The organism is Sphingopyxis sp. MC1, assembly GCF_000371385.1.
Lineage (GTDB): Bacteria > Pseudomonadota > Alphaproteobacteria > Sphingomonadales > Sphingomonadaceae > Sphingopyxis > Sphingopyxis terrae.
The window spans coordinates 338929-395557 of the sequence record NZ_AOUN01000002.1; the positions used below are offsets into that span (position 1 = coordinate 338929).

At 65.3% G+C, this 56629-nt stretch carries 53 protein-coding genes, 2 tRNA genes and 1 pseudogene (2 of these 56 running past the window's edge); 21 read left to right on the forward strand and 35 right to left on the reverse strand.

The features are described from left to right. From EBMC1_RS02155 to EBMC1_RS02190, 8 genes are all read right to left on the reverse strand, one after another. Window positions 1–342, reverse strand: the 5' portion of a protein-coding gene (locus EBMC1_RS02155; protein WP_003039860.1) for an MmcQ/YjbR family DNA-binding protein. The gene continues 15 nt to the left of window position 1, outside the view; the window shows 342 of its 357 coding nt (coding positions 1–342); its start codon is at window positions 340–342; its stop codon lies beyond the left edge, outside the window. Beyond that, entirely contained in the window at window positions 339–1664 is a 1326-nt protein-coding gene (locus EBMC1_RS02160) for a replication-associated recombination protein A (protein ID WP_003039864.1), read from the reverse strand. The genes EBMC1_RS02155 and EBMC1_RS02160 overlap by 4 nt, the downstream gene beginning before the upstream one ends. A 6-nt stretch (window positions 1665–1670) precedes the next feature. Further along, on the reverse strand, window positions 1671–2828 hold the full coding sequence (locus tag EBMC1_RS02165; RefSeq protein WP_003039865.1) for a glycosyltransferase family 4 protein: 1158 nt from the start codon (window positions 2826–2828) through the stop codon (window positions 1671–1673). A gap of 40 nt (window positions 2829–2868) precedes the next feature. After that, the gene (locus EBMC1_RS02170) at window positions 2869–3810 is read right to left on the reverse strand and encodes a hemolysin family protein (protein ID WP_040589145.1); all 942 of its coding nucleotides are present in this window, start codon (window positions 3808–3810) and stop codon (window positions 2869–2871) included. Between the two features lie 17 nt (window positions 3811–3827). Next, a complete protein-coding gene (gene ybeY / locus EBMC1_RS02175) occupies window positions 3828–4334 on the reverse strand; it encodes an rRNA maturation RNase YbeY (RefSeq protein WP_003039868.1) in 507 nt (168 codons plus the stop codon). Between the two features lie 118 nt (window positions 4335–4452). Beyond that, window positions 4453–6537 carry a transglycosylase domain-containing protein gene (locus tag EBMC1_RS02180; protein ID WP_003039870.1) on the reverse strand — a complete coding sequence of 695 codons (2085 nt, stop codon included), beginning with the start codon at window positions 6535–6537 and terminating at the stop codon, window positions 4453–4455. A gap of 73 nt (window positions 6538–6610) precedes the next feature. Then, window positions 6611–7483 (reverse strand): sigma-70 family RNA polymerase sigma factor, encoded by an 873-nt coding sequence (locus tag EBMC1_RS02185; RefSeq protein WP_003039871.1) that lies wholly within the window; start codon window positions 7481–7483, stop codon window positions 6611–6613. After that, window positions 7480–7932 (reverse strand): carboxymuconolactone decarboxylase family protein, encoded by a 453-nt coding sequence (locus tag EBMC1_RS02190; protein ID WP_003039873.1) that lies wholly within the window; start codon window positions 7930–7932, stop codon window positions 7480–7482. The genes EBMC1_RS02185 and EBMC1_RS02190 overlap by 4 nt, the downstream gene beginning before the upstream one ends. A gap of 138 nt (window positions 7933–8070) precedes the next feature. Between EBMC1_RS02190 and EBMC1_RS02195 the strand changes: the two genes are divergently transcribed. After that, a complete protein-coding gene (locus EBMC1_RS02195) occupies window positions 8071–8454 on the forward strand; it encodes a DoxX family protein (protein ID WP_003039876.1) in 384 nt (127 codons plus the stop codon). A 29-nt stretch (window positions 8455–8483) separates the two neighbouring features. On the opposite strand, the gene EBMC1_RS02200 is transcribed toward EBMC1_RS02195, so the two are convergent. The 9 genes from EBMC1_RS02200 to EBMC1_RS02240 form a co-directional block, all read right to left on the reverse strand. Beyond that, complete coding sequence (locus tag EBMC1_RS02200; RefSeq protein ID WP_003039878.1) at window positions 8484–9491, reverse strand: PhoH family protein; 1008 nt, start codon at window positions 9489–9491, stop codon at window positions 8484–8486. Between the two features lie 135 nt (window positions 9492–9626). Then, window positions 9627–10979, reverse strand: a complete 1353-nt coding sequence (gene miaB, locus EBMC1_RS02205; RefSeq protein ID WP_003039879.1) for a tRNA (N6-isopentenyl adenosine(37)-C2)-methylthiotransferase MiaB — start codon at window positions 10977–10979, stop codon at window positions 9627–9629. Window positions 10980–10986: 7 nt separating this feature from the next. Next, the gene (locus tag EBMC1_RS02210; protein ID WP_003039881.1) at window positions 10987–11781 is read right to left on the reverse strand and encodes a lysophospholipid acyltransferase family protein; all 795 of its coding nucleotides are present in this window, start codon (window positions 11779–11781) and stop codon (window positions 10987–10989) included. After that, a complete protein-coding gene (locus EBMC1_RS02215) occupies window positions 11753–12178 on the reverse strand; it encodes a Fur family transcriptional regulator (RefSeq protein WP_003039883.1) in 426 nt (141 codons plus the stop codon). Before EBMC1_RS02215 ends, EBMC1_RS02210 begins: the two co-directional genes overlap by 29 nt. A 125-nt stretch (window positions 12179–12303) precedes the next feature. Next, on the reverse strand, window positions 12304–12735 hold the full coding sequence (locus tag EBMC1_RS02220) for a MucR family transcriptional regulator (protein WP_003039884.1): 432 nt from the start codon (window positions 12733–12735) through the stop codon (window positions 12304–12306). Window positions 12736–12847: 112 nt separating this feature from the next. Further along, complete coding sequence (locus tag EBMC1_RS02225) at window positions 12848–13327, reverse strand: GNAT family N-acetyltransferase (protein ID WP_003039886.1); 480 nt, start codon at window positions 13325–13327, stop codon at window positions 12848–12850. Next, window positions 13324–13968 (reverse strand): tRNA (adenosine(37)-N6)-threonylcarbamoyltransferase complex dimerization subunit type 1 TsaB, encoded by a 645-nt coding sequence (gene tsaB / locus EBMC1_RS02230; RefSeq protein WP_003039887.1) that lies wholly within the window; start codon window positions 13966–13968, stop codon window positions 13324–13326. The genes EBMC1_RS02225 and tsaB overlap by 4 nt, the downstream gene beginning before the upstream one ends. After that, on the reverse strand, window positions 13943–14536 hold the full coding sequence (locus tag EBMC1_RS02235) for a malonic semialdehyde reductase (protein ID WP_003039889.1): 594 nt from the start codon (window positions 14534–14536) through the stop codon (window positions 13943–13945). The genes tsaB and EBMC1_RS02235 overlap by 26 nt, the downstream gene beginning before the upstream one ends. Before the next feature lie 29 nt (window positions 14537–14565). Further along, window positions 14566–15144, reverse strand: coding sequence for a NifU family protein (locus EBMC1_RS02240; protein ID WP_003039891.1), 579 nt, complete (start codon window positions 15142–15144; stop codon window positions 14566–14568). A 62-nt stretch (window positions 15145–15206) separates the two neighbouring features. Between EBMC1_RS02240 and EBMC1_RS02245 the strand changes: the two genes are divergently transcribed. Both EBMC1_RS02245 and EBMC1_RS02250 read left to right on the forward strand, forming a co-directional pair. Further along, window positions 15207–16079 (forward strand): hypothetical protein, encoded by an 873-nt coding sequence (locus EBMC1_RS02245; protein WP_040589315.1) that lies wholly within the window; start codon window positions 15207–15209, stop codon window positions 16077–16079. Between the two features lie 18 nt (window positions 16080–16097). After that, window positions 16098–16173, forward strand: a tRNA-Thr gene (locus EBMC1_RS02250). Window positions 16174–16235: 62 nt separating this feature from the next. Here the strand turns inward: EBMC1_RS02250 and EBMC1_RS02255 are convergent. The 3 genes from EBMC1_RS02255 to EBMC1_RS02265 all read right to left on the reverse strand — a co-directional run bounded on the left by EBMC1_RS02255 (window position 16236) and on the right by EBMC1_RS02265 (window position 20487). Further along, window positions 16236–17366: a sensor histidine kinase gene (locus tag EBMC1_RS02255; protein ID WP_003039902.1), complete on the reverse strand. Its 1131-nt coding sequence runs from the start codon at window positions 17364–17366 to the stop codon at window positions 16236–16238. 119 nt (window positions 17367–17485) lie between these two features. Further along, on the reverse strand, window positions 17486–18808 hold the full coding sequence (locus tag EBMC1_RS02260; RefSeq protein WP_003039905.1) for a sigma-54-dependent transcriptional regulator: 1323 nt from the start codon (window positions 18806–18808) through the stop codon (window positions 17486–17488). Beyond that, the gene (locus EBMC1_RS02265; protein ID WP_040589148.1) at window positions 18805–20487 is read right to left on the reverse strand and encodes a sensor histidine kinase; all 1683 of its coding nucleotides are present in this window, start codon (window positions 20485–20487) and stop codon (window positions 18805–18807) included. The genes EBMC1_RS02260 and EBMC1_RS02265 overlap by 4 nt, the downstream gene beginning before the upstream one ends. A gap of 198 nt (window positions 20488–20685) precedes the next feature. Between EBMC1_RS02265 and EBMC1_RS02270 the strand changes: the two genes are divergently transcribed. The 4 genes from EBMC1_RS02270 to EBMC1_RS02285 are packed head-to-tail and all read left to right on the forward strand — an operon-like array spanning window position 20686 to window position 27314. Then, window positions 20686–22071, forward strand: coding sequence for a dicarboxylate/amino acid:cation symporter (locus EBMC1_RS02270; RefSeq protein ID WP_003039910.1), 1386 nt, complete (start codon window positions 20686–20688; stop codon window positions 22069–22071). Further along, complete coding sequence (locus EBMC1_RS02275) at window positions 22068–23012, forward strand: alpha/beta hydrolase (protein ID WP_003039912.1); 945 nt, start codon at window positions 22068–22070, stop codon at window positions 23010–23012. The genes EBMC1_RS02270 and EBMC1_RS02275 overlap by 4 nt, the downstream gene beginning before the upstream one ends. A gap of 29 nt (window positions 23013–23041) precedes the next feature. After that, window positions 23042–26107, forward strand: coding sequence for a TonB-dependent receptor domain-containing protein (locus EBMC1_RS02280; protein ID WP_003039915.1), 3066 nt, complete (start codon window positions 23042–23044; stop codon window positions 26105–26107). Window positions 26108–26111: 4 nt separating this feature from the next. Continuing rightward, a complete protein-coding gene (locus EBMC1_RS02285; protein ID WP_003039918.1) occupies window positions 26112–27314 on the forward strand; it encodes a M14 family metallopeptidase in 1203 nt (400 codons plus the stop codon). Window positions 27315–27391: 77 nt separating this feature from the next. Here the strand turns inward: EBMC1_RS02285 and EBMC1_RS02290 are convergent, their stop codons facing one another. The 3 genes from EBMC1_RS02290 to EBMC1_RS02300 all read right to left on the reverse strand — a co-directional run bounded on the left by EBMC1_RS02290 (window position 27392) and on the right by EBMC1_RS02300 (window position 31133). Then, window positions 27392–27571: a hypothetical protein gene (locus EBMC1_RS02290; RefSeq protein WP_040589150.1), complete on the reverse strand. Its 180-nt coding sequence runs from the start codon at window positions 27569–27571 to the stop codon at window positions 27392–27394. 176 nt (window positions 27572–27747) lie between these two features. Next, window positions 27748–28647 (reverse strand): oxygenase MpaB family protein, encoded by a 900-nt coding sequence (locus EBMC1_RS02295; RefSeq protein WP_003039921.1) that lies wholly within the window; start codon window positions 28645–28647, stop codon window positions 27748–27750. A 26-nt stretch (window positions 28648–28673) separates the two neighbouring features. Next, window positions 28674–31133 carry a TonB-dependent receptor gene (locus tag EBMC1_RS02300; protein ID WP_003039925.1) on the reverse strand — a complete coding sequence of 820 codons (2460 nt, stop codon included), beginning with the start codon at window positions 31131–31133 and terminating at the stop codon, window positions 28674–28676. A gap of 140 nt (window positions 31134–31273) precedes the next feature. Between EBMC1_RS02300 and EBMC1_RS18910 the strand changes: the two genes are divergently transcribed. Then, complete coding sequence (locus EBMC1_RS18910) at window positions 31274–32023, forward strand: helix-turn-helix transcriptional regulator (RefSeq protein WP_003039927.1); 750 nt, start codon at window positions 31274–31276, stop codon at window positions 32021–32023. An 84-nt stretch (window positions 32024–32107) separates the two neighbouring features. Continuing rightward, window positions 32108–32923 carry a hypothetical protein gene (locus EBMC1_RS02310; protein ID WP_231292850.1) on the forward strand — a complete coding sequence of 272 codons (816 nt, stop codon included), beginning with the start codon at window positions 32108–32110 and terminating at the stop codon, window positions 32921–32923. A 16-nt stretch (window positions 32924–32939) separates the two neighbouring features. On the opposite strand, the pseudogene EBMC1_RS02315 reads toward EBMC1_RS02310, so the two are convergent. Next, window positions 32940–33788: pseudogene (locus tag EBMC1_RS02315) on the reverse strand (TauD/TfdA dioxygenase family protein). Between the two features lie 60 nt (window positions 33789–33848). Between EBMC1_RS02315 and EBMC1_RS02320 the strand changes: the two are divergent. Then, window positions 33849–34589: a Crp/Fnr family transcriptional regulator gene (locus EBMC1_RS02320; RefSeq protein WP_003039931.1), complete on the forward strand. Its 741-nt coding sequence runs from the start codon at window positions 33849–33851 to the stop codon at window positions 34587–34589. Between the two features lie 16 nt (window positions 34590–34605). On the opposite strand, the gene EBMC1_RS02325 is transcribed toward EBMC1_RS02320, so the two are convergent. Next, entirely contained in the window at window positions 34606–35241 is a 636-nt protein-coding gene (locus tag EBMC1_RS02325) for a TetR/AcrR family transcriptional regulator (protein ID WP_231292851.1), read from the reverse strand. A gap of 177 nt (window positions 35242–35418) precedes the next feature. On the opposite strand from EBMC1_RS02325, the gene EBMC1_RS02330 reads away from it, so the two are divergent. After that, window positions 35419–36276, forward strand: a complete 858-nt coding sequence (locus tag EBMC1_RS02330; protein ID WP_003039937.1) for a metal-dependent hydrolase — start codon at window positions 35419–35421, stop codon at window positions 36274–36276. Then, window positions 36273–36698: a DUF2147 domain-containing protein gene (locus EBMC1_RS02335; protein ID WP_003039941.1), complete on the forward strand. Its 426-nt coding sequence runs from the start codon at window positions 36273–36275 to the stop codon at window positions 36696–36698. Before EBMC1_RS02330 ends, EBMC1_RS02335 begins: the two co-directional genes overlap by 4 nt. A gap of 32 nt (window positions 36699–36730) precedes the next feature. On the opposite strand, the gene EBMC1_RS02340 is transcribed toward EBMC1_RS02335, so the two are convergent. Both EBMC1_RS02340 and EBMC1_RS02345 read right to left on the reverse strand, forming a co-directional pair. After that, window positions 36731–37669, reverse strand: a complete 939-nt coding sequence (locus tag EBMC1_RS02340; RefSeq protein ID WP_003039943.1) for a winged helix-turn-helix transcriptional regulator — start codon at window positions 37667–37669, stop codon at window positions 36731–36733. Window positions 37670–37769: 100 nt separating this feature from the next. After that, window positions 37770–40055: a TonB-dependent receptor gene (locus EBMC1_RS02345; protein WP_040589152.1), complete on the reverse strand. Its 2286-nt coding sequence runs from the start codon at window positions 40053–40055 to the stop codon at window positions 37770–37772. Between the two features lie 124 nt (window positions 40056–40179). On the opposite strand from EBMC1_RS02345, the gene EBMC1_RS02350 reads away from it, so the two are divergent. The 7 genes from EBMC1_RS02350 to EBMC1_RS02380 all read left to right on the forward strand — a co-directional run bounded on the left by EBMC1_RS02350 (window position 40180) and on the right by EBMC1_RS02380 (window position 48519). Continuing rightward, on the forward strand, window positions 40180–41151 hold the full coding sequence (locus EBMC1_RS02350) for an NAD(P)H-dependent flavin oxidoreductase (RefSeq protein WP_003039949.1): 972 nt from the start codon (window positions 40180–40182) through the stop codon (window positions 41149–41151). Continuing rightward, on the forward strand, window positions 41148–42644 hold the full coding sequence (locus EBMC1_RS02355) for a carotenoid oxygenase family protein (RefSeq protein ID WP_003039952.1): 1497 nt from the start codon (window positions 41148–41150) through the stop codon (window positions 42642–42644). Before EBMC1_RS02350 ends, EBMC1_RS02355 begins: the two co-directional genes overlap by 4 nt. A gap of 2 nt (window positions 42645–42646) precedes the next feature. Next, a complete protein-coding gene (locus tag EBMC1_RS02360; RefSeq protein WP_003039955.1) occupies window positions 42647–44338 on the forward strand; it encodes a class I adenylate-forming enzyme family protein in 1692 nt (563 codons plus the stop codon). Window position 44339: 1 nt separating this feature from the next. Next, window positions 44340–45569 carry an acetyl-CoA acetyltransferase gene (locus EBMC1_RS02365; RefSeq protein ID WP_003039956.1) on the forward strand — a complete coding sequence of 410 codons (1230 nt, stop codon included), beginning with the start codon at window positions 44340–44342 and terminating at the stop codon, window positions 45567–45569. Between the two features lies 1 nt (window position 45570). Further along, window positions 45571–46737 carry an acetyl-CoA C-acyltransferase gene (locus tag EBMC1_RS02370; RefSeq protein ID WP_003039959.1) on the forward strand — a complete coding sequence of 389 codons (1167 nt, stop codon included), beginning with the start codon at window positions 45571–45573 and terminating at the stop codon, window positions 46735–46737. An 85-nt stretch (window positions 46738–46822) separates the two neighbouring features. Further along, entirely contained in the window at window positions 46823–48031 is a 1209-nt protein-coding gene (locus EBMC1_RS02375; protein WP_003039961.1) for a serine hydrolase domain-containing protein, read from the forward strand. Then, window positions 48028–48519, forward strand: a complete 492-nt coding sequence (locus EBMC1_RS02380) for a MarR family winged helix-turn-helix transcriptional regulator (RefSeq protein WP_003039964.1) — start codon at window positions 48028–48030, stop codon at window positions 48517–48519. The genes EBMC1_RS02375 and EBMC1_RS02380 overlap by 4 nt, the downstream gene beginning before the upstream one ends. Window positions 48520–48598: 79 nt before the next feature. Here the strand turns inward: EBMC1_RS02380 and EBMC1_RS02385 are convergent. After that, window positions 48599–48674: transfer RNA gene (locus EBMC1_RS02385), tRNA-Trp, on the reverse strand. Window positions 48675–48815: 141 nt separating this feature from the next. Here EBMC1_RS02385 and EBMC1_RS02390 point away from each other — a divergent pair. After that, the gene (locus EBMC1_RS02390) at window positions 48816–49748 is read left to right on the forward strand and encodes a DMT family transporter (RefSeq protein WP_003039967.1); all 933 of its coding nucleotides are present in this window, start codon (window positions 48816–48818) and stop codon (window positions 49746–49748) included. Then, on the forward strand, window positions 49745–50377 hold the full coding sequence (locus EBMC1_RS02395; protein WP_003039970.1) for a glutathione S-transferase family protein: 633 nt from the start codon (window positions 49745–49747) through the stop codon (window positions 50375–50377). The genes EBMC1_RS02390 and EBMC1_RS02395 overlap by 4 nt, the downstream gene beginning before the upstream one ends. On the opposite strand, the gene EBMC1_RS02400 is transcribed toward EBMC1_RS02395, so the two are convergent. The 7 genes from EBMC1_RS02400 to gcvPA form a co-directional block, all read right to left on the reverse strand. Then, the gene (locus EBMC1_RS02400) at window positions 50372–51565 is read right to left on the reverse strand and encodes an acyl-CoA dehydrogenase family protein (RefSeq protein WP_040589322.1); all 1194 of its coding nucleotides are present in this window, start codon (window positions 51563–51565) and stop codon (window positions 50372–50374) included. The two genes, EBMC1_RS02395 and EBMC1_RS02400, sit on opposite strands and share 6 nt — an antisense overlap. A gap of 11 nt (window positions 51566–51576) precedes the next feature. Then, a complete protein-coding gene (locus tag EBMC1_RS02405) occupies window positions 51577–53136 on the reverse strand; it encodes a fatty acid--CoA ligase (protein WP_003039976.1) in 1560 nt (519 codons plus the stop codon). A 124-nt stretch (window positions 53137–53260) separates the two neighbouring features. Beyond that, the gene (locus EBMC1_RS02410; RefSeq protein WP_003039978.1) at window positions 53261–53899 is read right to left on the reverse strand and encodes a DUF938 domain-containing protein; all 639 of its coding nucleotides are present in this window, start codon (window positions 53897–53899) and stop codon (window positions 53261–53263) included. Beyond that, on the reverse strand, window positions 53896–54345 hold the full coding sequence (locus EBMC1_RS02415) for an ABA4-like family protein (protein ID WP_003039982.1): 450 nt from the start codon (window positions 54343–54345) through the stop codon (window positions 53896–53898). Before EBMC1_RS02415 ends, EBMC1_RS02410 begins: the two co-directional genes overlap by 4 nt. A 17-nt stretch (window positions 54346–54362) precedes the next feature. Then, entirely contained in the window at window positions 54363–54701 is a 339-nt protein-coding gene (locus EBMC1_RS02420) for a hypothetical protein (protein WP_003039984.1), read from the reverse strand. Then, on the reverse strand, window positions 54701–56248 hold the full coding sequence (gene gcvPB, locus EBMC1_RS02425) for an aminomethyl-transferring glycine dehydrogenase subunit GcvPB (RefSeq protein WP_003039987.1): 1548 nt from the start codon (window positions 56246–56248) through the stop codon (window positions 54701–54703). Before gcvPB ends, EBMC1_RS02420 begins: the two co-directional genes overlap by 1 nt. Further along, window positions 56245–56629: the 3' end of an aminomethyl-transferring glycine dehydrogenase subunit GcvPA gene (gene gcvPA, locus EBMC1_RS02430; protein ID WP_003039991.1), read on the reverse strand. The gene runs 974 nt beyond the window's last position; only the last 385 of its 1359 coding nucleotides appear in the window; the start codon falls outside the window, past its right edge — the gene reads right to left on this strand; the stop codon is at window positions 56245–56247. Before gcvPA ends, gcvPB begins: the two co-directional genes overlap by 4 nt.

Sequence of the window (56629 nt, forward strand, 5' to 3'; positions counted from 1 at the left end):
GAACGCCGCGCGCTGCGCCTTTTTGGCGCGATCCCACCAGGCGCGGCGGATGACGTCGGCGACGCGGCCGGGATCGGCGGGCGCGAAGCGGACGAGCAGGCCGGGCCAGCCTTCATAATGCGGGGTTTGCCAGAAGATGCCGGGGTCGGTTTCAAGCAAAAGCTCCTTTTCCTCGATCGGGCACATGACGTGAAAACTGCCGGCCTCGCGGCCCGGCGACACGAAGGCCTTGCCGTTCACTTTCGGGCAGGGGGTGCCATAGAAGGGCGCCATTTCGACATCGGGCAATGCGCAGGCAAAGGCGACGACATCGTCCCAGCCATCGAAACGGGAAGCGTTCACCCCTCCTCCCGCGCCGCACGGCGGCGCTCGTCCCACCAGGCGATACGCTCGGCAATGCGCTTTTCGAAACCGCGGTCGACGGGGCGATAGAAGGTCGCGGGCGCCATGGCATCGGGCCAGTAATTGTCGCCCGAAAAGCCGTCGGGGGCGTCATGGTCATAGGCATAGCCTGCGCCATAGCCCAGATCCTTCATCAGCTTGGTCGGCGCATTGAGAATGTTCGCCGGGGGCGCAAGCGAGCCGGTTTCGCACGCTGCGGTCCAGGCCGCCTTTTGCGCGGCATAGGCAGCATTCGATTTGGGCGCGGTCGCGAGATAGAGGCACGCCTGCACGATCGCGAGTTCGCCCTCGGGCGAGCCGAGAAACTGATAGGCGTCCTTGGCGGCGAGGCATTGGGTCAGCGCCTGCGGGTCGGCGAGCCCGATATCCTCGCTCGCAAACCGGACGAGACGGCGCAGGACATAGAGCGGCTCCTCCCCCGCGACGAGCATGCGCGCGAGCCAATAGAGCGCCGCCTGCGGGTCCGATCCGCGCAGCGATTTGTGCAGCGCCGAGATCAGATTGTAATGACCGTCGCGGTCCTTGTCGTAGACCGGCATGCGGCGGTGGAGAAATTGCGCAAGCTGGGCCGCGTCGAGGGGATCGGCGATCGCCGCCGCGAACAGGGTTTCGACCTGATTGAGCAGGAAGCGCCCGTCGCCATCGGCGCTGGCGATCAGCGCCGCCCGCGCGTCCGCCGTCACCGGCAGGCTCCGCCCGACATCCGCTTCGGCCCGGTCGACAAGCTGCGCGAGCGCCGCTTCATCAAGCCGTTGCAGCACCAGCACCTGCGCGCGGCTGAGCAACGCGGCGTTCAGCGCAAAACTTGGGTTCTCGGTCGTCGCTCCGACGAGCACGACCGTCCCGCGCTCGACAAAGGGCAGGAAGCCGTCCTGCTGCGCGCGGTTGAAGCGGTGAATCTCGTCGACGAAAAGCAGCGTGCGCTTGCCAGCCGCCGCCATCTTTTCGGCATCGGCGAACGCCTTTTTAAGGTCGGCGACGCCCGAAAATGCCGCCGACAGCGGCGCGAAGCGCATCCCCACCGCTTCGGCGAGCAAGCGCGCGATCGTCGTCTTGCCCGTGCCCGGCGGCCCCCACAGGATGATCGACGACAATTGCCCCGCCGCAACCATGCGCCCGATCGCGCCCTCGGCGCCGGTCAGATGCTCCTGTCCGACGACATCGGCGAGGCTGCGCGGGCGCAACCGTTCGGCGAGCGGAACCGGCCCGGTGGCATCGCCCGCACCGGCCGGCGCATCGTCGCCGAACAGATCCCCGGCCATGCCGCGCTACCTCCGCTGCCGCTGCTTCTGGCGGATCAGCCGCAAATAGGTGTCGGCGACCGACTGATTGATCGCGTCCCATTCATAGGCCATGCTTTCGGCCAGCGCCGCCGCACCATGCGCCGCGCGCAGCCCGGCATCCGTGCAATAGCGCTCAAGGTCGTCTGCAAAGCCGGTGATCGACCCCGGATCGACGAGATAGCCCGTCTGGCCATGCTTGACGATGCTGGCGCTGCCCGTCGCGCGTGCCGCAACCACCGGCAGGCCGCATGCCATCGCCTCCAGCGTGACATTGCCGAAGGTTTCGGTGACCGACGGGTTGAACAGCATATCGCACGACGCGATCGCCCGGGCGAGATTGGGACCGCCCTGAAAGCCGACGAATTTTGCCTGCGGCAGCCGCGATTCGAACCAATCGCCCGCGGGGCCTTCGCCGATCACGACGACCTGATGGCGAACCTTGCGGCGGTCCAACACGTCGATCGTGTCGGCGAAAACGTCGAGCCCCTTTTCCATGACCAGCCGTCCGAGGAAGGCGATGACGGGCATGTCGTCGGCAATGCCCCACGATTGCCGCCAGCTCGCCTCGCGCCGGTCGGGCCGGAAAATGTCGCGCTCCACGCCGCGCGTCCAGATGCCGATGTCATAGTTCATCCGCTGTTCGCGCAGCACCTGCGCGAAGCTTTCCGACGGCGCGATCAGCGCGTCGCAGCGCCGGTAGAGCCGGCGGAGCCATGCGACCATAATCGGTTCGAGGAAGGACAGGTTGTAATAGCGGAAATAGGTTTCGAAGCGCGTGTGCACCGAACAGGCGACGGGGATATTGCGCCGCCGTGCCCACGCCGCCACCTGCCGCGAAACACGGTCGGGGCTGGAGATATGCAGGATATTGGGCGCGAATTTCGCGATATCCTCGCGCACGCGGGCCGAGAAGTGAAGCGGAATGCGATATTCGGGGCGGTTCGGGATCGCCATCGACGGCACGCTGACAAGGTCGCCGGTCGGCTCGAAATCGGGTTCGGCAACCGTCGGCGAATAGACGCGCACCGATGCTCCCTGGCGCAGCAGATAGCCGACAAGGCGGTTGAGGGCCTTGTTCGCGCCATCGACCGTCATATTGTAATTGCCGCTGAACAGCGCGATGCGAAGGTCCGAAACGTCCATCCGGTTTCCGCTAGTCTTTTGCCCCGTCAAAGGCAATTCGTCAGAAGTCGGCGCCGCGATCGGCCGAGGCTTCCAGATCGACGACCACCGGCGGATGCAGGCGCAGACGATGAACACGCTTTTCGTCGGCTTCGGTGATTTCGATGCGCCACCCGCTCGGGTGGTGCAGCACCTCGCCGACCGCCGGGACATGCCCCGCGAGCACCGCAGCGAGGCCGCCGAGCGTGTCGACATCCTCATCGACTTCGGCAAGGCGCGGGTCGATCACTTCGCCGATATCGTCTAATTCGGCGCGCGCATCGGCGTCCCAGCAGCCGTCGGCGTCGGGCACGAACAGCGCGGTCGGCTCGTCGTCATGCTCATCCTCGATCTCGCCGACGATTTCCTCGACCAGATCCTCGATCGTAACCAGCCCGTCGGTGCCCGAATATTCGTCGATGACGATCGCAAGGTGCGTGCGCTTCGCGCGCATTTCGGCGAGCAGGTCGAGCACGCCCATCGATTGCGGCACATAGAGCGGCTGGCGCAACAGGTCGAGCAGCGGCGGCGGCGTGCGCCCTTCGGCGAGCACGGCAAACACGTCCTTGACGTGGATCATCCCGACGACCTCGTCGAGCGTTTCGCGGTAGACCGGCAAGCGGCTGTGCCCCGCGTCGGCAAAGATGGCGACGATTTCCTCGAAACTGGCGCTTTCCGAAATCGCGATGATCTCGCCGCGCGGCACCGCCACATCGTCGACCGTCTGTTCGCCGAAGTGCAGCAGGTTGCGCAGCATCTTGCGTTCGATGGGCGACAGATCGCCGACGATGCTGCTGCCGCGGCGCTCCGCGCCCTCTTCCTCGGCCTCGTCGATGACCTCTTCGATCTGCTCGCGCAGCGACGGTTCGCTGTTACCGCCGAACAGCAACGTCCGTATTCCGGCCCACAGGCCGGATCTACTGTCCTCTTCCGATCGGGTCGAAGACCCCTGCTCGTCGGGCATGTCTCTCGCTTTTGCCGTTAATCCTGCACCGCATATGGATTGGCGATGCCCAGCGATGCAAGGGCTTTCACTTCCAAAGCCTCCATCGCCTCGGCGCCATGGTCGTCGACATGGTCGTATCCGACCAAATGCAGCGTCCCGTGGACGATCAGATGGGTCGCATGATCGGCGACTGAAACCCCCTTCTCCGCCGCTTCGCGCACGCAGGTTTCGCGCGCCAGCACGATGTCGCCGAGCAATATCTCGCCGTCGTCGCTGTTGCTCATCGTTTCGAGAAGGTCGGGCTGAACCTGCGGAAAGGACAGGACGTTGGTCGGCTTGTCCTTGCCCCGGAAATCGCGGTTGAGCGCCTGCACCTCATCATCGTCGGTCAGGCGGATCGCCACTTCGACAAGCGGCGCGGCATCGGCAAGCGCGGCGTAAGGGGTCAGCGCGAGCGCGGCCGCAGCCGCCTCGCCAGCGCGCGCCTGCCAATCGAGATCGTCGGGCCATGGGGTGGCCTCGTGCGTTTCGACGCTCAGCATGGCTGGATCGCGGCCGCTGGCCGGCTGCGCCTATCGACGGAGAGAATCGGCGTGGTCATTGCCCCTCGCTACTGCCGCGCCGCGCCGCGCGCCATGCGAAATCGCTTGCCCACCCCCGTTACGGCGGCGGGGCCGGTGCCGGCTGGGGCTGCGACGGCGGGGTTGCCGGTGGCGGGGGCGGCCCCTGCCCCGACGGTGGCTGACGGTCGCCGATGGGGAGGCGCAGATCGACGCGCGTGCCGCCGATTTCGGTGCTGATGACAGCGTTGCCGTCCTCGACGCCGATACTCGTCTTGTCACCGACCGGGATCGTGCCGACGTCGGGCACGTCGAGCGGCTGAACCGGCCCCGCGGGATCGGCGGCCGGCGCCGCCTTCTTCGGTTCGGCGCCGCGGCCGCTGGCCCGTACCATGAAATCGCGCCAGATCCGCGCCGGCACGCCGCCGCCGGTCACGCCGCGCAGCGGCGAATTATCGTCGTTGCCGACCCACACGCCGACAACCAGCCCATCGGTATAACCGATGAAATAGGCATCGCGATTGTCCTGGCTCGTCCCCGTCTTGCCAAAGCCGGCGATCGGCAGCCGCGCCGCGCGTCCGGTGCCGCGATTGACCACCGCGCCCAGCATATCCTCTATCCCGTCATGCTCGCGCGCCGAAAAATGGCTGGGCCCCCAGACCATATTTTCGAACCAGCCCTTGTCCTCGCTCTTGAAGGCATGCGGAACGACCGGATAGGCGTTCGCCGCCACCGCGGCATAGGCGGCGGTCAGTTCCATCAATGTCATCGTCGAGGTGCCGAGCGCCAGGCTCGGGTCGCCCTTGGCGAGCGGTGCGGTCACGCCCAGATCGCGCGCCATCGCGATGACGCGGTCATCGCCCACTTCCTGCAGCAGTCGCACCGCCGCGACGTTGCTCGACGTCGCGAAGGCGTCTTCCAGCGTGATGCTCGGCGAATAGGTGCCGCTGGCATTTTTCGGCCGATAGGTACCGGTTTCGATCGGCCCGTTGGCGATGCTATCGTCCGGGCGCCAGCCTTTGCGTAGCGCCGCGAGATAGACGAACAGCTTGAAGGTCGATCCCGGCTGGCGCCGTGCCTGCGTAGCACGGTTGAACGGCGATGCGGCATAGTCGCGCCCGCCGATCATCGCCACGACCTCGCCATCGGGGCGCATCGCGACCAGCGCCACCTGCGATTTGCCGAGCGCGGCGCGATTGACCGCACGCCGCGCCGCCGCCTGCAAACGGGCGTCGAGCGTCGTCGTAATCGTCTGGCGCGAATAGCCGATGTCGCTGAGCTTGCGGGCCTGCGGCAGCGCCCAGTCGGCGAAATAGGTACCGGTGGGCAGGTCGTCGCGCTCGCGCACGTCGATACGCGGCGGCCGCATCGCTTTCGCCTCAGCCGCGGTCAGATAGCCCTCGCGCGCCATCGCCTGCACGACCAGCCGCATCCGCTTTTCGGCCAGATCGGGGTTCTTGGTCGGGGCGAGCCGCGACGGCGCCTGCACTAGCCCTGCCAGCATCGCCGCCTGCGCCGGGGTCAGCTTTTCGGGCTGGCGATAGAAATAATGGAGCGACGCGGCGCGCAAACCATAGGTGTTATCGCCGAAATAGGCGTTCGACAGATAGCGCTCGAGGATCTCGTCCTTGGTCAGCCATGCCTCGAGCCAGAAGGCGATCAGCGCCTCGCGCGCCTTGCGGCCCAGCGTGCGCTTGGGCGTCAGGAAGGTGAATTTGGCGAGCTGCTGCGTGATCGTGCTGCCGCCCTGCGTGCGGCCGCCGGTGACATTGCTCCATACGGCCCGCGCGACGCTGCGCGGATCGACGCCCCAATGATTGTAGAAACGGCGGTCCTCGATCGCGATGAAGGCCTGCGTGACATGATCGGGCAGGTCGGCGACCTTCACCGGCTTGTCGACTACCGCGCCGATGCGCGCGATCGGGGTGCCGTTCGATGCGAGCAGGGTAATCTGCGGCGGCGCGATCGGTTCGAGCGATTTCGACAGCGGCGCCGTAATCGCCAGCCAGCCGACGAGCAGGATGAAGAGGATCGCAAAGGCCGCAAAGCCGCGCGACAGCCAGCGCAGCCATCGTGGCCGCGGCTTCTTCGCGCCCCCCGGCGTTGCAGGCGCTTCGGCAGGCGGAAACAGCGGCTCTTCAATCGCCGGGGGCGGCGGATCGTCGGAAAAGGGAAAAGCGGTCATTCTTCGCGCCGTATTACACCCCCAATACAGAGCGCGCAATCGCTCGTGCGGCGACGTGCTGTCACGCGCGTCTTTAGTGCATATGGCGCAGCTTGTCGGGGTTACGCACGACATAGATGCCGACGACCAGCCCATCCTCGATTTCCAGCGCCGTCGTCTGATATTCGCCGTCGGCCTCGCGCGTTACGAAGCCGGGCAGTCCGTTGATCGTCCCGACCTCGACCAGCGTCGAGGCATATTTTCCGAACAGGACCGCCAGGCTGCGATGCACCCGCATGACGAGGTTGAAGCCGAGTACCGGCTGCATCGCCGCGGGCCGCTTGCCGCCGCCATCGGACCACATGCCGACATCGGCCGCGAGCAAATTGCCGAGCGCGCTCATGTCGCCGCTCCGCGACGCCGCGAAGAAGGCGCTGGCGATTTCGAGTCCGCGCTCGCGCTCGAGCCGATAGCGCGGGCGCGCGTCGCGGACGTGGGCGCGGGCACGGGTCGCGAGCTGGCGCGTCGCCGCCGCATCGCGGCCAATCGTCGCCGCGACTTCGTCGAACCCGACGCCGAAGACGTCATGGAGCAGAAAGGCCGCGCGTTCGAGCGGTGATAGCCGTTCGAGCGCAAGCATCAGCGGCAGCGTAACATCGTCGTCGGGCTCCTCGCCGACAATCGGATCGGGAAGCCACGGTCCGACATAGGTTTCGCGCCGCACCCGCGCCGATTTGAGCTGGTCGAGACAAAGCCGCGTCACGGTGCGCCGCAGAAAGGCAGCAGGTTCATGCACCGACGCACGATCGGCGCCGAGCCAGCGGATGAAGGCATCCTGGACCACATCCTCGGCATCGGCGACCGAGCCGAGCATGCGATAGGCGACGCGCGTCAGCAGCGGACGCAGCGGATCGAAACTCGCCGCCGCATCCGCCGCTTCCGCATGCGAAGGTGCCGTCGCTGTCACGCGGCGCGCGCCGGCTGTTCGAGCCAAAGGTCGAAACCGACCGCGATGCGGTTCCATCCGTTGATGATGTTGATCATCAGCGTCAGCTTCACCTGTTCCTCCGGCGTGAATTCGGCCTCGAGCGCTGCCTTGGCTTCGCCCTGTGTGTGACCCTGCGACAGGCGCGTCAAGGCGTCCGTCCAGGCGAGCGCCGCGCGTTCGCGGGGCGTATAGCAGGGCGCCTCGCGCCAGGCCGAAAGCAGATAGATGCGCTGCTCGCTCTCGCCGCCGGCGCGGGCTTCGGCGGTGTGCATGTTGATGCAATTGGCGCAGCCGTTGACGATCGAGGCGCGGATCTTGACGAGTTCGGTCAGGCTTTTCTCGAGGCTGTCCTGCACCGCGAGCGAAACCGCCATCCACTGCTTCATCAACTGCGGCGCTGCGGCGAAGGGTTCGGTTACCTTGGTCATCTCATCACTCCTTTGTTCGGGTTGTGCCGACATGACGAGGCAGCGCCGGTCGATTGTGACATGGCGCACGAAAAAATTTCGCGACGACGCTCTTTTGCGATAGCGTCGCGCATCGACAACGACCGAAGGGGGCGTGTGATGAAGTTTCTCGATGGATATCGTGAACAGGCCTATGCGCTGCTGCGCATCGTCGCCGGCCTGCTGTTCCTCGCGCACGGGGTGCAGAAATTCTTCAATTTCCCGACCGATTTTCCGATGCCGCTCAACCCGCTGCTCTATGCCGCCGGAACGATCGAACTCGTCGCGGGCGCGCTGATCATCATCGGCCTGTTCACGCGGCCCGCGGCCTTCATCGCCAGCGGCATGTCGGCGGTCGGCTATTGGGTCGTTCACGCGCCGAACGGGCTCTATCCGATCGTCAACGGCGGCGAGACGATCATCCTCTATACCTTCATCTTCCTGTTCATCGCGACGCGCGGCGCCGGGATATGGAGCATCGACGCCAGCCGCTCCAAAGACTGAACGGCTTTCGCGTCAGGGCGCCGTCGCTCTCAGCTTCCCGGCCCCTCATAGGCTTCGACGATCCGCCCGACGATCGGGTGACGCACGACGTCGGCGCTCGTGAAGCGGCTGACGTTGATGCCTTCGAGCCCTTCGAGCCGCGCGACCGCATCGGCGAGGCCCGATGTCGCGGGCAGCGGCAGGTCGACCTGCTTCGGGTCGCCGCAGATCACCATGCGGCTGTTCATGCCGAAGCGGGTGAGGAACATCTTCATCTGCGGGATCGTCGTATTCTGCGCTTCGTCGAGGATGATGAAGGCATCGGCAAGCGTGCGCCCGCGCATGAAGGCGAGCGGGGCAATCTCGATCTCTCCGCTCGCGATGCGACGTTCGACCTGCTCGGCGGGCAGGCAATCGTGCAGCGCGTCGTAGAGCGGACGCAGATAGGGATCGACCTTTTCCTTCATGTCGCCAGGCAGGAAGCCGAGCTTCTCGCCCGCTTCGACCGCGGGGCGCGACAGGATCAGGCGCTGGACGCTGCCGGTGATGAGCTGCGCGACGGCCTGCGCAACCGCAAGATAGGTCTTGCCCGTGCCCGCGGGACCGAGCGCGAAAATCACGTCGTCGCGTGCCAGCGCCTGCATATAGGGAATTTGCGAGGGCGCACGCGGGACGATCGTCTTTTTGCGCGTGCGGATCATCACCGGCGGCGCGTCGCTGGTTTCGTGGCGGATGATGCCGTCGAGCGTCGGCTGCGCCGTCATCGCGATCACCGCATCGACCAGCCCGCTGTCGATCTCTTCACCGCGTTCGATCCGCGTATAAATTTCGGTCAGCACATCGCGCGCCCGCGCCGCGGCTTCGGCCTCCCCTTCGATCTGCACGCGGTTGCCGCGCGCCGAAATATAAACGCCGAGCCTGTTCTCGATCGCCACCAGATTACGGTCAAACTCGCCGAACAATATGCCCAGAAGCTGGGTTCGCTCGAACTCCACCGACAATCGGACGCGGTCGCCGGGTTCGGCGGGCGATGCGGCGGTCAGCGGGCGTTTCGACACGTGGGCAGGGCTCCTTCTTTCAGTAACAACCTGTGTACTCCCGCGAAGGCGGGAGTCCATCTCCCGTGGCACCGGAATGCGGCGAAAAGAGATGGGTCCCCGCCTTCGCGGGGACACCCAAACTCAAAGCCGGCACTAGGCAACCGCTTCCATCAACGGCTCGGCGCCAAGGCTGTTCGGGCCGGCCGATGTAATCCGCACATCGACCATGTCGCCGATCGCCAGCCCCGGCGCCGTCACATGCACCGATTGCAGCCAGGGTGACTTGCCGATCAACTGGCCGTCATGCTTGCCCTTGCGTTCGAGCAGCAGGCGCGTCGCGCGCCCGACCGTCGCTTCATTGAACGCCTGTTGCTGCTGATTGAGCAGCGCCTGCAGCCGCTGGAGGCGGTCGTTCATCACCGCTTCGTCGATCTGTTCGTCCATCGTCGCTGCGGGCGTGCCAGGGCGGCGCGAATATTTGAAGCTGTACGCCATCGCGTAATTGGTCGCGCGCACGATATCGAGCGTCGCCTCGAAATCGGCGTCGCTCTCACCGGGAAAGCCGACGATGAAGTCACCCGAGATCGCAATATCGGGACGCGCCGCGCGAACGCGCTCGATGACGCGCAAATAGCTGTCGACGCTATGGCTGCGGTTCATCGCCGCCAGAATGCGATCGCTGCCCGCCTGCACCGGCAGGTGAAGGAAGGGCATCAGCTTTTCGATCTCGCCATGCGCCGCGATCAGCCCGTCGGTCATGTCGTTGGGGTGGCTGGTGGTATAGCGGATGCGCTCCAGCCCGTCCTCCCGCGCAAGCTCGCGGATCAGGCCGTCGAGGCCGATCGCCCGGCCCTTGTCATCCTCGCCGTCCCACGCGTTTACATTCTGCCCGAGCAGGGTGATTTCGCGCACCCCGCCCGCGATGAGCGCGCGCGCCTCGGCGATCAGGTCGGCGAAGGGCCGGCTGATCTCGGCGCCGCGCGTATAGGGCACGACGCAATAGGTACAGAATTTGTCGCACCCTTCCTGCACGGTCAGAAAGGCCGTCGGGCGCTGACCACCCGCGCGCTTCGGCAGCGCGCCGAACTTGCTTTCGAGCGGCATGTCGAGGTCGATCGCCTTTTCGCCGCGTTCGGCGCGCGCGATCAGGTCGGGCAACCGGTGATAGGCCTGCGGGCCGACGACGACATCGACGCTCGGCGCGCGACGCGCGATCTCGGCGCCCTCGGCCTGCGCGACGCAGCCTGCGACCGCGATCGTCGGCGTGCTCCCGTCCTCGCGCTTCAGTCGGCCGATGTCCGAATAGACCTTCTCGGCCGCCTTTTCGCGGATGTGACAGGTGTTGAGCACGACCAGATCGGCGTCGGCGCCATCGGCGGCGGGAACATAACCCTGCGTCCCCAGCATCTCCGCCATGCGTTCGCCGTCATAGACGTTCATCTGGCAGCCGAAGGATTTGACGTGGAAGGTCTTGGCGGGATTTTTGGCGGGGGAGTCGGATGTCATCGGCGCCCTATAGGCGATGGCGGCTGATCGCGGAAGGGTTTGGCGTCTCCGCCATGGCGCCGGCGATCGCGGCGCGCGCAGCCTCGGCCAACAGCTTGCGGTCCGCCTCGGCATCGTTGGGCAGCGGATCGAGATAATGGATGGTCAATGTGATCGGCCGCTTGCGCGCCAGCAGACGCTTGAAATTGTCGAGGCCGGATTCGGGATCGAGCCACGCGATATCGGGCGCATCGACCCCATAGTCGAGGAACACCGGCTGCACCTGAAGCCGCGGCGGCGTCGGGATCACCGCCTGCAACAGCGACGGCCGGAATGGCAGCAAGCCGTCGCCCGGCCCCGTCGTCCCCTCGGGAAACAGCGTCACCGGGCGCCCGCGCGCGAGCGCATTGCGCAGATCGTTCGTCTGATTGTGAATCTCGCGCTTCGCCTCGCGCTGGACATAGATGGTGTGATTCTGGTCGGCGAGCCAGCCGACGAGCGGCGTCGTGCCGACCTCGGCCTTGGACACGAAGGCCGATCGCGCCGCACCGCCGAGCGCCAGAATGTCGAGCCAGCTGACATGGTTCGACACGAACAGGACATCGCGGCGCAGCCGCGTGCCGGTCGTCGTGATCCGCAATCCCGCGATCCAGCCGACCGCATTCAGAAAGGCCATGACCATCGGCGATGGCCGCCCGATGGCGCGGTAGAAAAGGTGCGGGACGATCAGGAAAAGGAGCGTCAGCACCATCAGCGCAAGGCGAAAGACCGAGCGCCAGGTGATCCGGGCGCGATCAGTCGCGCTTGCGATCGATGGCGACACCGTAAAGCTCCATGCGGTGATCGACGAGGCGGAAGCCCAGCCGTTCGGCGATCACCTTCTGCAACGCTTCGAGTTCGGGATCGACGAATTCGATCACCTTGCCCGTTTCGACGTCGATCAGATGATCGTGATGCGCCTCAGGCGCGGCTTCGTAGCGCGAACGGCCGTCGCCGAAATCATGGCGGTCGAGGATGCCCGCTTCTTCGAACAGGCGCACGGTGCGATAAACGGTCGCGATCGAAATGCCGCTGTCGATCTTCGACGCGCGCTCGTACAGCGTTTCGACGTCGGGATGATCTTCGGAATCCGAAATCACGCGCGCGATGATGCGACGCTGTTCGGTAATCCGCAGGCCCTTTTCGTGGCAAAGGGCTTCAAGATCGATGGAACCGGGCATGATGGCCTTTCGTGCAAAGCGCGCAGGTCGCGTCCTGTTTCTTCAATCTGTATAGGGTCGCCCCGCGCATAGAACAAGGGCGGCGCCCCCCCGGCACCGCCCCTGCATTCTGCGCCGTGAAAAGCTCAGACTTTCTTGCGCTTGCGGCCACCGCCGCGTCCCTTGGTGCCCAGGCCGATCTCCTTGGCGAGCGCGCGCCGGCGTTCGGCATAATTGGGCGCAACCATCGGATAATCGGCCGGAAGGCCCCACTTTGCGCGATAATCGTCGGGGGTCATGCCATAGTGGGTCATCAGGTGGCGGCGAAGCATTTTCAGCTTTTTGCCGTCTTCCAGACACACGATGTGATCGGGCTTCACCGACGCGCGGATCGACACCGCGGGCACCGGCTTTTCTTCCTCGACCGGCTTTTCGCCAAGGTTCGACAAGGCTGTGTGGACGTTATTGATCAGGATCGCGAGATCGGAAATCGCGACGCTGTTATTGCTGACGTGCGCCGCGACGATGTCGGCAGTCAGTGTGACGAGCATTTCATTTGTATCGGCAGACTCCGACATGAAACTCATTCCCCATATAAAGACCCGGATAATCAGCGATTTGATTATTGGGGGGTTTATACCCCGAGGAAATTCATGCCATTTTGGTGGGAATTTCGCAATGCCTCAATTGCTAATGATCGGCGTCCTTGACTGGGCGCCGCATCGTAATCGCATCGCGCATTACGCCATCGCGCCCGCGATAATAAGCAGGGCGCCGTCCGCACTCCGTAAAACCCGCTGCGCGATAAAGATGAATCGCATCATTGTCGGCCCGCATTTCAAGGAAATAGTCTTCGGCGCCTTCGCCCGATGCCCAATTCTGCCAGTCGGTCATGAGTTTTTTTGCGACGCCGCGGCCGCGAAAGGCCGGGTCGACGGCGAGCAGGAGCAACTCGCTTTCGGGACCGGCGATCCGCGCCGCATAAAAGCCGCACGCCCGCTCCCCGGCCCATGCCAGACAAATCCGTGCCGAAGGGAGCGCGAACAGCGTCAGCAACTGACCTGCGCTCCACGCTTCGCCATAGGCGGGATCGAACGCCGCATCCATGATCCGCATCGCCGCGTTCAGGTCCGCGACGCGCGCGGTGGCGATCCGCACCGCCTCGCTCATGGCGTCGCCATCGGTTTTGCGTCGGGTGCCCGCCCGTAAATGGGACGGGGGTCGTCGAACAGGGCTTCCGCCGGCAGCGCAGGCAGCGCACGCGCGTCGGGCAGCATCGCCAGCGCCTCGCCGAAGCCGCGGCGCGCCACAAAGGCTTCAGCGCGATTGCCGACGATCAACGCATCCCCGTTCGCGATGGCGGCGTCGGGCAACAGCGATTGCACCGGCCCGCGCGGCGTCAGGTCGGCGTCGAAGGGCTGGACGAACCATTGGCCGTGCCCGCCCTCCATGACGACGAGCGCGCCGCCTGCCGCCGCAATCGGCTCGGCCGCCGCCGCGGCGACGAGGGCCGGGGTCGAAAAGCCGCGCACGGGGACGCCCCAGGCCAGTCCCAGCGCGCGCGCCGCCGCGACGCCGATGCGCACGCCGGCAAAGCTGCCCGGCCCGCAGCCAACCAATATCCCGGCCGCTCGTCCCCCGCCTTGCAGTTCGGCGATCAGGGGAACCAGCCGCTCGGCATGGCCGCGTCCGATCACCTCGTGCCGCGCATCGACCACGCGCGCGCGATCGATCAGCGCGACCGTGCAGGCCTCGCTGGCACAATCGATGACGAGCCGGAGCGCGTCAGGCGATGCGGTTGAAGCGGTCAAAGTCCGGCCGCGGGCTGCGGTCGAAGATGCTCGCCGGATCGCCATAGCCCAGCGTCGAGATGAAATTGCTCTTCACATTGGGCGTATCGGCGAAAAAGGCGGCGTCGACAGCGTCGTTGTTGAACCCCGACATCGGCCCGGTATCGAGCCCGAGCGCCCGCGCGGCTAGGATGAAATAGCCGCCCTGCAGGCTGGAGTTGCGGAACGCGGTGGTCGCGGCGTGCGGCGCATTGCCCGCAAACCAGCTCCGCGCGTCGGTGTGCGGAAACAGCTCGGGCAGATGTTCGTAGAATTCATTGTCCATCGCGATGATCGCGGTGACCGGCGCCTTCAATATCTTTTCGGCGTTCGCGGGCATCGACAGCGCAGCGAGCTTTTCCTTGGCATCGTCCGAAACGCACCAGACGATGCGCGCCGGTAGACTGTTCGCGCTCGTCGGGCCGAATTTCATCAGATCCCAGATCGCGCGAAGCTGCGCGTCCGACACCGGCTTGTCGAGATAGCCGTTATAGGTACGCGCGGTGCGGAAAAGCTGGTCGAGGGCGCTGTCGGAAAGCGGCTCGCTCATCGGGACATACTCCTGTGGCTGGGATCAGATCAGACCGCGTGGACGGCGGTGACTTCGGGAACATAATGTTTGAGCAGCGACTCGATCCCGTTCTTGAGCGTCGCGGTCGACGAGGGACAGCCGGCGCAGGCGCCCTGCATCTTCAGATAGACATTGCCCTTGTCGAACCCGCGATAGACGATATCGCCGCCGTCGTTGGCGACCGCCGGGCGGACGCGCGTTTCGATCAGTTCCTTGATCTGGTCGATGATGTCGGCATCGGCCGGGTCGTCGGCAAAGCCCCCCTCCGCCTCGCCCGGAACACTGATCCCCGCGGCGCTCGCCGGGTTGAACAGCGGCATATCGCCCAGGAAATGATCCATGATGATGCCCAGCACATCGGGCTTCGCCATCGACCATTCGGCGCCGGGCGCGATCGTCACCGACACGAAGTCGCGCCCGAAGAAGACGCCGCTCACATCGCCGAGGGTGAACAACGCCTGCGCCAAGGGCGAGGCTTCGGCCTCTTCGGGGCTGGCAAAGTCGCGGGTTCCCGTTTCCATGACCGGACGGCCGGGCAGGAATTTGAGCGTCGCGGGGTTCGGCGTCGATTCGGTTTCGATCAGCATTGGTCGCATTTGGGACCGGGCGGCCCTTTGTGCAAGGCGCCGCGCCGCGCTACACGCCAAATATGCGCCCATTCACCCATTTTGCCGCCATCGACTGGTCGGGCGCCCGCGGCGCGCGCCAGCGTGGTATAGCACTCGCCGTGGCGAGCGGCGCGGCGGCGCCCGCGCTCGTCCGGCCGGGGCATGTCTGGTCGCGCGCGGAAATATTCGACTGGCTCTGCGACGTCGCAGTACAAGGCACCGACATGCTGATCGGCTTCGATTTTTCGGCTGCTTTCGCCTTTGCCGACCGCGACGCCTATTTCCCCCAATGGCCCGACAGTCCGCCCGATATGCGCGCGCTATGGGCGCTCGTCGCGCGCCATGCGGCGGACGATCCGCATTTCGAGGCGCATGGCTTTCTCAATCATGCGGAGGCCCGCCGCCATTTCCGTCACGCAAAGGGCGATGTCGGCGACTTGTTCGAGGGTGGCGCAGGACGGCTGCGTATCGTCGAACAGCATCAGCGCGCGACCCGCCAGGCGGCTAGCGTGAGCAATTTCAACCTCGTCGGCGCGGCACAGGTCGGCAAGGCCAGCCTGTCGGGGATGCGGCTGCTCCACCATCTCGGCGGCGCCCTCCCGCTCTGGCCGCTCGATCCAGCGCCCCCGCGCGGCCCGCTGCTCGTCGAAATCTACACCGCGCTTGCCGCCCGCGCCGCGGGCGTGCCCGCCGGGCGCAGCAAGATCCGCGACGGCGCCGCACTCGATACCGCGCTTGCAGCGCTCGGTTCGCCGCCGGCTGGGCTCGCAGGGCCGGTCAGCGACCATGCGAGCGACGCGCTGCTCAGCGCCGCATGGCTCCGCGCGATCGCCGCCGATGCCGCACCCTGGTCCCCCGCACCGCTCACCCCGGCGATCGCATGCACCGAGGGCTGGACCTTTAGCATAATTTGACGCAAGGGGCGCGAACGCGCCGGCTTAGCTCAGTTGGTAGAGCAACCGCCTTGTAAGCGGTAGGTCGTCAGTTCGAGTCTGACAGCCGGCACCATCGCGCCCGATAACAGGCTCATCGCGCCATCCGCAATTTGCATTGAAAGCCGATGCATTCGGTCACGCCAGTCGCCAAGGCAGTTCCAGAGAGACACCGAAGCGGCCCTCGCCAACAGGCCCGGACTTCATCGCGTAATTGCCCTGGAAGCGAGCGCGTAATCGTTCGGCCACATTCTTGAGGCCCACTCCCAAACCCGACGTCTTCGGCATATCCCCGTCATCATTCCGGGGCATGTCGTTTTCGATCGCGATGCACAGCCGATCCCCTGCCCGGCAGGCCCTGACCAATATTTCAACCCTGCCGCGGGTCGCACCCACGCCATGCTTGAGAGCATTTTCGATGAGCGGTTGCAGGATAAGGCTCGGGACCAACGCATCGGCCACATCGGCGTCGGTGGCTATCGAAAAGCTCATGCGGTCGGAAAACCGCTCGCGTTCGATCTCCAGATATTCTCGCTGCAGGGCGATTTCATCAGCAAGCGGAACGTCATGGAATGGATCGAGCGCCAATGTGGTCCGCAGAAAGATGGAGAGGGAAAGCACCATGCGTTCGGCTTGCGTGGCGGCACCTTCTTCGATCAGCCCGGCAATCGAATTGAGCGTGTTGAACAGGAAATGCGGATTTATCTGATAGCGCAGCGCGCGCATCTGGGCGCTCAGCGCCTCTTCCCGAATGGCGGCGAGACGCACCTTGCGGTCGTTCAACTCGAACGCATAGATCAACGCGACGAACAGACAGCCCCAGGCGAAAAAAATCGCCCATGCCGCTCCAAAATAGACCGTGAGGTCCGTCGTGCGTATTGGTGCGAGATGCAGAATCGCCGCGATTGCGGGGTACAATGCATGGAAACCTGCCCATAGTGCAGCCAGCACAACCGACAGCAAAAAGGCCGCGATCATCAGGAGAGGTAACGAATCTTCCGAAGTACGACGTCGCACCGATCGCTCGTGCAGCATGAAGATGAGGTAGGACAGGCCAAGCGCCAATGCCGAGAGCGATACAAAATCTACAAATCTGTATAGCAGGAAGGATCGTGAGACGTCGCTCGTCGCGCCGATGATGAATGCCGCAACAATCATGACAAAAACCCAGAACGCGATGCCGAATCTGATCGTGGCAATACGAATGCCCCGCGCATTTGCCGGTCGGTTTCTGAAATTCACGTCCAGCGCTATGTCATCGGGATTCATGACAGCTCCCTCCGGCCCCTGTTGCACGCCGCAAGCTCTGCACCGGCGTTTCGGCCGACACCGGCCGAAACACCATATGTCGCGACTTGCCGTCCGTTGTGAACGATCATCGCGCCGCCTTACCGCCGATAATCCTTGGCCCTGAGGCCATATTTCGTCAGGCGGTCGTAAAGCGTCTTGCGCGGCAGCGACAATCTTTGCTGCACCTCGTCCACCTGTCCCTTTGCGTCGCGCAGCGCGTCCTCGATCACCGCGCGTTCGAAGCGGGCAACCATTTCGCGCAGGCTTTGCGGCTCTGCACGGTCCGCCGAGCCTTGTGCGATGCGCGTCAGACCCGTGGCGAAGTTGCGCGCGAAGGTGCGCAGTTCGCGTATATTGCCCGGCCAGTCGTGGCTCAACAGATGGCGCCATTCGGCTTCGCCGAGATCGCTCGTCTCCAGTTCCAGTTCGGCCTCGAACGCGGCCACAAATTCGCGGAAGAGATCGGGAATATCTTCGCGCCGGCTCGCCAGATCGGGCAGCGCGATGGCAATGCCGCCGAGCCGGTGGAGCAGTGCGGGATCGAGCGGCCGGGCGCCTTCTCCTTCGCCCGCGCTGCGCGAGATGGCGATGATACGGACGTCGACCGAACGTGGTCGCTCGGCGCCGATCGCGAGGAAACGGCGCGTGTCGATCAGGCTCAGCAACTGGGCTTTGGCGCGCTCGGGAATGCTCTCGATCTCGTCGAGAACCAGCGTGCCGCCTTGCGCGCGTTCGACGAGGCCCGACCGTGACAGCGCCACCGAAGGATCGCGCCCGAACAGGATCAGATTCGCGTCGTCGTGCATCAGAACGCCGGCATCGACGGTCACGAAGGGCCTGTCGCGCCGCGGGCTGAGGTCGTGGACCAGCCGCGCGACGAAATTCTTGCCCACGCCCGTCGGCCCGGAGATCATCAGGTCGACATCGGCACGCGCGACTTCGGCGATCAGGCGCTGCAGCCGCTCGGCGGTCTGCGACGAGCCGCCGATCCGCCGATGCTCCCGTTCGCGCAACGCGTCGCGCAGGCGCCGGTTTTCGAGCACCAGCGCGCGCCGGTCGTGCGCCCGGCCGATCGCATGCACCAGCCGCGAGACCGAATAGGGCTTGGTAAAAAAGTCCGCCGCACCATTTTTCATCGCCTCGACGGCCATCGCGACATCGCCATGCGCGGTCGTGAAAATCACCTGCATTTCGGGATCGAGCGCGCGCAGATGGTCGAAAAAGGCGATCCCGTCCATTCCGGGCATACGAATATCGCTGACGATCACGCCGGCAAAGGCGGGGTTGACGGCGCGCAGCGCAGATAAGGCGTCGGCGTGGGCCGAGACCTCGAAACCTTCGAGCGTCAGCGCCTGCACCGTCGCCTCGCGCAGCGTCTCGTCATCCTCGACGAAAAGGACCGTTGGCCGCACGCCGGTCATGCGCGCGGGATCGTCATGACGAAGGTCGTCGCGGATGCATCCGCATCATAGGCAAGCTCGCCGCCAAGATCGCGCATGATGTCGCGCGCGATGACAAGGCCGAGGCCGAGGCCGTCGGGCTTGGTCGTCGCGAAGGGCCGGAACAGATCGTCGGCCTGCGCCAGCGAAAGCGGCGTCCCGCTGTCGATCACGCGCAGGCAGACGGCATCGCCGCCCGCATCGACGGCGACTGTCACCCTGCCCCCTTCTCCGGCGGCATCGAGCGCATTTTGCAGCAGGTTGACCAGCACCTGTTCGAGCCGGACATGTTCGGCGGCGACGACGACCTGCGTTGCCTCCTCGGGCGGCAGGTCGATGGCGACGTGCATCGACCGGATGCGATCGCGCAGCAGCAGCAGCGCCCCGTCGATCGCCTCGCCGAGCGGCATTTCGCGGCGGTCGGCCGGCTGCCGCCGACTGAAGCGCCGCAGTTCGCCGGTGATCCGTCCGATCCGATCCGCCAGATCGACGATGCGGGCAAAATTGCCCGACGCCTGCTCGACCTCGCCGGCCGCGAGCATCTTTTGCCCATTTTCCGCAAAAACCCGCGCCGCGGCGACCGGCTGCCCGATCTCGTGCCCGACGCCAGCCGATATCTGGCCGAGCGTCGCCAGTCGGTTGGCCTGCGATAGCTGTTCGCGCAGCGTGCGGGTTCGCTCGTCGAGCAGCGCTTGCGCGCGCGCATCGCGGCGTCGGCGCATCACGACGCCCGTCGCGGCAAGGACCGCCAGCACCAGAAAGCCGAGCGCCAGCGCCAGCCGCCCAGTCGCCACCGCCGCATCGACGCGCTGCGCCGGATCGGCGAGCAGGTGCAGCACCCATCCGTCGGGAAGGATCGGCTGCCGCGTGTCGAGCAGCGGGATACGCACCGCCTCGCCCTCATTGGGCGAAACGATCGCGAGCGGGCGCAGCGTCCGGATGCCGAACTGTCGCAGATCGGCCTCGGCATCGCGCGCGTCGGTGCTCGCGCCTTGGGCCAGATGAAACCGCCAACGCTCGTCGCTTGCCAGCAGCACTACCCCGTCGCGATCGGTCACATAGACGCGCTGGGCCGTGTCGCGCCAACTCCTCTCGAGCCCGTCGAACTCCACCTTCACCGCGACGACGCCGAGCGGCGCGGCGCGCGTCCCGATGCGCCGCGCGATGTATAGCCCCGGCTCGCGGCTGACGGTGCCGAGCGCGAACTGGGTGGCCGATCCGTTGGCGAGCGCATCGTGAAAATAGCGGCGAAAGGCATATTTCGACCCGACGAAACTGGTCGGCAGCCGCCAGTTGCTCGCCGCGAGCGTCGTGCCGTCGGCGCGCATCACATAGATCGCCGCCGCCGCCGATTGGCGCGCAAGCGCCTCGAGCCGCCCGTTGAGCGCCGCCACCGAAGCGCCGTCGCCCGCAGCCAGCGCGCGCACCTGCGGATCGTCGGCGAGCGCGATCGGAAGCAGGCTGAACTTGTCGAGCTCGCTGCGCAGGCTCGACGCCAATATCGCCGCGTCGTTACGCGCAAGTCCGGCCTGCTCGGACAGCGCGCGATCGTGCATCACCCGATCGGTGATCGCGACCGCGAGCGCGACGACGAGCAAGGTGCATAGCCCCGCAGCCAAAGCCCAGCGCCGCGCGCGCAGATCGATTCCCAGCACCGTCATCGCTCGATTGATGTGCGAATATCCGCACTTTGTATATCCGAAATATGCGGAAATCTGCACAAATTTGATCGGAGATCATCATAAGCCGTTGTTTTATATAGAGCTGAAGGGAGGCAGCGCGATCGTTGCGCCCGCCGCGAACCATCCTAGAATTCCCGCAACGGCCGGTTCGAGCCGGCGGACAGGGGACAGGATGGCATGGGGTCGATCAGCATCGCGGCAGATGACGGCATGGGCGGACGCAAGCGCGTACCGCTCTATCGCCAGCTCTATTTCCAGGTTGTCGTGGCGATTTTGCTCGGCGCGCTGTTGGGGCATTTCTATCCCGATGCCGGCGAGGCGCTGAAGCCGCTGGGCGACGGCTTCATCAAGCTGGTGAAGATGATCATCGCGCCGGTGATCTTCCTGACGGTCGCAACCGGCATCGCCAGCATGAAGGACATGTCCTCAATCGGCAGCGTCGCCGCCAAGGCCTTCATCTATTTCCTGACCTTTTCGACGCTGGCGCTCATCGTCGGCCTGGCGGTCGCCAACATCGTGCAGCCCGGCGCCGGCCTCAACATCGATCCCGCCGCGCTGGATACCACCGCAGTCGCGACCTACGCGCACACCGCCGAGGAACAATCGCTCGCCGGCTTCCTGCTCAACATCATTCCGACGACGCTGTTCAGCGCGATGACCGACGGCGAAATCCTGCAGGTCCTGCTCGTCGCGATCCTTTCGGGCGTCGCAATCTTCACGACGCGCCCCAAAAGCGACTTGGTGCTCGATCTGCTGACGTCGTTCAGCGAAGTGATCTTCAAGCTTGTTCACATGCTGATGAAGTTCGCGCCGATCGGCGCGTTCGGCGCGATCGCCTTCACCATCGGCAAGTTCGGGATCGGGTCACTCGCCAGCCTCGCGACGCTCGTCGCGACCTTCTACCTCACCTCGCTGCTGTTCGTGGTCGTCGTGCTCGGGTTGGTCGCACGCTTCACCGGCTTTTCGATCTTCGCGCTGATCCGCTATCTCCGCGAAGAGCTGCTGCTGGTGCTGGGGACCTCGTCATCCGAAGCGGCGCTGCCGAGCCTGATGGAAAAGCTCGAAGTCGCCGGCTGCCGCAAGACGGTGGTCGGACTCGTCGTGCCGACCGGCTATTCGTTCAACCTCGACGGTACCAACATTTACATGACGCTCGCCGCGCTGTTCATTGCGCAGGCGACGGGCATCCACCTGTCGCTCGGCGAGCAGCTCGCGCTCGTCCTTGTCGCGATGATCAGTTCGAAGGGCGCGGCCGGGGTGACCGGCGCGGGCTTCGTGATCCTAGCCGCGACGCTCTCGGTCGTCCCGTCGGTTCCCGTTGCGGGTATGGCGCTGATCCTCGGGATCGACCGCTTCATGAGCGAATGCCGGGCGCTGACCAACTTCATCGGCAATGCGGTGGCGACGATCGTCGTCGCCAAATGGGAAAAGGCGCTCGATACCGATCGGTTGGCCGCGGCGATGGCCGGCACGCCAATGGCGCTGCCGAGCGAGGATAGCGAGCGCCACGAACGCTCCGGCCCACACAGCCTTGCGATGAGCAAAGCAGGAGAAAGCGCATGATCTCGCGGCGGTCCATCCTTGCCGTCGGCGCGGCGCTCGCAGGTGTCGTCGGCGCCGCCAAATCAGCGCCGGCGCTTGCCTTTGCGGTCGAAGAAATTCCGCTCTGGCCCGGCAAACCGCCGGGGGGCAACGGCCCCAGCGGCCCCGAAAAGATCGGCGGCGCGGGGACCGGCTATGGCGCGGTATCGAATATCGCGACCCCGCGGCTGCGCGTCTACCGGCCCAATATCGCCAACGGCCGCGCGGTCATCGTCTGCGGTGGCGGCGGCTATTTCCGTATCCAGCTGTGGAAGGAAAGCACGCCCGCGGCGAAATGGCTCCAGCTGCACGGCTATACCGTGTTCGAGTTGATCTATCGCCTTCCGCGCGACGGCTGGGACGCGAGCGCGCCCTTCGCCGACGCGCAGCGAGCGATGAAGATCGTGCGCACGCGCGCCGCCGATTTCGGCATCGCGCCCGACCGCATCGGAATCATGGGCATGTCGGCGGGCGGGCACCTGGCAGGCTTCACGGCGCTGCGGCCCGACCAGAAATTCTACGACGGCACCGATCGTTTCGAAAACGCCCCGGCACGCCCCGACTTCGCGGCGCTGCTGTTCCCGGTGGTGCAGTTGCGCAAGCCGTTCGACACGACGCGGACGCGGCGCGAGATTATCGGCGAGCATCCGACCAAAGCCGCCGAAGACGCCTGGTCGCTCGATACGCTGGCGAACAGCGACGCGCCGCCGATGATCCTATTTTCGGCATCCGACGATCCGATCGCACCGCCCGGCCATAATCTGTCACTGTTCCAAGCGCTGCTCGCCAAGGGCGCGAAGGCCGAGCTGCACATTTTCGAGGAGGGCGGCCACGGATGGGGTCTCGGCACGCCCGACCAGATCCTAAGCCAATGGCCCGATCTGTTCGAAGCCTGGATGACCAGGCGGCCATTCGATCGATGAATACAGACAACAGGGGAAGGGAAATATCCATGCGTGCAATCACCATCGCAAAGCTGGCGCTACTCTGCGGACCGAGCTTGCTTGCGGCGACCGTCGCACAGGCACAGGAACCGCTCGCCGCCGAAACCGCGGCGGACCAGAGCGCGGACCAGCCGGCACCGCCCGCAGACGCGAATGAGGCGATCGTCGTTACCGGGTCGCAGATTCAGGGTGCGAAGATCAACGACGTCCTGCCCGTCACCGTGCTCGACGAAACGGCGATCGAAAACACCGGGGCGTCGTCGGGCGACGAGCTGTTCCGGGCGATCCCGCAGGCCGGCACCGTCGCGTTCAACGAACAGAATTCGTCGACCGTCAACAATGTCCGCGGCGACGTCGGCTCGATCAACCTGCGCGACCTCGGCACCGGCAACACGCTTCTGCTGATCAACGGCCGCCGGATGACGCTTCACCCCGGCTTTCAGACCGAACTGCTCGTGCCGGTGGTGAGCTCCGACACCAATGAAATCGCGCCCGGCAGCGTCAAGCGGCTCGAGGTGCTGCGCGACGGCGCGTCGGCGATCTATGGCGCGGACGCGGTAGCGGGCGTGATCAACACCGTCCTCAAGGGCGACATGAAGGGCGGCTTCCTTGAAGGCGACTGGCGCGCCTCCGACGGCACCAGCCTCTACAGCTACCAGATTTCCGGCGGCTATGGTTTCGACTTCGGCGGCGGACGCGGCAACCTGACCGTCTATGGCGGCTATTTCTATGAAAACGGGCTGTCGAATGCCGCACGCGACTATGCCGCGGACGATAATCGCCTGCCGCTGGTCGAAGGCACCGATTTCGAAGGCGACGCATCGTTCAACAATCGCAATACCTTCGGTCCGTTTGGGCAGTTTGATATTCAGGGCTCGTCGCCGTCGAGCCGGACGCCGATCGGCGACGATGATTTCTATCTCCAGCCGTCTAGCTTTCCCGGTTGCAAGCTGAGCTTCGGCGACGGTCTCTGCGCCCGCAACGGCACGACGCCGACCACGGACGTCCGCTACAATACGATCTACGGCAACAGCCTGATCAGCCAGAAGCGTCGCTACAATGCGATGGCGCTGCTGAGCTACGAGCTCAGTAACAATGTCGAGGCCTATTTCGAAGGCAGCTTCTACCGGTCGGAAAACAACCGCCAGCTCGATGCTTCGGCCATCCTGAGCGCGGTGCCGGTCGGCATTTCGAAAAATGCCTATTGGAACCCGTTCGGCCCGGTCGGCAGTCCCAACCGCCTGCCCGGCACCACCATCGCCGCGAGCGGTGTGGACGTCATCATGGAGCGCTATCGCTTCGTCGATGTCGGCAATCGCGACGTGTCGGTCGACAAGAATGTCTATCGCCTCGTCGGCGGCCTGAGGGGCAATATCGGCGCGTGGGACTTCGACACCGGCTTCGTTTATTCCGAAGCGAAGCTCAACGACCTGACGCGCAACCGTGTGTCGCTCACGCTGATGCAGAACCAGATCAACCTGACGACCCCTGACGCCTATAATCCGTTCAACGGCGGCTGCGTCACCTCCGATCCCGGCATCGGCGACTGCACCCCCAACCCGGCCTCTTCGATCGATCCCTTCCGTATCGACGTCTACCGCAAGGGCGGTACCAGCCTCGCGCTCGGCGACTTCAAGATCAGCCGCAACGACCTCCTGTCGCTGCCGGGCGGCGATCTGGGTATCGCCGCAGGCGTCGAATGGCGCCGCGAAACCTTTTACGATGACCGCGATCCGCGGCTCGACGGGACGATCACCTTCACCGACAGCGTGACCGGCGATGTCAATGGCAGTGACGTTGCGGGCACCAGCCCCTCGCCCGATACCAGCGGCTCGCGCGAAGTCTATTCGGCCTTCGCCGAACTTCTCGTGCCGATCGTCAGCCCGGAAATGAATATCCCGCTGATCAACCGCTTCGATGTCCAGCTCGCCGGCCGCGTCGAGCATTTCAAGGATATCGACGCAACAGCCGCGGTGCCGCGCATCGCCGCATCCTGGTCGGTCTTTCCCGGCGTGACCTTCCGCGGCGCCTGGTCGCGCGGTTTCCGCGCGCCCAATCTGGTGCAGGTCAATGACGCCGGAACGACGCGGTCGAACACGCGCGACGATTTCGTCCTGTGCCAGGCGCAGCTCGAAAAGGGGCTGATCTCCAGCCTCGGTTCCTGCGCCGGCGCGGGCACGATCAGCTATCGTTCGGGAACCGAGAACCTTAAGCCCGAGGACAGCACCAGCATCAACCTGGGTATCGTGCTCGAACCGCGCTTCATTCCGGGGCTGACGCTGACTGCCGATTATTGGCGCGTCAAGCAGACCGGATTGGTCGGCACCTTCGGCGATGACAATGCCATCGCGCTCGACCTGCTGCGCCGCCTGAACGGTAGCAGCAACCCCAACGTGATCCGCGCCGATCCGACCGCGGAGGACATTGCGCTGTTCACCGGCACCAGCCTCGCCCCCGCGGGCAAGATCACCCAGGTGCTCGACCCCTATCTCAACCTCGACAGCCGCGTCTCGAAGGGGTGGGACTTCGGCCTGTTCTACAAGGTGCCTGATTTCGGCATGGGAAAATTCCGCCTGAGCCTCAACGTCGCGCACCTGATGAGCTTCGTCCAGTCGGCGGGTCCCGACGGTCAGGAAATCATCGACGGCATCGCCTCGGGCGTCCTGCCGCTCGACGTTACTGTCGGCGGTCTGGGCGAACTGGTCGAGATCGAGGGCCGGCCGAAATGGCGCGCGACCGGCGCGATCAACTGGGGAAGCGGCCCGGTCGATATCGGCCTGTTCGGCCAATATACGGGCAAGGTTTACGACACGAGCGTGATCCGCGACGTGCTGATCGATTCCGACGACCCGAACGCAAACTATTACCCGGTGCACGACCAGTTTACGCTGAACCTCTCGATCGCCTACACGATCAAGAATGACACCCCGCTCGACGGCACCCGCTTGCGCTTCGCGATCAACAATCTGTTCAACGAAGATCCGCCACTTGCTGACGAGGATTATGGCTTCTTCAGCAATCTCTACACCGCGCGCGGCCGCGTGTTCCATGTCGAGTTGCGCAAGAAGTTCTAGCGCAATGCGGCTGTCCAGCGCCCTGGCGCAGCGCGTCGCGCTTGCGCTGGTCATCGGAGGGACGGGGGCGTGCAGCGGCACACCCCCGCTTCCCCCGTCCCTCGCCGCCGCGCCGGTCGAGCGCGGTTCGGGGTGCGCGACAAGCACGGTACGGATCGACTTCGATTTCGACGAAGCGCCCGCATCGCGCTGCGTCATCCGGGGCGAGCGGTCGTTCGCGATATTGATCGGCCCCGAACATGCGCCACCAATCAACCCGAGCCCTTGGTACGCCTTTCGCTACCAGGCGAGCGGGTCGGCCGATATTTCCGTCGAACTCGACTATCTTGGCGCGGCGCATCGCTATGCACCCAAATTGACCGCAGGCGGCACCGTCGCGCCCCTGTCCGCCAGCGTTGCGGCGGACGGGATGAGCGCCACGCTCTCGCTGCCCGCCGGCGAAGGGATCGTCAGTGGGCAGGAATTGTTCGGCAGCGTCCGCTATGATGCGTTGCTCGACCGGCTTGCGGCGCTTCCCGCAGCCGAGCGGCTGACACTCGGCACGTCGCTCGACGGTCGGCCGCTGTCGGCGATCCGCATCGGCGACGCCAAGGCGCCGCGGCTCGTCGTCCTGATCGGACGCGCCCATCCGCCCGAAATTACCGGCGCGCTCGCAATGGATGCCTTTTTGCGCGCGCTCGCGGACGAGATCGCCGCGGGGCGCGTCGACACCGCAGCGACACAATTCCTTATCCTGCCCCTGCTGAACCCCGACGGCGTCGCGCGGGGTCACTGGCGCGCGAACCGCGGCGGCGTCGATCTCAATCGCGACTGGGGCATCTTTTCGCAGCCCGAAACGCGCGCGGTCAAAACCTGGCTCGATCGCCTGCCCGCAGGCGTGCGCCCGGTCGCCATGGTCGATTTCCATTCGACGCAGCACAGCCTCTTCTATGTGCAGGGCGCCGACGAAACGACGCCCGCGGAGGAGGCGTTCCTAGTGGCATGGCTTGGCGGGAAGGAGAAGGCGCTGCCCGGCTATCCCTTCACGATCGAGCGCCGCAATGCCAACCCCGGCTCGGGCACGTCGAAAAACTGGTTTCACGCGACTTATGGCATCCCCGCCTACACCTACGAAGCCGGCGACGAAGCCGACCGCGCCGGAATCGATGCTGCCGCAGAGAAACTCGCACGCGCCTTTCTGGCCGCGCTTCCGCTCCTCGCTCGATAATCTTCCGGCCGCCGGACGCCGAAAGGCCGGCCCGCATCGGCGGGCCGGCCTCGGCAACCGGGAACTGACGCTGGTAATCAGCCCTTGGTTGCGGCCTTCTTTTCGGCCTTTTTCATCTTGTGCGCGTGGTGCGTCGCCTTCTTGGCGGGCTTCGACGTCGCCGCCTTGGTCGGCGTCGCGTCGGCAGCGAAGGCCGAGCCGCTCACCATGGCGAGCGAAAGGACGGCGGCGGCAGCGAGTTTGCTATAGTTACGCATAAGACTTCCACTCCTTGACAGTTCAACCGCCCAAATCGGGGGCTGTCAGGGCGGCCGGTCCGTTCCAGGGACGGAGGAAACGGTTCGGATCGGCCTGCCCGACGACCGATCAATAGACCCGGGCCCCTGCCCGGCCGATGGCGGCGGGATTACAAGTTGGTCATCTGTCGGCGCGCTCAAACCGCGGCGAGCGTCCGCTTGGCGAGCAGCGCCCGCTGTTCGCCCGCCGGGCGAAAGGCGAAATCATACGGCAGACCCAGCCGCTCGCTCGCCTGGCAGACCGGCGCGCTGCGATCGACATGGCGGTCGGCAAGGCGCCCGGCCACCTTGAGCGCGAGCCGGTCGAAGCGCGTCAAATCATAGGAACGCCCGAGTTCGAGCCGCGCCCGGATATGCGGCGGCAGCAGCGACACCGACGCGCGGGCGATCGCACGGTGCAGCAGACGGGGCACGCCCGGCGCGGCGCGGCCGGACTGGATGATGTCGAGAAATTCGAAAAGGATCGGATGGGGTTCGAAGCGCGCCTCGAGCCGCGCCATCATGTCCATGAAGTCGGCGATCGTCGGCGGCGTATGCAGCGCGCCGAACGCCCGTCCGATCACCGCGCCGTCGCTCATGAAGCGATCCTTGTCGGCATCGCTCACCGGGCGCACGAAGCGATCATAGGCGGTCAGAAAGCCATAGGCCGCGGTCGCCGCTACCCAGTCGAGCAGCACCGGGTCGAGCGCCCGATACGCCTCCCCCGCCGGCGTCTGCCCCTTCACCGCGCCATGCATCCGGTTGACCTTGCCGATCACCTCGCGCGCGACGCTTGCGGGGCCATAGCAGGCGAGCATCGCCACCAGCCCGGTGCGCCGCGACCGGCCGATCGGATCGGCCTTGTAGGTGGAATGATCCCACACCCCCGACCGGATGCGCGGTTCGGCGAATTCGAGCAGAACCGCCGCGATCCCGCCGATACCCAGCGCGATCGGGTTTTTGTAGACGCGCCACTGGACGCTGTCGGGTGCAAGCAGGGCCGCTTCGCCGACGGGAGAGGAAAAGTCGATTATCGTGCCCAGATAATTTTCCTGCATGCCTTGCCTGCACCCTTCTCGCGAGCTCAGAAATCGAAGCCCAGCGTCAACCCATAGGTTCGCGGCGGATTGGGAAAACGCACGACCACATTGGCGTTGCTCGCCACCGCCGACCAATAATATTTGTCGAACAGGTTCTTGGCCCACAGCTGAACCGACCAGCCCGCATCGCTCTTCAGGCCCAGGCTTGCATTGACCGTGCCATAGGCATCGATCTTGTAGAGCGGCAGATCCTCGAAGATCGTGTTCGACTTGCTCTGATAGCGCGCACTGACGGCGCCGGTCAGGCTGAGACTGTCGCTGACCGGCGTATTATAGGCCAGCGTGACGCTGCCCTGAAAACGCGGGCTATATATGAATTCGGCGCCGTCGAAATTCTGCGACTGGCCGGCCGCATTGGTGCCGACATAGCCGTTGATCCGCGTCTTGAGCCACAAGGCGTTTGTCGACAGCGACACGCCCGGCGCGGGCCGCACGATCAGCTCGCCCTCGACGCCATAGGCCTTCGACTTGGGCACATTGTCGAGACGCGACAGCGCGGTGTAGATCGGATCGGCGAAATAGGTGCTGATCTGCTTGTCGGCATAGTCGTAGTAGAAGGCAGAAACATTGGCCTGCACCATGCGGTCGGCGAGCGTCGCCTTCAGCCCGACTTCATAAGCGGTGAGCTTTTCCTGCTTTACCGGCGCATTCTGACGCGCGAGATTTGCGGCGTTGATCGGCGTCGTGCCCGATTTATAGCCGCGCGAGACCGACGCATAGAGCAGCGTGTCGGGGCTGGGCGACCAGTCGAGCGCGAGGCGCCACGCGAGATTATTCTCCTTGAGAAGCGAACTGACCTCGCCGAACGTGCCTGACGCCGGATCAAAGGTGTTGCACTGTCCCTGCGTGATCGGATCGGCGAGCACGCCATAGGTCTGGAGGTACAGCGCGCGGTTTACGACATTGACGTTGGGCAGCATATTGCCGTTGAAGTCCCGCGAGCAGCCGTTGTAGCGTTGCTTGTCCTCGGTATAGCGCAGCCCGGTCGTCAGCTTGAGCTGGTCCGACAATTGCCAGTCGGCATTGGCAAAGATGCTCCATGTCTTCGTGCGGATGCGCCCGAAATCTTCATAGGTGCGGAACGCCTGCGCAAGATCGGTCGCGGTATAACCGTCCGAATTGAAAATCGGACTCGCCAGAAGCGGTACGCCCGCCGCGCGGATCAGCCCGACATTGGCGTTCTGACCCAGCAGGGTGCGGTTCGAATCGATGATCCGGTCATTGGCGTAATAGGCACCGACGAGCCAGTTCACCGCACCCGATTCGCCTTCGACGTGCAGATCTTGCGCAAAGCTCTTGATCCGCCCCACGGTATTCTGAAGCAGGATTTCAAAGGGCGCGCCGCTCCAGTCGGACAGTGCGTTGCGTTTGAAATCATTGTAGCTGGTCAGCGACACCAGTTTGACGCCGTCGCTGATATCCTGGTCCCAGCGCAGCTTCAGACCCCAGAAGCGATTATCCTCGCGCAGCGGGCCGTCGAGGCCCAGCCCGGTGCCGATATCCGCCGAACGCGCCGCCTCGGGCGCCCAGTCGGCCTGCGTTGCCCTGGTCGGCGCGTTGCCCGCGATATAGTTCGCAAGCCCCGCGGCGTTGAAGAAGCGCGAATTGCTCGTCCCTGTCACCGGATCGGTCGCCGGCGTGAAGCCGATCCCCTGCCCCGCAACGGTATCGGACTTGTTGCGCCACCAGGTCACCGACAGGTCGAAATGGGTGCCCGGACCGGGATCGATCGCCAGCGAACCGCGGATGCCCAGCTTGTCGACTTCCCCGAGCCGCTCGCCGCGCGTGTTGCTGACCTGCCAGCCCTTGTCGCTGTTCTCGCTACGGAACGCGATGCGCGCCGCTATACCGTTGGCGAGCGGGCCCGACAGGTGGCCGCCGATATTCCAGGTCTGATAATTGCCGAGATCGGCGCTGATGCTGCCTTCGAAGCTGTCGGTCGGCTTCGCGGTGATGAAGTTGATCAGGCCGGCGGTGGTGTTGCGGCCATAGAGCGTGCCTTGCGGCCCTTTCAAGACCTCGACCCGTTCCAGATCCATGATCGGCCCGGTGTTCATGATCGGATAGGCGTAGGCGACTTCGTCGACATAGGTGCCGACGGTCGAGGTCGACGACAGGTTGATCGTGTTGAAGCCGATGCCGCGCAGCGTATAGGTCGGTACGCCCTGATAGCTTTGCGAAACGGTGAAGCTGGGAGCGACGGCGGTCAGGTCGCGTACGTCGGTGACCCGCAGATCCTCCAGCGTCTGTCCGTCGACCGCCTGGATCGCCATGCCGACATCATTGATCGATTCGGCGCGGCGCTGTGCCGTGACGATGATCTCGCCCTCGGCCGGCTGCGCCTTGTCGGCCGCTTCGGCGGCGGCATCGGCGGCGAAGGCCGGTGCGGCGCAGGCGAAGCTTGCGGCCGAACCGGCAAGCAGGAACAAGCGAAAAGCCTTCATGTCATCCTCCCTCAAGCGGCCGCGGCGTCCCCGTCGTTGATCGCGGGTGGCGCGCAGTCCGAACGCCCGCAGAGGATATAATTGCGGGCCGCCCGACAAGCTGGCATCTGTGTCAGTATGCGGGTTCGGAAAGAGGCGGCGTGACGGATTATCGGACAGTTTGCTGGCAACAGCTTCCGGCGTTGATCGAGGCGGTGCAGGCGGCGGGTGACGCAATCGGCCTGCCCTTCATCGCAGCGCAAGCCGATCTTGGCGATCCCGATCCGATGGCCGACGAACAGGGCCGTCCCTATGCCGAAACCAGCTTCAAATGGTATGATCCGACGCATCGATACTGGCGCGATCGCAAGCTGGCGCTGCACGTCGCCTTCCTCACCGCCGCGCGCCTGACCGCCGAACCCTTTTTCTACAGCGACGGGCGCTTGCAGACGTGGCGGGCCACCGGCCTGCTCGACGCCGTCGATTGCGAGCAGGCGAAGAACAGTCCGCTGTTCGGCGAAGCGATCGTTGCGCCGGTGCATCTGCCGCGCGGACTTGTCGGCGCCGTGTTCTGGTGCTCGCGCGAGCCGGTGGGCGTCGACGATATTTTCGCTGACCATGCCGACCGTCTGCACAGCCTGGCGCTTCGCCTCGTCGCCACGCACAATGAAGCGCGCGGACGGCCGCGCAACGCAACCGTGCCGCAGACGCTGACCCGGCGCGAGGTGCAGTGCCTGCGCTGGGCCGCGGCGGGCAAGACCGACGGGGAAATCGGCATCATCCTGTCATTGTCGGTATCGACGGTGCGCTTTCACCTGCGCAACGCCGCCGCGAAACTCGGCGCAACGGGCCGCGCCCAGTCGATCCAGCTCGCTGCGGGTCTGGGCTTCGTCGGCGCCAGCGCGGTCTGATTCCGGGACCGCGGCTGACCGCATGCCCGCTGCGGGCTTGCAGGCACCCTTGTCAAAAATCGCCCTCCCGCCTATCGCTCGCGCGTGCCTCCCCGGCCCGCGACCAGCGCGCGCCGCCACCGAAGATTGCGTCCGCTGAACCCTGTTCAAGCCACTCCCTACGTCGAACAGCTCAGCATCGGGGCGGGACGCCGGCTGTTCGCGATCGGCCTCGCTGTCCTGATTCCGGCGCTGCTGCTCCTGCTGCTGCTCACCACCGGTCTGGGATCGCTGCCCGACAAGCAGCAGGAACGCATCACCATGGTGAGCCTGGAGGCCAGCGAAGCCGCCGAGCAAGCTCCCGAACACGCCAGCAAGGCGCCCGAACGGCACGAGGAGGCCCCGACACCGCCGGTAACGAGCACCCCCGTTCCGGCGCCACCGCCCACCCCCCTGCCGCCACAAGCCCCGCAGCCCACGACGCCCCCGCAACCACCGGCGCCGCCAGCCACCCCGCCGACGAAACGCATCGGCGTCCGCCTTAACAGCGGGCAGTCCTATGGCCCGGCCGACAGCGGCGGGTCGGCGGCATCGCGCGACACGCCGCGCGTGGGGAGCGCGCCGAACGGCGAGCCGCTTTATGCCGCGGCATGGTATCGCGAACCGAGCCGCGACGAACTGCGCGGCTATCTGTCCACCGCCAGCGGGCCGGGATGGGGGCTAATCGCCTGTCGCACCGCCCCCGAATTCCGCGTCGAGGATTGCGTCGGGCTCGACGAATATCCGCAAGGATCGCAGATCAACCGCGCGGTGCTGGCGGCGGCGTGGCAATTCCGCGTGCGCCCGCCGCGGGTCGGCGGGCGCTCGATGGTCGGGGCCTGGGTCCGGATCAGGATCGATTACGGCATCGAACGACCTTAGGGGCTGGCCCCATAAATCAGGCGAGCGGTTCGCCCGAAATGGTGATGCGGTGCATCAGGCGGCGATGGCCGTGATAATCGTTCATCGCATAATGCCAGGTCGACCGGTTGTCCCAGATTGCCAGCGATCCGGGCGCCCATTGGACGCGGCAATGAAACTGCTCCTGCATCGCGACCTGATAGAGATAGGTGAGCAGCGGCACGCTCTCCTCGCGCGTCCAGCCGTCGAAATGCAGTGTGAAGGCCGGATTGACGTACAGGATCTCGCGCCCGCTTTGCGGGTGCCGGATCACCACCGGATGCACCGCGCGCGTTCGTTCCTCATGCCCCTTCAGGTCGACACCCTGATCGGTCTTCGAATAGAGGCCATCGGCGCTGTAGATATGGTCGGCCGAGTGGACGGCGCGAAGCGTCCGCAACATGTCCTTCAGGCCCGGTGACAACGAATCGAAAGCCGCGCCCATGCCCGCGAACAATGTATCGCCGCCGCTGGGCGGAGTTTCGCGGGCGAGCAGGATGGAGCCCATTGCGGGGATCTGGTCATAGCTGTGATCGGTGTGCTACCCGCCGCCGATATTGGTCTGCTGGCTTTCCGACTTGCGGACCTCCGCAATTTCCGGGTGCCCGCCATTTGCAGGGAAATATTTGTTGATGTCGATCTCGCCCCAGCGGCGGGCGAAAGCGATATGCTGTTCGGGGGTGAGCGTCTGATCGCGCACGAAGAGGACGCCGTGCTCGGCGACGGCCTGCCGCAGAAGCCCGATATCCTGCTCGTCGAGATGGTTCAAATCGAGCCCGGTCGCTTCGACACCGACGTGCGGCGACAGGGGGTGCATCTGTATCGACGTCATGGAACTCTCCCGCATTATCCCGGCGACGATAGCGCAAACGCTGGCATCCAAATGCTACCTACGTTACAATTCCTCATGACGATCGGCGATCAGCTCCGGCAATGCAGATGGTTTTGCCGCTGCGATCCTGCGGTGCAGCAGGCGATCGCCGCCGATGGCCGGCTGGCAACGCTCGCGCGCGGGCAATGGGTCTATGGCGAAGGGGACATGGCGACCGGCATCGTCATCACGCTCGACGGGATGCTGCGCCTCGAAGCCGCGGCGGGGGAAAAGACCGTGCTGGTCGGCATCGCCCGCGCCGGTGACGCCTTCGGTCAGTCGCGCCAGATGGGCGGCGGTCCGCGTATCGTGACCGCGATCGCCAGCCGGCCGAGCCACATCCTGACGATCAGCGACACGATGCTCGACCGGATCGGGCATCGCCTCCCCGCGCTCTGGAAGGCGACGAGCGAACTGGTGTACGGGCAACTCGACGCCAGCGTGCACGGACTGGCGCAGATGCTGTCGCTGAGGCCCCGCGGACGCATCGCCGCGCGGCTCCTGACCTTCGCGCGTGACGCCGAGGTACCGCTCAGCCAATCGGATCTGGCCGAACTCTGCGGCCTGTCGCGCAAGGTCGTGAGCGCCCATCTTGCCGCGCTCGAGCAAGCGGGCGCGATCCGGCGCGGCTATCGCACCATCCACCTGCGCGACATGGCTCAGTTGAGCCGCCTGGCAGGCGACGCGGATGGGTTCGTCAAGGCGATGGAACGCAGCGGCATCGCGCATCGCGTTTCGGCATCCGACGATAGCATCCTGCTCGCGGCCGGCCCCTGACCCCAAGATACTGACCCTAGTCGTCGGCCAGCCCCAGGAAGCCGGGAGACAGGAACAGCGGCAGGAAGCGGGTGACGAGATCGCGCATCGCATCATCCTTCTGGCCCAGCATATCGCGTAAATAGGGGCCGATCACGGCATCGCCGAACGCGCTGACCGCGACCATCAACACTGCGGCGCGGACGCGCTCGCGCGCGGCGGCATCCTTCGACTGACCGACGATCGCGGTGACGAGCGCACCGACCGCTTCGCGGATCGGCTCGAGGCGGCCGACATCGCCCGACAGAACGATCCACGCCGCGAGCGGCCCGGCGCCGCCCTTGTCGAAGGCATCGAAGACGTGATCGGCAATCGTGCGCGGCGCCGCATCGTCGGTTTCCAGCAGGTCGACGACATTATCCAGCGCGCCCGTCAGATCCTGGATCATCGATCCCATCAGCGCCGATTGCAGACCCGCCGCCGAGCCGAAATGATGCAGCACATTGGCGTGCGACATGCCGATTGCTTCGCCGACGTTGGCAAGCGTCACGGCACCCGGACCGCCGTCGAGCAGCAGACGACGCGCCGCGGCCAGCCCCTCTTCGCGTACCTCCGCGCCCGATCGCTTGCGGCGTTTGGGGGCGGGCCGCGCCATCTTGTACATTCGCGCCATCGCTCTTTCCTCCACCTGCGGTCCACATGGCCTTAGACCAATGTACGCAAGCGAAACAGCCTTCCGATCGGCTTCCGAAAAAGCCGTTCTGAAACAGGATAGTAGCATCTCTTGCGAATGGCGAATATTTGCATTATAAACATTGATGTTAATGTTGATGATTCGCAGGAGTTGTTCATGACCCTCGACACGCCCACGCCTCCAGATCTCCGGATCGAGAAGCGCGACATGAAGTTCGGCCGCGAGCAGGCCCCGCCGCGCTGGTGGCACAGCGGCGACCCCGGTCGCACCGCCTTTTTCAACGCGCTGTCGTCCACCTTCCCTGTCGGCGAGAAATTCTTCATGACATCGGTCCGGCAGTATCGCGAAGGCACGCCGCAGCCGCTGCGCGGCCAGATCGACGATTTCATCTATCAGGAATCGATGCATTCGCGCGAACATGTCGTCTTCAATCGCCAGGCCGAAGATGTCGGCTACGACATCGCCCCGCTCGAAGAACGCGCGCGCCGGACGATCGCATGGGCCAAACGGCGCCCGCCGATCCAGCAATTGGCGGCAACCTGCGCACTCGAACATTTTACCGCGACGCTGGCGCATGACGCGCTCGCGAATCCCGGGCATCTCGGCGGCGCGAGCGAGGAAGCGCGGCGTTTGTGGCGGTGGCACGCGATCGAGGAAATCGAACATAAGGCGGTCGCCTACGACACCTATCTTCATGCGACGCGTGACATGATGCCGCTGCGGCGCTGGTTGAAGCGCTGCGCCGTCATGGGCGTTACGACTTTGCGCTTTCACTATGTGATTTTCCGCAATACCGCAGATTTGTTGCGGCAGGACGGTCGCAACGACTGGACGACGTGGCGGCACTTGCTCGCCTATCTCTATGGAAGGCACGGCCTGATGCGGCATCTGCTCAAAGGTGTGGTTGGCTATATGCGGCCGGGCTTTCATCCCTGGCAGCACGACGACCGCCCCCTCCTGGCCGAAGCGCTCGCTTTGCTGAACGCGCCCGCGAGCCGGGAGCAGGCGGCATGAGCCGCCGCGCGACCGCGATGGGCCTCGCTGCCGCCGCCGCCCTTGCCCCCGCAAGCGCCATGGCCGCCGATCCCGTTGGGCTGTGGGCGACGGGCAGCGAAGGCGGACGGGTCGAAATCTATCGCTGCGGCGCGGCGCTATGCGGCAAGGTGGTCGATGCAAAGCGGCTGCGCGCCAATCCCGATCTGCGCGATGTGCGGAACGGCGATCCCAAGCTACGCCAGCGCCGGCTGATGGGACTGATCGTGCTCCAGAATTTCAAGGGGGGCCCGTCGGAATGGAAAGGCGGGCCTGTGTACGACCCCGAAACGGGCGACGGGGCATCGCGCGGCGAACTGCGACTGCTCGGCAACGGCAAGCTGGAAGTAAAGGGCTGCCTCGCCTTTTTCTGTCGAACCAAGACATGGACGCGGCTTAACTAGCGCGGCTCCGCTTCAATGCCGGCTCCTGACGCTCATTCGATCTCGAACGTCAGATTGTGTATGCCGATTTCGCCGTCGCAATGATTGCAGGCAACGACCATCCGAAGGTCGTGACCGCATGGCTTGTGCGTCAGGATCAGCGGCGGGCCGCGTTCGTCGGAAAACCAGCGGTCGCCCCACTGGAGCAGCGCCAGCAATACGGGATAAAGGTCGCGACCCTTTTCGGTCAGCCGATATTCGACGCGGTCGGCGTGCGCCGAATAGGGAATGGTCCGCAATATGCCCTGCCGGATCAGCCGTTCGAGGCGGCCGGTCAGGATATTGGTCGCCATCAACGTGTCGCGCTGAATGTCATCGAAGCGGTTGATGCGCGTGAACATCGCGCGCACCACCAGCGTCGCCCATCGATCACCGAACAATTCGATCATCGTATCGACCAGCGGGCGCCCGCCCGGGCGGCGCGCCGTCACCGCGCCGTTGAAGCGCCGGCGTTCATAGTGCGGAACGACCTGGGCCAGCCCCGGCCCTTCGCGCCAGTCGACGTCGCGCGGGTCGATTTCCTTCCGGCAATGGGCGCAGATCGGAGTCGGCTCGGTTTCCGCGCCGCACGCGCTGTGCCGCAGGCGAACCCGAAAGTCGCGGCTCGCGGCTTCCCAGCGATGCTGCCAGCGCAGCATCATCAAGGCGTTGGGAAACTGGTCGCGCCCCTTCTGGGTCAACGCATAATAGGAACCGCGCCCTTCCTTCTTCGGCCGTTTGGCAAGGCAATCCTCGTCGACCAGCTTGCGTAGCCGCCCGCTGACGACCGACCGCGCGAGCCCGGTCCGCGCCACGAATTCGTCGAAGCCATGGGTGCCGAGAAAGGCCTGCTCCATGATGAGCAGCACCGGAACGTCACCGACGACATCGAGCGCGCGCCAGATCGAACAGGCGCGGATGGTGCGATCTTCTTTCACGGCTGATGCGTCCATTGCTGCGCCCGCCCTACTCCGCCGAACAGCACGCGACAAGGCCGGTCCGACGGAAGATGGGCGGTGCCCGCGCCCATGCTTCCGTCGGGGGAGAGCTGGTTCAAAAGCGCCCCGTGACCTGCACCGCTATCGTGCGCGGCCGATCGACGATCCCGTTATAGGCATTGCCCGCCCCGCCCGTGATCGTCGTCGCAAGCGGCATCGCGCTGCCGGTCTGAAGGATCCGCTGGTCGGTCAGATTGCGGCCGATCAGCGCCACTTCCCAGCGATTGTCGATCTGTCCCAAGGCGATGCGGGCGCCAAGCTTCGCATAGCTGCCCTGATAGGTCCGCGGGTCGAGATTCGCCGCCGCGATATAGGAGGAGGAAAAGTCGGCGTTGACGTTGAACGACAGCTTGAGGTCGCTGCCGACCGGCGTCCAGTAATCGACGTTGAGATTACCCGACCATTTCGGACTCAGCGCGTTACGCTTGCCGCTATAGTCGCAGAAGCCACCCGGTCCCGGCGTCTGCAGATAATAGCATTGGCCGTCGGTGAAGTTGGTGAATTTGAAATCGAGATAGGCGATCGCGCCGCTGATGGTCAGGCCTTCGGCGAGCGCCGCGCGAAAATCGGCTTCGATCCCCTGCGTCCGCGCCGCCGCCGCATTGCGGACGTTGAAGTTGAGCGTCCCGTCGAAGATGTTGACCTGCAGATCCTTGTATTTGGTGCGATAGAAGGACAGGTTGAAAGCGACGTCGCGGCCCTTGTATTTCAGCCCCGCTTCGAAATTGTCGGCGCTTTCGTCCTGGAATTCGAACGCGCCGGGCTTGGCAACCGTGGTCGACGTCGGCAAAGAATTGGACCGGATGTCGAAGCCCCCGGCCTTGGTTCCGCGCGCATAGGACGCATAGAGCATCAGGTCGTCGGTCGCGTCGAACTGGACGTTGACCATCGGATTGAAGCTGTCCTCGCTCAGCTTGCCGGCGATGCTGTGCGCCTCGATATTGAGCGCGCGGAACACCGCGGCGACAACGGCGGCGGGCGCGGTGCTGAGCGGGCCCTGCACGATGGCGAGCGATCGGCGGCCGCTCTTCTTCTCATGATTGAAGCGCGCGCCGGCCGTAACGCGAAGCTGGTCGGTCAACGATAATTCGCCCTGCGCAAAGGCCGAGATCAGGTCCGATGTCTGACTGTAATCGCGGTCGTTGCGCGTGTCGCCAAGCGCGTTGAACGGTGCGCCCAGCCCCAGGAAGGTCGGGTTGAAGAGGGTGAAATCCTGAACGTCCAGCTTGGCGTGCTGATAATAGACGCCGCCGATATAATTGAACGCCTCGCCGCCGGGCGACGTCAAACGCAACTCTTGTGAAAACTGCCGATAATCCTCGCGCAAATTGGTGCCGTCGAGAAAGCTGATCCCCGAAAAGTCGACATCGACGATCTCGCGCGTCTTATAGTCGAGTAGCGACGTCACAGAGGTCAGCGTGTGCTCGCCGATTTCCAGATCGGCGTTCAGCGTCGCCCCGAACACCTTGTTGCGGCTTTCATAGCCATTATCCTCGCGCACATAGTCGGGGACAGTGCTGACGAAGAAGGGGCCCTGGAAGACCGCATTGTAATTCCCGACCGCGCCGAACACGTCGCGCGGCTGGCCCTTCATCGCAAAGTCTGCATATTCGAGCTTCAGTTCGGCCGCGAGCGGCCCGCCCTTGTCGAACTCAACCTTGCCGCGGACATAATATTCATCGACGTTGGGCTCGTTGCGCTTCAATTTCTGGTTGTAGAAATATCCGTCCATCGAGCGATGATAGCCAACCACGCGCGCTTCGATGCCGTCGCTCAGCGGCCCCGACAGGACGCCGGTCAGCTGCAGTTCCTTGTGATTGAATTCATAGAGGCCGCTCACCGTCCCCTCGAATTCGTCGGTCGGGCTGCGTGTCGTGATATTGACCGCCCCTGCGATCGCATTCTTGCCGAACAGCGTCGGTTGGGGGCCTCGCAAAACCTCGACCCGCTCCATATCGACGAGCGGCAGGCGCGAAAGCTGGTCGCGTCCATAATAGACGCCATCGACGAACATCGCGACCGACTGTTCGAACCCCTTGTTGTCGCCCGAGGCGATGCCGCGGATCGCGATGCGATTGGCGATCGCGGTCTGGGTGATCTTCAGATTCGGGACCGACGAACTGATCTGTTCGAGGTTGGTCTGCCCATAGCTTTCGACCTGCTTGCCGCTGACCGCGGAAATCGAGATCGGCACGTCGGACAAGCCCTCGGCGCGCTTCTGGGCGGTAACGATGATGTCGTCGAGGCCGCCCTGGCTTTCGGCGGGGGCGTCCTGCGCGAACGCCGCCGTGGGACCGGCAAGCGCCGACGCGGCCAACAGCATAGCAAGTGAATGCTTCATGATTCTCCCTCTCCCCACTGCCGGCGACGGGCCGGCATGTTTTGCTTGCAAATGCCTCTTGAACGGGCATAAGTTCTGTTACGCAAGTTAGTATCGCTATGCAAGTAAGTTTTGGGAGACAGGAATGAAGCCGAAGCACGGCCTTCCCGCAGCTTTGACGCGCAATTTACGCCTGCCCGCAATCGCGGCGCCGATGTTCCTCGTGTCGGGCCCCGACATGGTCATCGCCGCCTCGCGCGCCGGAATGATCGGCAGCTTTCCCGCCCCCAACGCGCGGACGACCGCCGATCTGGAAGCCTGGGTGAGCCGCATCGACGCGGCGCTGTCGAATGATCCCGACGCCGCCGCCTGGGCGGTCAATCTGGTAGTGCATCCGTCGAACAGCCGGCTTGCCGACGACCTCGCCTGCGTCGTGCGGCACAAGGTTCCGCTCGTCATCACCGCGCTCGGCAGTCCCGCCCGCGTCGTCGAGCAAATCCACGCCTATGGCGGCATCGTTTTCGCCGACGTCAATTCGGTGGGCTTCGCCCGCAAGGCTGCGGCGGCGGGCGTCGATGGACTCGTGCTCGTCGCGGCGGGAGCCGGCGGCCATACCGGCGCCACCGCCGGTTTCGCCTTTGTCGAGGAAGTGCGGCAGTTCTGGGACGGCCCCTTGGTGCTGGGCGGCGCAATCTCGACGGGCCAGGCGATTCGGGCCGCCGAAATATTGGGGGCCGACTTCGCCTATCTCGGCACGTCGCTGATCGCCTGCACCGAGAGCATGGCGGCGCAGCCTTACAAGGACATGGTGGTCGCGGCGCGGGCCGAGGACATCGTGCCGTCGAAGGGCATCACCGGCGTGACCGCCAACTGGCTGAAATCAAGCCTGATCGCTGCGGGCTACGACCCCGCGAACATGCCTGAGGACAAGCGCCCCAATTTCTCCGATGCGCTGGACGACGCCAAGGCATGGAAGAATGTCTGGTCTGCGGGTCAGGGCGTCGGCGCGGTTCGCGCGACCGAACCGGTCGCGGACATCGTCGACCGTCTCGTGAAAGAATATGATGCGGCCGTCGCCAGGCCGCGCTTTGCAGCCGCCGAAGGAGCCATCGCATGACCGCTCAGCTTGTCGACACGATCCGGACCACCGTTCAACCGAACGACCATCCCTATATGAAGGGCGCGTGGCGGCCGACCTATAACGAGTGGAATGCGGTCTTCGCCAATGGCGAGGTCGAGGTGATCGGCACGATCCCGACCGACATCGATGGCGTTTACGTCCGCACCGGCGAGAACCAGATTCACGAACCGATCGGCCGCTATCATCCCTTTGACGGTGACGGGTTCATCCATGCGATCTCGTTCAAGGACGGCCGCGCGAGCTATCGCAGCCGCTTTGTCCGCACCAAGGGGTTCGAGGCCGAGAAGGAAGCCGGCCGCTCGCTCTGGGCCGGGTTGATGGAGCCGCCGCACAAGTCGACCCGCCACGGCTGGGGCGCGCAGGAATGGCTCAAGGATTCATCGTCGACGGACGTCGCGATCCACGCGGGCAAGATCATCTCGACCTTCTACCAGTGCGGCGAGGCCTATCGGCTCGACCCCTTCACGCTCGAACAGTTCGGCACCGAAAGCTGGGTGCCGCTCGACGGCATTTCGGCGCATTGCAAGGTCGACCTCGCGACCGGCGAACTGATGTTCTTCAACTATTCGAAGCACGCGCCCTATATGCATTATGGCGTCGTCGGCGCGGACAATAAGCTCAAACATTATATTCCCGTCCCGCTCGCCGGGCCGCGCCTGCCGCACGACATGGCGTTCACCGAAAATTACACCATCCTCAACGACATGCCGCTCTACTGGAACGCGGAACTGCTCGAAAAGAATCTGCACGTCGTCCAGTTTCATCCCGATGAAAAGACGCGCTTCGCGATCATCCCGCGGCACGGAAACCCCGAGGATATCCGCTGGTTCGAAGCCGCGCCGACCTACACGCTCCACTGGCTGAACGCTTGGGAGGAAGGCGACGAGATCATCCTCGACGGCTATTATCAGGAAGAGCCGATGCCGAAATCCTATCCGAACGCGCCCGAGGGGCTCGAACGGATGATGGCCTATCTCGATCAGGGACTCCTGAAGCCGCGCCTCCACCGCTGGCGCTTCAACTTGAAGACCGGAAAGACAACCGAACAAAGGCTCGACGACCGCGATCTCGAATTCGGCATGTTCAACCAGCGCTATGCGGGCAAACCCTACCGTTACGCATACAGCGCGATCCCCGAGCCAGGCTGGTTCCTGTTCCGCGGCCTCGTCAAGCATGACCTTAACGCCGGAACGAGCGAATCCTATGAGTTCGGCCCCGGCCGCTTCGGCAGCGAGGCCCCCTTCGCGCCGCGCATCGATGCCAAGGACGAGGACGACGGCTATCTCGTTTCCTTCATTGCCGACCTCGAAACCGACACGTCCGAATGCGTGCTGATCGACGCCAAGAATATCGCGGCGGGGCCAGTGTGCCGGATCATCCTGCCCGAGCGCATCTGTTCGGGCACACACACCGTCTGGGCGAGCGGCGATGACATAGGCATGGGTCCGAACAGCGTGCTGGCCGCCTGACGATGATCGTCGCGGGAGAGGATAAAAGGCGGCGCTATCGCGAAAGTGGCTGGTGGGGCGATCGCACCTTCGCCGATCTGTTCGCGGCCAATGCTGCCGCCCATCCCGATCGGCTCGCACTGGTCGATGCCCCCAATCGCGCCGACTTCGCTTTCGGCGATCCGCAGCGGTTGACCTATGTCGAGCTGACGGCGGAGATCGATCGGCTCGCGGGCACGCTCGTCGCGGCGGGGATCGGCAAGGATGATGTGCTGCTCGTCCAGCTTCCGAACATCAGCGAGTTCGTCGCGCTCTATTTTGCGGCGGCGAAGATCGGCGCGATCGTCAGCCCGGCGGCGGTGCAATATCGCAGCCATGAGCTGAAAGGCATGATCGGCGTTGTCGAGCCCAAAGCCTTCGTCTGCGCGACGCAGATGAAGGGTTGCGACCATGTCGGCGTAGCAGCGCCGCTGCTGGATGGTGTCCGGCTGATGACCTTCGGCCCCAAGGCGCCCGTCGGCGCGATCGACCTCTCGGCCGCCAGCGGCGACGCCGGAGCTCTCGCAGCCCATGTCGCCGCGAACCCGGTCGATGCCGACGACATCTTCACCATCTGCTGGACCTCGGGAACCACCGGCGTGCCCAAGGGCGTCCCGCGCAGCCATAACCACTGGATCGCGGTCGCCGGGGCAGGATACGAGGCGATGAAGGTCGGGCCGGGCGATGTCCTGCTCAACCCCTTCCCGCTCATCAATATGGCGAGCATCGGCGGCATCACCATGTGCTGGCTGACCAGCGCGGGTACGATGGTGCTGCACCATCCCTTCGATCCCGCCATCTATCTTCGGCAGATCGCGACCGAACGGCCGAGCCTGACGATCGCCCCGCCCGCCGTGCTCAACATGCTGCTGCAGAATGAGGCTTTGCTGGCGAGCGTCGATCTCTCCAGCCTGCGCGTCATCGCTTCGGGTTCGGCACCGCTCGCGCCCGCGATGGTGCGCGGTTTTCAGGAAAAGCTCGGCATCGTCATTGTCAACGTCTTCGGGTCGAACGAGGGGATGAGCTTCATCACCGGCGAGGGCGACATGCCCGATCCCGACAAGCGCGCGAGCCTGTTCCCGCGCCGCGGCACCTATCGGCGCCCCTATGGCGAGGGCCGCGCGCCCAATATCGAAAGCCGCCTCGTCCCGCCCGGCGGCGGCGATCCGATCGAGGCGGACGGCATCTCGGGCGAACTTCAAATCCGCGGACCGACCTTGTTCGAGGGCTATCACAACGCGCCCGAGCGCACCGCCGAAGCCTTCACAGCCGACGGCTGGTTCCGCACCGGCGACCTGTTCGAAATTGCCGAAGGCGGCGATTTCTATCGCTTCGTCGGGCGCTGCAAGGATCTGATCATCCGCGGCGGCGTGAACATCTCGCCCGAGGAGATCGACCAGCTCTTGGGCGGCCATCCCTTGCTCGCCGAGGCTTGCTCCTTTTCGCTGCCCTGCGCGAAGATGGGCGAGCGGATCGGCCTCGCCTATGTCCCGCGCGGCGGCGTGGATGTGGGGCTGCCCGACGTAACCGACTATCTCCGCGAAAAAGACCTCGCGGTGTTCAAACTGCCCGAGCGCCTGTTCCGCTTCGACGCCTTGCCGCGCAACGTCACGAACAAGGTGATGCGCAGCGAAGTGCGCGAAATGGCGCTCGCCACTCTCGAAAAGGAAGCCTGACATGGCGAAAGATGTCTTCATCCTCGGCGGCGCGCAAACCGACTTCTCGCGCAACCTCGAACGCGAGGGCGGCGGGTTGTTCGAGCTGTTCCGCGACGTTGCCGAAGCCGCGTTCGCCGCGACCGGTATCGAACCCCGCGAGGTCGAAACCGCGCACGTCGGCAATTTCGTCGGCGAACTGTTCGCGGGCCAAGGCCAGCTCGGCGGCTTCTTCGGCCATGTCCACCCCGACCTTGCGGGCATCCCCGCCTCGCGCCACGAGGCCGCCTGCGCATCGGGCAGCATTGCGATCCTCGCCGCAGCGGCCGAGATCGAGGCCGAGCGCTATGGCCTCGCGCTCGTCCTCGGCATCGAACTGATGCGCAATGTGCCCGGCCAGCGCGCCGCCGAATATCTCGGCGCCGCCGCATGGGCCGGGCGCGAGGCGCAGGAGGCGCGCTACCTGTGGCCGTATATGTTCGCGCGCGTCGCGGAGGAATATGAGGAGCGCTTCGGGCTCGATCGCGCGCATCTGCGTGCCATTTCGGCAAATAACTTCGCCAATGCCAAGAAGAACCCCAACTCGCAGACGCGCGGCTGGGCGGTGACCGACGATCATCTCGGCGAGAATGACGAGGTCAATCCGCTGATCGAAGGAAGCCTGCGCAAGTCCGACTGCGGACAGGTGACCGACGGCGCTGCCGCCATCTTCCTCGCCTCGCGCGCGGTTGCCGAGGCCTATGCGAAGCGCCGCGGCATTCCGCTCGACAGCATCCCGCGCATCAAGGGCTGGGGCCACGCCACCGCCCCCCTGCTCTATTCGACCAAGGTCGCCGACAGCCGCGGCGGCGACTATGTCTTCCCCAGCGTGCGCAAGGCGATGATGGACGCGCTGCGCCGCGCCGAGATGCCTGACATCTATGCGTGCGACGGGGTCGAGGTGCATGATTGCTTCTCGATCACCGAATATATGGCGATCGATCATTTCGGCATCACCAAGCCAGGCGAAAGCTGGCGCGCGGTCGAGGACGGGACAATTGCGCTCGGCGGCAAGCTGCCGGTCAATCCGTCGGGCGGGCTAATCGGGCTCGGCCATCCGGTCGGCGCGACGGGCGTACGGATGCTGCTCGACGGCTGGCGGCAGGTGACGGGCAATGCCGGCGACTATCAGGTCGAAGGCGCGCGCAATTTCGCGACCTTCAACGTCGGCGGCAGCGCCACGACCGCAGTCAGCTTCGTCGTCGGCACCTGATTTGACCGACGTCTATATCCACGACGCGGTGCGGACACCGCGCGGCAAGGCGCGGCCGGACGGCGGCCTTGCAAAGCTCAGCCCGCAGGAACTGGTTCGCCAGCAGATTGTAGCGCTGCGCGCGCGCGGCGGCGATGCGGCGGCCGCGCCCGACGCGCTGCTGCTCGGCTGCGTAACGCAGAGCGGCACGCAGGGTGGCCACATCGCGCTGGTCGCCAAACTCCATGCCGGTCTGCCGCAAGAAACCACCGCGCACAGCATCAACAATTATTGCGCATCGGGACTTTCGGCGATCGGCCATGCGATTGCGAGGGTGGCGAGCGGCGAGATGAATTCGGTGCTCGCCGGCGGCGTCGAATCGATGAGCAGCGCGCCCTTTCTGGGCGACCGGGCGAGCTTCTACACCGCCGCGGACTTGCCGCCGCACGCCCGCTTCGTTCCGCCGGTTCTCGGCGCCGACCGGCTCGCGCATGCCGAAGGCATCGCGCGTGCCGACCTCGACGCGGTCGCCCTCCTGTCACAGCAGCGCGCGGTGGCGGCGGAGGACAGACCGGCGCTGCAACGCTCGCGCATCGACACCGGCGCGCTGTCGCGCGAGGAATGCCTGCGCCCGCAAACCAGCGCGGAAACCCTCGCCGACACACCGCCGGCCTTTGGCGACCTGCAGGATCAATATGCCGCGGCGCTCGGCGGCGTGCGCTTTGCGCCGCTGCACAGCATCGCCCACGCTCCGCCAATCTGCGACGGCGCCGGCCTCGCGCTTCTCGGAACCGACGGGCTCGGCGACGCCCCGCGCGCGCGCGTCGTCGCCTTTGCCGAATGCGGCGGCGATCCGGCCGCGTCGCTGACCGCCGGCTTCGCCGCGATGGACAAGGTATTGGCACGCGCCGGACTGACGATCGACGCCATGGATCGCATCGAATTCATGGAAGCCTTCGCGGTCACCATCGCCAAATTCCTGCGCGATTATGATGTCGATCCGATGCGGGTGAACGTCGGCGGAGGTCATCTGGCAAAGGGACATCCGATGGGCGCCAGCGGCGTGATCCTGACGTCGGCGCTGCTCGACGCGCTCGATACGTGCGACGGGCGTTTGGGGCTCGTGGTCGTAACGGGCGCGATGGGGGTTGGCGCCGCCCTGATCGTGGAACGAATCGATCGCTCCTGAAGCAGCGGTGATGCGACGGCGAGCGCATAGGGACGCACGAATTACCAGTCTTGACAATATATGTAGGAACCTACATTGATGGCCGATGATCGATGATCCTTCGGCCGCATTGACGGCTTCCATCCATGCCACGGCGAGCCGCCGATACTTTCTTGCCGGAGCGCTTTCGGCCGTTGCGCTCGCGCCGCCAGCGCTCGCGCGCTCGCCCGCCGCCGAAAACCTCGACCGCTTCCTTGCGGACCAGAGGCGCAGCGGCGGGATGGCAGGCCTTGCCGTCGGTCTTGCGCGATCGGGCAAAGTGCTGCTGTCGCGAACCTGCGGCCATGCCGACATTGCCATGCGGCGGCCCGTCACCGTCGATTCGATGTTTCACCTCGCGTCGGTGACGAAAACGATTACCGCCACCGGGATCATGATGCTGGCGGAGGAGGGACGGCTGGATATCGACGCGCCGATCAACCGCTACCTCGACTTCGCGGTCGTTTCTCCGGCAGCGCCCGAGCAAAATATTACCGCGCGCCACCTTCTCATGCATATGTCGGGCATCTCGGATGCCACCTATTATGCGGTGGATTTCCGGACGCACGGCGACGATTCGCCGCTCGCACTCGGCGATTTCCTGCGCAGTTATCTGGTTCCCGGCGGAACGCATTATTCTGCGACCGGGAGCTTTTCCGGCGCGCCACCGGGACGGGCCTATGACTATTCCAACGTCGGCTATGGCCTGCTCGGCTATATCGGCACGCGCGTCGCCGGCGTCGATTTCAGGACCTATCTGCAGCGCCGGCTGTTCAGCCCGCTCGGCATGGATCATCTGTCGTGGACCCTCGCCGATGTTCCGGCCGGGCTTCGCGTCACGCCCTATGAAATCGACGCGCAGCGTCTTGTCCCTGTTGCGCCCGTCGGATTTCCCGATTGGCCTGCGGGCATGCTCCGCGCCTCGATCTCGGGCCTCATGCCCTTCGTCGCGGCGTCGGCAAATCGCGGCCGCACCGGGTCTCGCCGGATGCTCGCCGAACCCTCGATGGACGAGATGCTCCACATGCAAAAGCCGCCAGGTCTGCCGGCCTGGCTGACCGGTCAGGGGCTCGGCTGGATGGAATCCGAGGGCGAAGGCGCGCCGCGCATCAATCATTGGGGCGGCGATCCCGGCGTTTTCACGGCGGTCTATGTCGATCCCGCGACGACGACCGGGGTTGCAATCCTCGCCAATGGCTCGGCGACCGCATCCAGCAAAACCGCGATCAAGGCCATCGCGCGCAAACTGTTCACGCTCGGGAACGCGTTCTCATGAGCGAACAGCCCGATTACAGCCGGCTCGCCGGCGGCGCGGCACTGGGCGCCAGGCTGCGCCGATTGTCCGAACGGATCGATCGCGAGAGCGCTCAACTATATGCCGCATTCGGCATCGAATTCGAGCAGCGATGGTTCGGGATTCTCAATCAGATCATACGCAACGGGCCGATGACCGTAGGCGACATCGCGTCGGCGCTGCGTCTAACCCATGTCTCGATAAGCCAGGCGCGGCGTTCGCTGGAGGCCAAGGGCTTCGTCCACAGTCTCACCGACGGCAAGGATGCGCGAAGACGTCCGATAGCGCTGACGCCGAAAGGCGAGGCGCTGACCAGAGAACTCGCCGGACTCTGGCAGGCGCTCGGCGACAGCGCCACCGAACTCAATGCCGAAGCCGGCGATCTGATACCGCTCCTCGACCGTCTGGACGATGCGCTGGCGGAGCGCTCGCTTCTCGACCGCGCTTTGGCACATGCGGCGCGGCCTTGACCACGACGCCACGAAAGCTCCCGCCAATTGAATATGTCGCTGGAACGGCGCACACTTGGAGAGCCGCCGTGGTCCGGCCTGGCAGGGGCAGCAGGATTCGAACCCGCGACCCTCGGTTTTGGAGACCGATGCTCTACCAGCTGAGCTATACCCCTAGGCCGGAGTGCGCCCTTAGCCGTAACGGGGGGCCGCGCGCAAGGGGATTGCGCGCGGTGCCCCAACATTGTTGCCGCCCTTACCGCGGCGTCGGAACCCTAGCTTGCAAAGCATCGGCAGGCTGATATGCGAAACGGCGCATGAGCACCGCCCCGTCCCCCGAGGTTTCGCAGCATTATCTGGGCGGCATCGCGCTGCGGCTGCTCGCCATGCTCAGCCTCTCCCTGATGTTCGTGCTCGTAAAGCGGATCGACGCCGCGGGCATCCATATCGTCGAGAGCCTGTTCTGGCGGCAGGCGATCGTGCTGCCGATGCTCGTCGGCTGGGCGCTGACGCGGGGCGGCCTTGCCATCTATCGCACCCACCGGATCGGCACCCATGCGCGGCGAGCGATGATGGGGCTGACCGGCATGGCTCTCAACTTCGGCGGGATGATCTTTTTGCCCATGGCCGAGGCGACGACGATAAACCTGTCGGTGCCGATCTTCGCGGTGATCTTTGCCGCGCTGTTCCTCGGCGAGCCGACGGGGTGGCAGCGGTGGAGCGCCGTGCTGGTCGGTTTCCTCGGCGTCCTGCTCGTCCTCAATCCGACGACGCTGATTGCGCAGGGCTTCACCGGCCATCACGGGCTCGGCACGCTGATCGCGCTCGGCGGGGCGGTGATGACCGCGCTGATCACCATCCAGGTCCGCGACCTCGCGCGGACCGAAAGTCCGATGACGATCGTCTTCTGGTTCAGCCTGATCTCTATGCTGCCGCTCGGTCTGGCGCTGCCTTTCGTGATGACCGCGCACGGCGCCGGCGAATGGGCGTTGCTGATCGGGCTCGGCCTGCTCGGCGCGGTGGTGCAATTGTCGCTGACCGGCGCGCTGCGTCTCGCGCCCGTCGCCGTGGTGACGCCGATGGATTATTCGAGCCTGCTGTGGTCGATTGCCTGCGGCTGGTTCTTCTTCGGCACTCTGCCCGCCGAGACGACCTGGGTCGGCGCGCCGCTGATCGTCGCGAGCGGGCTGTTCATCGCCTGGCGCGAGCATCGCCTGCATATCGAACGGATGAAGGATATCACCGCATGACCCCGCCCATCCTCTACCATTGCCCCGATGCCCGCTCGCTGCGCTGCCTGTGGGCGGTCGAAGAGGTGGGCGCAGACGTCGACCTGCGCGTCCTGCCCTTTCCGCCGCGCGCCGTTGCGCCCGAGTATCGCGCGGTCAATCCGCTGATGACGGTTCCGGGCTGGGTCGAAGGCGGACGGTTGATGACCGAATCGGCGGCCATATGCGAACGCATCGTCGAGGGCAGCGCGCTCGAGGTGCGCCGCGACGAAGCCGATTATTGGGACTATCGCAACTGGCTGCACCGCAGCGATGCCACGCTGACCTTCCCGCTCGCGATCATGATCCGCTACACGCGGGTCGAACCCGCCGAGCGCCGGCTCGCGCAGGCGGTCGACGATTACAAGGCCTTCTTCGGCGGTCGCGCCAAGAGCATCGAGGCGGCGCTCGCCGACGGGCGCGAATGGCTGGTCGCCGGGCGATTCACCGCCGCCGACATCGCCATCGGCTATGCCGCATTCCTTGCGACGACGCTGGGCGCGGCCGACGTGCTGGGCGAAGCGACGGCCGACTGGCTGCATCGCTGCACTGCCCGCCCCGCCTTCCTTCGCGCCCGCGAACGCCAGCGCACCGACGCGCCGCAGCTATAGCCCCAGCATCAGCTTGGCCATGATATTGCGCTGAATCTCGTTCGACCCGCCATAGATCGACGCGGCGCGACCGTTGAAATAGCGGGCCGAGGCGGTGAGATCATCCTCGGGCCCAACGAAGGGCAGATTGCTGCCCGCCGCGCGCGCCGCGAACTGGTGCGGCGCCGCGTAGGGACCGGCGATTTCGACCGCTAGTTCCTGAATCCGCTGCTGCGCTTCGGTGCCCTGCACCTTCAGCATCGATGACGCCGGGCCGGGGCTGCGCCCGCGCGCGATTGCCGCCATCATCCGCTGCTCGGCGGCATGGATCGCGTGTACATCGGTATAGAGCCGTGCGAAACGCCGCCGGATCGCCGGATCGTCAAGCAAGGTGCCGCCCTCGCCGAAATCGCGCGCCGCCGCGCTCGCCAGCAGGCGATCGAGCGCGGCCGTCAGCCCCGCAGCGTAAGCCGCCGAGCGTTCGAACTCGAGCAGATATTTGGCGACGCCCCACCCCTGATCCTCTTCGCCGAGCCGGCCCGATTGCGGCACGCGGACATTGTCGAAAAAGACCTGGTTGAAATCATGGTCGCCCGACAGCGTCAGGATCGGCCGCACCTCGATCCCCGGCAGCGCCATGTCGAGCAACAGGAAGGTGATGCCCTGTTGCGGGCGGCCGTCGCGGCTGGTGCGCACCAGGCAGAACATGCGGTTCGCGAAATGGGCGTGGGTCGTCCAGATTTTCGACCCGTTCAGCACATAATCATCGCCGTCGCGCTCCGCGCGGAGCGACAGGCTGGCGAGATCCGATCCCGCCTGCGGTTCGGAATAGCCCTGGCACCAGAAATCCTCGCCCGACAGGATACGCGGCAGATAATGCGCCTTCTGCTCGGGGGTGCCGAAGCGCATGATGCACGGCGCCACCATGCGCAATCCCATCGGCGACAGGCTGGGCGCGCCGGCGGCGGCGAGTTCGGAATCGAAGATATGCCGCTGCGTTTCGTCCCAGCCGGTCCCGCCATATTCGCGCGGCCAGTGCGGCGCCGCCCAGCCATGGCGATGCAGGATCGCCTGCCACGCCATTGCATGCGGCTTGTCGACGAACACGCTCGTCGCGCGCGCCGCGGCGTCGCGCAGATCGTCGGTCAGATTGGCCGCGATCCAGCCGCGAACCTCCTGCCGGAAGGCCTCCAACCCCTGCCTCTGCATCGGATCGGCCGTCAATTCACCATCCGCTCATAGCCTTCCCAATAGGGGGCGCGGAGATCCTTGCGAAGAATCTTGCCGCTGGCGTTGCGCGGCAGCGCCTCGATCACGTCGACGCTGCGCGGACATTTGAATGGCGCTATGCGCTCGCGCGCCCAGGCAATGATGTCGGCCTCTTCCACCGTCGTCCCGGGCTTGGGCACGACGACCGCCTTGACCGTTTCACCCCATTTGGGATCGGGGATGCCGATCACGGCGACTTCCTGCACCGCCGGGTGGCCGTAGATCGCGCTTTCAACCTCGGCCGGATAGACATTCTCGCCGCCGGTGATGATCATGTCCTTCACCCGGTCGTGGATGTAGAGATAGCCGTCCTCGTCCATATAGCCGGCGTCGCCGGTGTGGATCCAGCCGTCGCCCGTCATCGTGCGCGCGGTCGCCTCGGGCAGGTTCCAGTAGCCGAGCATATTGTTCGAAGAGCGCGTGACGACTTCGCCCACCGCCCCCACGGGCATGTCCTGCCCGTCGTCGCCGATGATCCTGATCTCCACGCCGGGCAGCGGTTTGCCGGCCGACCGCATGCGCTTGTTGCCTTCGGGATCATGATCCTCGGGCGGCAGCATGCAGATCGTGCCGGTCGTTTCGGTCATTCCATAGGCCTGAATGAATTCCGCCCCGAACATCTTGATGCACTGGCGCAGCAGTTCGAGCGGGATCGGCGCCGCGCCATAGAGGATATATTTGAGCCGGCTGTAATCGACGGTGCCGCAGCGCGGGTGGAGCAGCAGCATCTGAAGCGCCGCGGGAACGATGAAGAAGCGCGTCACGCCATGCTGTTCGACCGCATCGAAAACCCCGTCGGGATTGAATTCGGCGAGGATGATACCGGGCAGTCCTGCCGCCAGTGCCATGATCCCCAGCCCCGTTCCGCCGATATGTGCGCACGGCATCGCGACGAGGACCGCCTCGTCATCGTCCCATTTCGTATAGGCAAGGTCGGCGTCGGCCGAGTTTTTCCGCAACGCGAACAAATTGCGGTTCGACAGCACGGCACCTTTGGGATTGCCGGTCGTCCCCGAGGTATAAAGTTGCAGCACTGCATCGTCGGGACCGGATGGGGTGAAGGGCGCGCGCGGCGTCGCCTCGATCAGCGCGCGTGCCTCGGTATCGCCGACGATGCGCGGCGCATGGTCGAGCTTGCCCGCCAACTGATCGGGCACCGCGTCGAAGCCGGGGCCGGTGAAGACGATCTTCGCCCGGGTATCGTTGATGATATAGGCCCATTCGACGGGCGACAGCCGCCAGCCGATCGGCGCCATCACGATCCCGGCGCGCGCGGCACCAAAGAAAAGCGTGAAATAGAGATCGCTGTTCTTGCCGATCCACGCGATGCGATCGCCCTTTTCAAGCCCCGCGGCGCGCAGCGCGCTCGCCACGCGCGCGGTCCGCTCCTCAAGCTCGGCATAGGTGAACAATCGGTCCTCTTCGCGCATCGCAATGCGCTGCGGCCGGTCGGCGGCCCAGTGGGTGATGAATTCGTCGAAACTGACAAGATCCGAAACGTCGGCAGCCATCGATCCTCTCTCCTCGAATCGCGTTGCTATTTGCAATCGAGAAGGACGCTAAAGCTTCGGCAGCCAAGGTAAAGCGCCGAACGCCCAACCTGACAGCAGTGACAGCTTGGGCGCGCCGCCGAACTCAGCCGCCCTTGCGGAAGAGCAACATCAGATTGTTCGCCGGCATGGTGCGGCGCTCGGCAAAGCGAAACCCGTGCCGCGCCGCCGCATCGACGACCGCCTCCACTTCGCGCAGCCCCCAGGCGGGATTGCGGCTGCGCAGGCTGGCGTCGAAAGCAAGATTACTGTCGGTGGTCGCAACAGCGGCTTCGATATAGGGGCCGTAAAGGATCAGAGGGGCGCCCGGTCCCAGCAATCGCGCCGCCCCCGCGAACAGGCCCAGCGTCGCCGCCCACGGGCTGATATGCACCATGTTGATGCACAAGAGGGCATCGGCATGACCCAGCGGCCAGTCCGGCGCCGATGCGTCGAGATGCAGCGGCGCGGCGATGTTCGACAGCCCTGCCTCGGCGCTCCAGGCCGTGATCGAGGCGAGCGCGGCGGGGTCGGGGTCGCTCGGCTGCCAACCAAGCTTCGGGAAGGCGGCGGCGAAATGGACGGCATGCTCGCCCGAACCGCTCGCCACCTCAAGCACCGTGCCCGACGCGGGGAGCCAGTCGCCGAGCACCGCGGCGATCGCGTCGCGATTGCGCAAGGTTGCGGGGGCATGGCGCTTGTCGCCCTCGCCGCCGTCCGACGGCGTCCAGGGGCGCGGTGTCACGCCGCCTTGGCCTGCGCCCGCGCGCGACGTTCGCGCACGATCAGCCACGCCAGCAGCCCGACCGGCCCGACCATCAGCGTCAGGAACAGGAACGGGAACTGGACGAGCCGGCTGAAACCCTTGGCATCGGCATCGCGGGCAATCCACATGCCCGTGAACAGGTCGAAGGCCAGATAATGCGTCCAGCCGAGCGTCGCGCCGCCGGGACTGTCGAACAATTTCATAACCCCCGCCAGCGTCGTGAAATCGCCGCCGCCTGGCCCGCCGGCATCGATCGTGCCGGAAAGGAAGCCGCCGAGCATCACGGCATAGGCGAGGCAGAGCAGGAAGACCCCGGCATAGAGGATCAGCGCCAGCACTTTCGGCCCGCGCGGCGCGAAGGCGAGGAGCAGCCAGCCACCGATTGCCCAATAATTGGCCAGCAGGAACACGCTATCCCAGCTCATCGTCCCTCCCCTTCAGATCAGTCCGCGACGCCCAGAAAGAGGATTCCGCCGAACAATGCAACCAGCCCCGCCGACAAAATCAGCAGCGTCATTTGCGCCGCGGCCCGCCGCCGCATCACGACGAAGGCGGTAAGCAGCGCGAAACCCAGCGCGATGAGCGGCGCATAGCCGAACACCCAGTGGTGCGCGAGCGCGCGGCGGGGCCGGACGATTTCCCACTGTTCGGCGACAAGACCGTAGCCGGTTACCGCGGCCAGCCAGATCGCGGCGAAGACGACGAGCGACAAGGCGGCGGCGAGACCGCAGCCGCCCCGGCGCGGCGCGGCCCCGCTTTCATCCTTGCCCGCTGCGCCCATCAATCCTCCCAGCGAAGCACCGGCTTGCGCGCCGCCAGCGTCTCGTCGAGCCGCGCGCGCGGCGCGAAATGCGGCGCCGACTTGAGCGCAGGATCGCCGTTCTTTGCGCGAAGCGCGATGCTGCGCAGCGCGCCGACGAACTGGTCGAGTACCGCCTTCGATTCGGTCTCGGTGGGTTCGACGAGCATCGCGCCGTGCACGACGAGCGGGAAATAGACCGTCATCGGGTGATAGCCTTCGTCGATCAGCCCTTTGGCGATGTCGAGCGTCGAGAAGCCCTCGGCGAGCCCGCGATCGCTGAACAGCGCCTCGTGCATGCACGGCCCCGATGCGGCGAAGGGGGCATCGAGCACATCCTCCAGACTACGCAGGATATAGTTGGCGTTGAGCACCGCATCCTCGGCGACCTGCTTCAGCCCGTCGGCCCCGTGGCTGAGAATATAGGTCAGCGCGCGGGTGAACATGCCCATCTGGCCGTGGAAGGCGGTCATCCGGCCGAAGGTGTCGGGGTGCTCGGCGCCCGCGCTTTCTTCCTCGATCAGCTTGAACGACCCGTCGGCGTAGCGCGCCGAATAGGGGATCGGGCCATAGGGCGCGAGCGCCTTCGACAGCACGACCGGCCCCGAACCGGGACCACCGCCGCCGTGCGGGGTCGAAAAGGTCTTGTGCAGGTTGATGTGCATCGCGTCGATGCCAAGGTCGCCGGGGCGAACCTTGCCGACGATCGCGTTGAAGTTGGCGCCGTCGCAATAGACATAGCCGCCCACCGCGTGCACCGCGTCCGAAATCGCTTTCATGTCGCGTTCGAACAGGCCGCAGGTGTTGGGATTGGTGATCATCACCCCCGCCACATCGGGGCCGAGCCGCGCCTTGAGCGCCGCGAGATCGACGCGGCCTTCGGCGGTCGCCGGAATATCCTCGACCGTGAAGCCGGCAAAGGCGGCGGTCGCGGGATTGGTCCCATGCGCGCTTTCGGGGACGAGCAGCACCCGCCGGTCCTCGCCGCGCGCTTCGAGCGCGGCCTTGATGCACAGGATCCCGCAAAGCTCGCCGTGCGCGCCCGCCTTGGGCGACATGGCGACGCCGTACATACCGGTGAGTTCGATCAACCACACCGCGAGTTCGTTGATGACCGCAAGCGCGCCCTGCACCGTTTCCTGCGGCTGGAGCGGGTGAACATCGGCGAAGCCGGGCATCCGCGCGACCTTTTCGTTGAGGCGCGGATTATGCTTCATCGTGCAGCTGCCAAGCGGGAAAAGGCCGAGGTCGATCGCATAATTCTGGCGCGACAGGCGCGTATAGTGGCGCACCGTTTCGGACTCGCTGAGCCCCGGCAGGCCGATGGGATCGCGGCGCATCAGCGCGCCGAGATCGGCAGCGGGCGCTGCCTCGTCGAAATCGACGCCGGTGGTCGCGGTCGAGCCGATCTCGAAGATCAACGGCTCCTCGAGCATCAGTGCGCGGTTGCCGGTAAAGGTCGCGGTATCGGCGGCACCACCGGCGCCGTGCATTTCGGGGCGCCAGCCGGCGGGGTTGAGCGCGGTCATGCCAGCACCTCCTTCAGCGCCGCGGCAAAGGCGGCGATATCCTCTTCGGTCGCGGTTTCGGTGACGGCGACGACCAGCCCGTTCGCAAGCGCGTCATTGTCAGGATAAAGGCGCCCGAGCGACACGCCGCCGAGCACGCCCTTTTCGGCGAGCTTGTGAACCGTCGCGCGCGCGTCGACGGGCAGCCGCAGCGTGAATTCATTGAAGAAGCCGCTGTTGACGACCGACACACCGGGCACTTGCGCCAGTTCCGCCGCTGCCACCCTGGCGCGCCCGTGGTTGATACCGGCAAGCTGCCGCAACCCCGCTTCGCCGAGCAAGGTCATGTGGATGCTGAAGGCCAACGCGCAAAGCCCTGCATTCGTACAGATATTGCTCGTC

Coding starts and splice junctions, on each gene's coding strand:
- EBMC1_RS02275 (WP_003039912.1), top strand. CDS start 22,068: ATGATCTCGCGGCGGTCCATCCTTGCCGTCGGCGCGGCGCTCGCAGGT.
- EBMC1_RS02225 (WP_003039886.1), bottom strand. CDS start 13,327: ATGAGCGAGGCGGTGCGGATCGCCACCGCGCGCGTCGCGGACCTGAAC.
- EBMC1_RS02340 (WP_003039943.1), bottom strand. CDS start 37,669: ATGGACGCATCAGCCGTGAAAGAAGATCGCACCATCCGCGCCTGTTCG.
- EBMC1_RS02285 (WP_003039918.1), top strand. CDS start 26,112: ATGCGGCTGTCCAGCGCCCTGGCGCAGCGCGTCGCGCTTGCGCTGGTC.
- miaB (WP_003039879.1), bottom strand. CDS start 10,979: ATGACATCCGACTCCCCCGCCAAAAATCCCGCCAAGACCTTCCACGTC.
- EBMC1_RS02380 (WP_003039964.1), top strand. CDS start 48,028: ATGAGCGAACAGCCCGATTACAGCCGGCTCGCCGGCGGCGCGGCACTG.
- EBMC1_RS02180 (WP_003039870.1), bottom strand. CDS start 6,537: ATGACCGCTTTTCCCTTTTCCGACGATCCGCCGCCCCCGGCGATTGAA.
- EBMC1_RS02190 (WP_003039873.1), bottom strand. CDS start 7,932: ATGACCAAGGTAACCGAACCCTTCGCCGCAGCGCCGCAGTTGATGAAG.
- EBMC1_RS02330 (WP_003039937.1), top strand. CDS start 35,419: ATGACCCTCGACACGCCCACGCCTCCAGATCTCCGGATCGAGAAGCGC.
- EBMC1_RS02165 (WP_003039865.1), bottom strand. CDS start 2,828: ATGGACGTTTCGGACCTTCGCATCGCGCTGTTCAGCGGCAATTACAAT.
- EBMC1_RS02160 (WP_003039864.1), bottom strand. CDS start 1,664: ATGGCCGGGGATCTGTTCGGCGACGATGCGCCGGCCGGTGCGGGCGAT.
- EBMC1_RS02320 (WP_003039931.1), top strand. CDS start 33,849: ATGACGATCGGCGATCAGCTCCGGCAATGCAGATGGTTTTGCCGCTGC.
- EBMC1_RS02335 (WP_003039941.1), top strand. CDS start 36,273: ATGAGCCGCCGCGCGACCGCGATGGGCCTCGCTGCCGCCGCCGCCCTT.
- EBMC1_RS02400 (WP_040589322.1), bottom strand. CDS start 51,565: ATGCAGAGGCAGGGGTTGGAGGCCTTCCGGCAGGAGGTTCGCGGCTGG.
- EBMC1_RS02405 (WP_003039976.1), bottom strand. CDS start 53,136: ATGGCTGCCGACGTTTCGGATCTTGTCAGTTTCGACGAATTCATCACC.
- EBMC1_RS02195 (WP_003039876.1), top strand. CDS start 8,071: ATGAAGTTTCTCGATGGATATCGTGAACAGGCCTATGCGCTGCTGCGC.
- EBMC1_RS02270 (WP_003039910.1), top strand. CDS start 20,686: ATGGGGTCGATCAGCATCGCGGCAGATGACGGCATGGGCGGACGCAAG.
- EBMC1_RS02265 (WP_040589148.1), bottom strand. CDS start 20,487: ATGACGGTGCTGGGAATCGATCTGCGCGCGCGGCGCTGGGCTTTGGCT.
- EBMC1_RS02395 (WP_003039970.1), top strand. CDS start 49,745: ATGACCCCGCCCATCCTCTACCATTGCCCCGATGCCCGCTCGCTGCGC.
- ybeY (WP_003039868.1), bottom strand. CDS start 4,334: ATGCTGAGCGTCGAAACGCACGAGGCCACCCCATGGCCCGACGATCTC.
- EBMC1_RS02415 (WP_003039982.1), bottom strand. CDS start 54,345: ATGAGCTGGGATAGCGTGTTCCTGCTGGCCAATTATTGGGCAATCGGT.
- EBMC1_RS02355 (WP_003039952.1), top strand. CDS start 41,148: ATGACCGCTCAGCTTGTCGACACGATCCGGACCACCGTTCAACCGAAC.
- EBMC1_RS02375 (WP_003039961.1), top strand. CDS start 46,823: ATGATCGATGATCCTTCGGCCGCATTGACGGCTTCCATCCATGCCACG.
- EBMC1_RS02290 (WP_040589150.1), bottom strand. CDS start 27,571: ATGCGTAACTATAGCAAACTCGCTGCCGCCGCCGTCCTTTCGCTCGCC.
- EBMC1_RS02420 (WP_003039984.1), bottom strand. CDS start 54,701: ATGGGCGCAGCGGGCAAGGATGAAAGCGGGGCCGCGCCGCGCCGGGGC.
- EBMC1_RS02295 (WP_003039921.1), bottom strand. CDS start 28,647: ATGCAGGAAAATTATCTGGGCACGATAATCGACTTTTCCTCTCCCGTC.
- EBMC1_RS02255 (WP_003039902.1), bottom strand. CDS start 17,366: ATGAATCCCGATGACATAGCGCTGGACGTGAATTTCAGAAACCGACCG.
- EBMC1_RS02260 (WP_003039905.1), bottom strand. CDS start 18,808: ATGACCGGCGTGCGGCCAACGGTCCTTTTCGTCGAGGATGACGAGACG.
- EBMC1_RS02325 (WP_231292851.1), bottom strand. CDS start 35,241: ATGGCGCGAATGTACAAGATGGCGCGGCCCGCCCCCAAACGCCGCAAG.
- gcvPB (WP_003039987.1), bottom strand. CDS start 56,248: ATGACCGCGCTCAACCCCGCCGGCTGGCGCCCCGAAATGCACGGCGCC.
- EBMC1_RS02235 (WP_003039889.1), bottom strand. CDS start 14,536: ATGAGCGAGCCGCTTTCCGACAGCGCCCTCGACCAGCTTTTCCGCACC.
- EBMC1_RS02170 (WP_040589145.1), bottom strand. CDS start 3,810: ATGCCCGACGAGCAGGGGTCTTCGACCCGATCGGAAGAGGACAGTAGA.
- EBMC1_RS02390 (WP_003039967.1), top strand. CDS start 48,816: ATGAGCACCGCCCCGTCCCCCGAGGTTTCGCAGCATTATCTGGGCGGC.
- EBMC1_RS02215 (WP_003039883.1), bottom strand. CDS start 12,178: ATGCCCGGTTCCATCGATCTTGAAGCCCTTTGCCACGAAAAGGGCCTG.
- EBMC1_RS02365 (WP_003039956.1), top strand. CDS start 44,340: ATGGCGAAAGATGTCTTCATCCTCGGCGGCGCGCAAACCGACTTCTCG.
- EBMC1_RS02220 (WP_003039884.1), bottom strand. CDS start 12,735: ATGTCGGAGTCTGCCGATACAAATGAAATGCTCGTCACACTGACTGCC.
- EBMC1_RS02350 (WP_003039949.1), top strand. CDS start 40,180: ATGAAGCCGAAGCACGGCCTTCCCGCAGCTTTGACGCGCAATTTACGC.
- EBMC1_RS02245 (WP_040589315.1), top strand. CDS start 15,207: ATGCGCCCATTCACCCATTTTGCCGCCATCGACTGGTCGGGCGCCCGC.
- EBMC1_RS02240 (WP_003039891.1), bottom strand. CDS start 15,144: ATGCTGATCGAAACCGAATCGACGCCGAACCCCGCGACGCTCAAATTC.
- EBMC1_RS02360 (WP_003039955.1), top strand. CDS start 42,647: ATGATCGTCGCGGGAGAGGATAAAAGGCGGCGCTATCGCGAAAGTGGC.
- EBMC1_RS02345 (WP_040589152.1), bottom strand. CDS start 40,055: ATGAAGCATTCACTTGCTATGCTGTTGGCCGCGTCGGCGCTTGCCGGT.
- EBMC1_RS02280 (WP_003039915.1), top strand. CDS start 23,042: ATGCGTGCAATCACCATCGCAAAGCTGGCGCTACTCTGCGGACCGAGC.
- EBMC1_RS02300 (WP_003039925.1), bottom strand. CDS start 31,133: ATGAAGGCTTTTCGCTTGTTCCTGCTTGCCGGTTCGGCCGCAAGCTTC.